We start from the raw sequence: 57,671 nt of genomic DNA on the forward strand, positions 1-57,671 counted from the left end.
ATTTTCTTGAAGTTTGTTGTTACAAATACATGCTTCAAAATCTTACATCGCGTCGTCTAAACAACACATAAATATTGACACTTCAGGCAACTGGTTTAGCCTATACTCTCTAAGCTTTTCCTTGTCTCCCCGAAGCGAGAGGCGCATTTTACATAGATAAATTATATGTACAAGCCAATTTTTAAATTAAGTGATTTTTTATATTCATTTGATTACTTTTGCATCGAATCGCTTAAAATATGGTTCTCTTTTAACAAATACGCTACATATAGCACGGTATAAGTTGTGTTGACGATTCTTAAGAATCCATTAATATTACGGTCTACCATCTATAATACTTGGGTTTAACACCCTTTAAGAAGAAAAATAGCCTTTATGCCAGACTTTACGGTTTTAGTGATTTTCATTCCTACATTCTTTCTAATCTCACTCACGCCTGGCATGTGTATGAGCTTGGCGATGACTTTAGGCATGACAATAGGGGTAAAAAAAACACTCTACATGATGGCGGGCGAGGTAATTGGTGTTGCCCTCGTGGCAATACTTGCAGTAATTGGTGTTGCTAGCATAATGATTCAATATCCCACAGCCTTCACTATATTTAAGGTGGTAGGTGGTCTATACCTTACTTATTTAGGGATTAAAATGTGGATAAGTAAAATTTACGTAGAGCTTGATACTGCTATTCCCCTAAGTAGTATTACCCCCATAAAACTTACCACGCAAGGGTTTGTTACTGCTGTAGCCAATCCGAAGGGATGGGCTTTTATGATTTCATTGCTTCCCCCCTTCTTAGATATTGCAAAACCATTGCCTATTCAACTCCTAGTGTTAGTATTTATTATTATGATAAGCGAATTAATTTGCATGCTACTTTACGCCAACGGCGGCAAATGGCTAAGACAGCTTTTGAATAAAAGCGACAAGGCCCAGTGGGTAAATCGAATTGGCGGTGGTTTGTTAGTACTCATCGGGGTTTGGTTGGCTTTTTCTTGAAAAGTACCTAATTATTGCGGTACAACTACGCATTTTAAAAGTCATCGCGCTGAATAATACTAATCATTTTTTTAATTTACCGAGACGATCCATGCCAATTACTGCATTTAAGAAAATTAGACCCACGTTTGATAACAGTGTCTATATAGACACTACCGCACTACTAGCAGGTGATATACACCTTGGCAGCGACAGCAGCATTTGGCCTTTAGTTGCTGCACGCGGCGACGTTAACGTTATTCGCATAGGCGCGCGCAGTAACATTCAAGACGGTAGCGTATTGCACGTAAGCCGCCCCACTAAGAAAAATGCAAACGGTTATCCCTTAATCATTGGAGACGATGTAACCGTGGGCCATAAATGCATGCTACATGGCTGCGTTATTGGCAATCGCGTATTGGTTGGCATGGGCGCAATTGTAATGGATGGCGTGGTAGTGGAAGATGACGTATTTATTGGCGCCGGTGCCTTAGTTACGCCAAACAAGCGACTGGAGAGCGGATTTTTATACGTTGGCAACCCAGCCATTAAAAAACGTGCGCTGCATGATCATGAAAAAACGTTTTTGACAGAATCGGCAAATAACTATGTGATGCTTAAAAACGAATATATGGACGAAGCTTAGATACATCGCTAGTCTTAACTGGTGCCCCGGCGCAATTTTACTGACACAGACGTGATTATTGGTCCTTTGGTCACTTATTCAAATCGCGCAAATGAAGGTAAACAGGCTCACAAGAGGGCCTCTGACCAAACCACAGGTAAAAACTTTGCGCCGCTTGGTTAACTAGCATCCCTAAACCATCAACAACCATTGTGCAGCCCAAACTAGTCGCTTTTTGCATAAACACTGTGGGCTTATTAAGATAGACCATGTCGTAAACACTTGGTTGGTTGGCAAAAACACTATCAGGTAAATCGGGTAGTTCATTTTGCAGACTCAAGGACGTTGCATTTATGACAATATCAAATGCCTGCATACTGGCACTGTCGTATAGTCTCGCTTTTGAGTTTGCATAGCGGTTAGTATGTCTGACTAACGCTTGCGCTTTATCTACACTTCTATTATAAATTGCAATGCTGTTAATACCGGCATCAAGCAACGCCGGTATTGCGCCCTTCGCTGCACCACCGGCACCAATCATCAATATGTTTGCTTTATTTACAGCAATATTATGTTGATGCAGGTCATTGACCAATCCTACACCATCGGTATTGTCACCTGTAAAGCCGTTATTTTGCCTTATAATCGTGTTAACCGCTCCTGCTCGCTTAGCTTGAGATGACAATGTGTCTACCCACTGCAATGCGTCAAGCTTAAAAGGCATGGTCACGTTAGCACCAATACAAGATATGTCGGCAAAGAACTGATCAGCCGATAAAGCAAAACCATCACTTGGTGCTAAGCGCTTTTGATATTGTAAAGGAAGATTGAATTGACTAGCAAACATAGAATGAATAATAGGTGATTTACTTTGCTCTATTGGGTTTCCAAATACACAGGCAATTGCGGGATATGTCGACAAGTGATAGTCCTTAAAAATGAGTCATGTCTAATGATACTCAAAAACACGAGACATTCCTAAAGGTAAAAAGCCCCGCGATGAATGCGAGGCCCTATAACTAGTTTTACTTCTACTTGTTTTAGTTAAAACTTGTAGCCAACTGAAATGGTGTAAACAAACGGATTGATGTCAACTGACTCAATTGAACCCAAATCTGCGCCATTTACTTTAAAGCTAGCGTCAGTTTCAAGGCCAATATAGCGCACCGACGCATTTAAGAAAATACCGTCAGCAATTTTATAATCAGCGCCAATTTGCGCCGCTAAGCCAAATGAGTTATCCAAACTTAAATCAGAAATAGTAGCGCCAATCGCGCCGTTTATGGACTCTGCGCTAGTGGTATTGAAATCTTCATCAAAAAAGATCGTGTAGTTTACGCCAAGACCAACGTAGGGCTGAAACGCAGCGCTTCCATGATTGAAGAAATAGTTCGCGGTTATCGTCGGGGGTAAATGTTTAGTTTTCCCCAAGTTTCCACCACTGGCTAAGTCTATTTTATGAGAGAAAGGGGTAGCAGCTAATACTTCTATATTCCAGCTGTCGCTTAAGAAGTACGCAACGTTTAGGCCAAGCTGTGTGTTGTCGTCAACGCTAACGCCGCCAACCACAGCTTCACCAATTTGAAAGTTATCGCCGCCAACCAAAATATTAGTGCTTGAATCATCTGGTGCAACGGTTGTGAAACCGGCACGAAATAGAATATCGCCGGCTTCATGGGCGAACGCATTTACGCTAGATAACGCTAGAGCAGAAACAAGGGCAGTGCAAAGTATAGTTTTTTTCATTACGTGCTCACTATATTAATTAAAGGGGAAACCAAAAATCTTGCGTCATATAGTAAAGTGCGTGGAAATAAAAATATTGATGTAGATTAATAGATGTTAACGACCTGCAATAAAATCGCTTAATTCATTGATCTATATCAAGTAAAATAGAGCATATTGCAAATAAGCAAATGTCAGTCGGTAGCAGTCAATGCCCGTATTTGAGCTAGCCAGTGCTGCTTTTGAGATTCAGGTAAAAAACTCGCCGTAAAGCTGTTGCACACTAGCTGCGCTAACGCTTGTTCAGATAGGGATAAATGATGAGCAAGCGCATGGAAATTGTCGTCTAAGTAGCCGCCAAAATAGGAAGGGTCATCAGAGTTAACAGTTACCAGCAAACCATCATCAAGCAACTGGATTATGTTATGCTGCGACATTTCATTCACCACGCGCAGTTTGAGGTTGCTAAGTGGGCAGACTGTTAAGGGAATCTGCTGCTCTTTTAAATAAGCCATTAGGCTTGAGTCTTCAATACTGCGAACACCGTGATCTATGCGATCAACTCTTAGTAATTCAAGCGCCTCCCATACATATTCAGGGGGGCCTTCTTCACCCGCATGCGCAACTAACTTAAAACCCAGTTCTTTAGCTTGGGCAAACACATGTGTAAATTTAGACGGTGGATTACCTAACTCAGAGCTGTCTAAGCCTACCGCCGTTATCATTGAATAATATGGACGCGCATCTGCTAAAGCTTCAAGAGCGCTTAACTCACTAAGGTGACGTAAGAATGACAAAATAAGATATACCGACATGCCAAATTCGGCCTTAGCTTTTTGGATAGCGCGCGCGAACCCTGGCATAAACACAGCGTAATCGATACCTCGTTGCGTGTGAGTTTGGGGATCAAACATAATCTCAGTATGCACAATATTTTGTTCATAGCATTTGCATAAATACGCCCACATAAGCGCAAAAAAATCGTCTTCGTCGCGCAATACATCGGCACCTTGGTAGTATAAATCCAGAAAATTCTGCAGATTCTCAAATTGATAAGCACTTTGTATGGCTTCAACATTCGCAAACGGCAATGCTATATTATGCTTTTGCGCTAAATCCCACATTAACTGAGGCTCTAAACTGCCCTCTATATGCAAGTGTAGTTCTGCTTTAGGCAGTGTGTGAATTAGGTGTTTAAGCCTTTTCGACATCATACTTGACGCTCCTATCAACTACTTATATACAAAAGTCACGTTTGTTCACAAAAAAGCTTACAAATTAAGCCAGTCTATCGGTTTAAGATACTGTTGAATTTTCCCTTCAGGCGACTCTGGCGACGGTTGATAATTATATTCCCACCGAGTAAGCGGTGGTAAAGACATGAGAATTGACTCAGTGCGCCCGCCGGTTTGCAAGCCAAACAAAGTGCCTCTATCGTATACTAGGTTAAACTCAACGTAGCGGCCGCGTCTGTATAATTGAAACTGACGCTCTCTTTCTGTAAAGGGTGTGTTCTTACGTTTTTCTACGATAGGGATATAGGCGTCTAAAAACCCGTTACCCACGCCTTGCATAAAGGAAAATGACTTATCGAAACCCCATTTGTTTAAATCGTCAAAGAACAAACCGCCCACGCCACGGGTCTCATTTCTGTGTTTTAAGAAAAAGTAATCATCGCACCACTTTTTATATTTCCCATATACCTCGTCACCAAACGGTGCACATACATCACACGATACTTTATGCCAATGCTTAGCGTCATCGGTAAACACATAAGAAGGCGTTAAGTCAAAGCCTCCCCCAAACCACCATATAGAAGGTTCACCTTCTTTTTGCGCCACAAAAAAACGTACGTTAGCATGGCTCGTGGGCACATAGGGGTTGTTAGGATGAATAACGAGAGACACTCCCATGGCCTGAAAACTGCGACCGGCGAGTTCAGGCCTTGCCGCGGTGGCAGAAGGTGGCATTTGATTCCCATGCACATGCGAAAAGTTAACGCCGCCTTGCTCAATGACACTGCCGCTGCGCATCACCCGCGAACGGCCGCCGCCGCCTTCTTCTCGTTCCCACTCGTCTTGTACAAAAGACCCGCTACCATCAGCTAAACAAAGCGTATCGCAAATGCTTTCTTGCAAATTCAGTAGAAAGGCTTTAACACTGTCTATTTGAGCTTGCGTGACAATATCGCTTGCACTAGGAGATGGTGTAGGATTCGTATCGCTCATGCACGTATGGTTTCCATGGTTAAACTGTGAAAAATTTTACTCGGTGATGTTTGTTCGCCTAAGGCCCCAGCAACTACAGGCAAGTCCTTGCCAAAATAGTCACGCACTTCCTGTTCGCTCTTCGCCGGCATTTCACCTGCAGGATTCGCGCTGGTAGAGACCAGGGGCTTGCCCAAATGCTGACACATTTGCACCACCAGCGGATGACGACTAATACGCACGGCAAGCATAGCAGAATCGCCGCTTATCCAGTCGGGTGTTTTCGGCGACTTCGGTAGTAACCAAGTAACAGGCCCAGGCCATGTTGCCAGGATTTGACTTTGTGCGCTTTGATCAAGTGTGTCAAACAGCACATAAGGCGCTATTTGCGAAAACTCGCTGGCAATCAATATCATGCCTTTTTCCACTTCACGGCTTTTAAGTGACAATATTTTATATACCGCCTCTTTATTAAGTGGGTCGCAGCCTAATCCAAATACCGCTTCGGTTGGATAAGCAAATACTTGGCCGTTAGCGTACCAAGTACTTAGTGTTTGTAGCACATCTTGTTTTAATAGTTGTGTTGTCATTTATTCGCTTTCATCTATAAGGTGCGCACAATCTGCATTGGCACATAAAAGTATTTTTTCACCCTTGGTTTTTACCAGCATAATATTGGCATTACACTGTGGGCACGATTTATCGACAGGCTCGTTGTTTAGCAGGTACTTACACTTTGGATAATTATCGCAGGCATAGAAGAACTTTCCAAATCGATTCTGTCTTTTTTGTATCATGCCTTTTTTACAGCTAGGGCAAGCTACAGAATTGTATTGTGCCTGAATCTGCTTTTGTTGATTAGTCGAAATAAAGTGACAACTTGGAAAGTTTGTACAGCCTATAAACATACCATAGCGGCCTTTTTTAACCGCAAGCGGCTCATTGCACTGCGGGCAATGACTATCCTGCATTACTTTTAAGGTGCTCACTTCGGTGCTAGTAAGCGATTTAGAATAATCACATGACGGGTATGTAGTACAGCCCAAAAAGCTTGATTTACCAACATGCTTTAGCTGCAAAGGCGCGCTACACTTTGGACAATCACCATATGCAACCTGGTTAGCCTGATGTGAAGAGTGCTCTGGAAATATAACGTCTTTTTTTTTAGACATTCGCGCTTTTATTCATAAGGTTTCTCTTATTTTTGTAGCATGTTGAGCATTTACTTCGCTTTCAATTTGACATAGCCTTGCGCAGTTGAGGTGATAAGCCCTCGCAGTTCGTACTCCAAGAGCTGAAGTAAGACCTCGTTGAGGGGCATAGCCGTGAGCATAACAATACTATCTATTGAGGTTGCAACATAATCAACACTATCTAACAATAGATCAGATGCCAAGTCCTCATGTGTTTTATTGTCGGCTTTTTTCGGTTGTTTGGCAATGCTAGGAATCTCATCCAATATATCTTGAATATCTTCGGTAAGTTTTGCGCCTTGTTTGATTAACCAGTGACAGCCATGCGCATTCGGATTATTAACATTGTTAGGTATTGCAAACACTTCCCTATTTTGTTCAATGGCGTATTTGGCGGTCACTAAGCTACCGCTTTTTATCTTTGCTTCCACCACCACAGTGCCTAAACTCATGCCACTAATAATGCGATTCCTGCGCGGAAACATGGTTGCGACTGGAAATGTGCCTAATAAAAACTCAGACACAAGCGCACCACTTTGTGCTACATCCATGTAAAGTTGTTTATGGCGTTTTGGATACACCACATCTACGCCGCATCCTAGTACACCTATGGTGGGTAAATTATTAGCTAAACTTGCCTGGTGACAGGCAGCGTCTATACCTAGCGCTAGACCACTGACACTTAGTGCACAAGTATGTTCTGCTAAATTTTGAATAAGATCGTGGGTGGTCTGCACAGCACTAAATGAGGCCTTACGACTGCCCACAAAGGCAATTTGCGGCTGCGACAGCAGCGCAATGTTGCCTGACACAAATAAGAACAGCGGCGGGCGTGATATTTGTTTTAACAGGGGTGGATAATCTTCACATTCAAGACTCACAAAATGATGTTGATCAGACTCGCAAATCCACGCTAGGGTCTGTGCCTTCTGTTTTGAAAGTGATTTGTTGTTAATAGACATAGCGTTGACTTGCTCACTGGACCATCCAATTGCGCTTAGCTGCGAGTGACTTTTTGTTAATAGTTGGCTTAAGCTACAGCTTAGTTTAGTCGCGCTGGTGGATAGGCGAATATAGCCAATTTGGGGAATATTGTTTAGCCTAAGCCAGTTGCTCACGAGAGCCTCGAGGGTGTTTTGTGATGTGTGAGGGGGATTAAATAAAGTAGACATGTGACTTTCCTTCCTTGGAATCATCAAAGTGATATAAATATGTATGCACTAGTGTGCTTGTAATTATGCTTGTTTAATCGTTGTAAAATACTTCGTAACTACAATAAAACCATCAATCAACTATTATCAGTTGCAATTAACTAAGGCTTCGCAATAATTTCGCCGCCCGTTAAATGAGTGTCAGTTTTAATTACCCACGCATAGCTAGCCTCTTCAAAGCTTTGAATGACCACAAGCTCGCCTACTTTAAACGCGGGTTGTTCAACGCGTTCGCCCGACGCAAGTATATCTAGCAAGCTGCTTTTTTTAGCATAGCGCGGGGCAGCTTTACTGATTACATCGGGGCCTTTTTGATAAATGCCAAACACGGTACCTGGCGATACCTGATTTTCACCCAGATTAACAATCACAACATCTTGCATGCTGATAAGCGAATTACCATTGATATTTTGCACAACTTCACCGACCTGATCTTGCGCAGGAGCAAGCCTTAAGTCATGCTCCTTTACCTTACTTTGCGGCTTTAGTTTGTCACCTTGCTTCGCTTCAAAAGTACTTAAGGTAAGACGCACAACTTGACGCTCATCAGACAAGATCTTACTCACTTCAGCGTTGCTTAGGTGACTAATTTGTAAACCAAGATTATTACCCTTACTGTCGAAAACTTCGCGCACCTTGCGCACAACCTGATAAGAGGCATTAGCGTCGGGCAGATTATGCGCTAGTACATAATCTTGGTTAGTAAAACGTGGGGTACCTAAATTATCACCCAGTAATGTTGGTAGCAGCGCGTACTGATGGGCATCTATCATAATGTCATTTTTTATGAAGGGCGATATCATTGACCACGGCAAAACAGAGATAGGATTAACTTTATTTGTCACACGACTTTGTGGGCTTAGCACCACAGAGGTTTTGACGTAAACCTTAGGGGCGTCCGATTTTATATTTAAGACGTCGGCAATTGCTAAACTCACATTAGTCCATATTAATGCTAAAAGTAGTGCTATTGTTCCAATTAATGCCGCACCATGTGTCATGTTTTAATTACCTTACAAGAATACAGATTCATATCTGGATTGAGTGTTGTATAATAGTTAATCGGTTTAAATCCTATAAAATTAAGCCCAATAAGCTTGAATTTGCGTTATTAGTCGCAAGTTCTACACCTAAGCAAGCGCTCAAGATTGAACGCGAGTGCAACGTGCTACCATTGCCATAGCATGTTAAGTTAATATGACATTTGGTAGATACGAATTGTGAACCAATGTTATAAATATTGATACTGACCCAAAGAGTAATTTTTATGTCCACATTAGAAGTATTAACCTTTCCCGATGAACGCTTGCGTACTGTGGCCAAACACGTGCCAGCGGTAGACAAAAGCATTCAAACTTTGGTAAAAGATATGTTTGAAACAATGAAGGAAGAAAAGGGAATTGGCCTTGCCGCTACGCAGGTTAACGTGCATAAGCGCGTAGTCGTAATGGATGTATCTTCCGATCAAAACGAGCCCTATGTGTTTATAAACCCTGAAATTATTGAAAAAAGCGGTTCAATCATAAGCGAGGAAGGCTGTTTGTCGGTTCCCGATAATTATGCAAAAGTAGATCGAGCCGAGTTTGTAAAAGTACAGGCGCTAAACGAAAAGGGCGAAAACTTTGAGCTTGAAGCCCATGGTTTGTTAGCAGTGTGTATTCAACACGAGCTTGATCATCTGCAGGGAAAGCTTTTTGTAGATTATTTATCGCCTTTAAAACGCGATCGCATTAAGAAAAAACTTGAAAAAGAAGCGCGCTTGGCCGCAAAAGATTAATCACTACGATCCATAAGGACTTACTTTGCGCATCATTTTTGCTGGTACACCCGATTTTGCAGCTTCGCATTTGCAAGCACTACTTGACGCCAAACATTCAATAATAGCGGTTTACACGCAGCCCGATAGGCCGGCAGGACGCGGAAAAAAAGTGGCTAGCAGCGCGGTTAAGACCCTCGCCCTAGCGCACAATTTACCTGTTTTTCAACCCGCATCGCTTAAAACACAAGAGGCGCATGAAGCGCTACGTGCATTAAATGCCGACCTTATGGTAGTAGTAGCTTATGGGCTTATATTGCCCGCTGAAATACTCAACGCACCTGTGCACGGCTGTATTAATGTGCATGGTTCAATATTGCCAAAGTGGCGAGGTGCCGCGCCCATTCAACGTGCCCTATGGGCAGGCGATAAAGAAACAGGCGTTACTATTATGCAAATGGACGAGGGCTTAGATACGGGCAATGTGTTATCAATTCACACAATTGATATAGCAAATGAAGATACCAGCGCGACACTTTATGACAAACTAGCTTCTTTGGGGCCTAAAGCCTTAGTAGAAAGTTTGGCCAAATTCACTCAACTTTCGGCGATAAAGCAAGATGATACGCGGGCAAGCTATGCGGCCAAATTAAGCAAAGCAGAAGCGTATCTAGATTGGCAAGTGCCAGCTCAACAGCTAGAACGTAATATTCGTGCATTTAACCCGTGGCCAGTGGCTTGGTTCACGCATCATGGCAAATCAATAAAAGTCTTTCAAGCACATGTCCGAGAAGTTGAAGATGCCATTCACTTATCTTTTACACCAGGAAAAGTTATTTCTTTTGATAGACATGGCTTGCAAATAGCCACCGGTAAAGATGTAATAGTTATCACTAAACTGCAGCTTGCAGGAAAAAAAGCGCAAGAGCTTGCAGATATTGTGAACGGCCAAGCTTCGTTGTTTTGTGCTGATGAAATACTAACTGCCACAGCGCCGGATTCAGACCAATGAAGCACCCCTTAGCCATTGACGTGAAAGCACTAAAAAGCACCGCCCCTAGTAAAGACTTACTGTTTATTAAACACCCTGTTAATAAGCGATCAGACGCAAGCTGGGTGCTTTTCCAAATATTAGAACACGGTCGTTCAGCTAGTGAAGTGATGCCAATAGCGTACGGCCGCTATGAGAAACCCCAAGAGCGGGCTTGGTTGCAGGAGATGGTATATGGTTGCTTACGCAATTTACCAGAGCTACAGGTCTGGCTTAGGCAGTTACTTAACAAGCCCCTTAAAAAGCAGCAAAAAATAATTGAGCATTTATTAATGCTGGGTATGTATCAGTTGGCCTATTCGCGCACCGCAGAGCACGCCGCTGTGTCAGAAACCGTTGACGCCTGCAAACAAATGAAAGAAATAGCCTTAAGCGGCTTAGTAAACGCTGTGCTGCGGCGCTTTCAACGCGAAAATATTGAGCAACAAGTGCACCAACAGGCGCACATAAACCTTGGCTTACCAAAGTGGTTATACAAGGCTTTAGTTACACACTACGGCGAAAGCCATGATATTGCGCAGCTTGCGAAACAAATGCATACTCGCGCCCCCTTATGGCTAAGAGTAAACACTCAAAACAATACGCTAACAAAACTTGAAGCGAAACTTCAAGGGGCGGATTACAGCGTTGAACGTGTTGCAAATAACACACTTAAGATCAGCAATGCGGGTGAAATTCTCAGCATTCCTGGATTTGCAGAAGGTCACTTCGCAATACAAGATTTAGCTGCTCAACAAGCAGCGCGCATTCTTGATACGCAACAAGGTGATATCGTCTTAGACTGCTGCGCCGCGCCTGGCGGAAAGTCAGCCAGCATTTTAGAACACCAGCCACGTCTAGGCCATTTATATATGCTTGACGCTGACGAAAAACGTATGCAGCGGGTGCATGAAAACTTTGAACGCCTAGGCCACAGTTTACGCTTCAATGAGCGACTGAGCTTTGTTGTACAAAATGCGGCGTACTTGAGCGAAAATAGCGACTTACCTAAATTTGACAGAATTCTACTAGATGCACCTTGTTCAGCTACCGGCGTTATCCGCAAGCACCCTGATATAATGTGGCTGAGAAAACCTAACGATATTAACGTGCTGGTAGACTTACAAAAACAAATACTAGCAAGCGCGTGGCAAACATTAAAGTCAGGCGGCACATTGGTGTACGCCACCTGTTCTATACTGCCGCAAGAAAATATCCAACAAATTGAAGATTTTCTTGCCACCCATAATGACGCTACACTCGAACCCATAACAACACATAAAAATGAAACCTTGAGCAATTGGCAAATTTTACCCGGCCAAGACGACATGGACGGTTTTTTCTATGCCAAGCTTCGCAAAGCATGAGCACGATTGCAAAGTTGCACTGTGCTATCAGTAGAATTAGTGCGTGACTACATAGGCTAATATGAAAATAATTATTATTGGTGCAGGCCAAGTGGGTGGAACCTTAGCTGAGAATTTAGCGGGTGAGAAAAATGAAATTACGATTATCGACTCTGACCAAAATATACTGTCTAATTTACAAGACCGTTTAGACATACAAATAGTGTGTGGTATTGGTTCGCATCCTGACATCCTCAAAAAAGCTGGCGCGCAAGACGCCGACATGCTTATTGCGGTTACCAATAGCGATGAAAGCAACATGATGGCCTGTCAAGTAGCACACAGCTTATTCAGAACGCCCACTAAAATTGCTAGAGTACGCTCAGAACAATACATTATTTATCAAGAACAGCTGTTTCAACATAAAGAAATACCGGTCGACCATTTAATTGCCCCAGAGCAATTGGTGACTGCGGCCATAAAGCGCTTGATAGATTACCCAGGTGCACTTCAGGTGGTTGAGTTTGCCGACGGACGAGCAAGTTTAGTCGCCGTAAAGGCTTACTACGGCGGCTTATTAGTCGGACATGCACTGTCTGCACTTAAAGAGCATATGCCAAATGTAGATACGCGTGTTGCCGCAATTTATCGGCGCGGGCGTCCTATTCGCCCTCTAGGTTCAACTGTTATAGAAGCCGACGACGAAGTATTCTTTATTGCCGATACCAAACATATTCGCGCAGTAATGAGTGAACTACAAAAACTAGAAGCCAGCTATAAACGCATTATGATTGCCGGCGGCGGATTAATAGGCGCCGGTTTAGCCAAAAAACTCGGCGACAAGCACAACGTTAAGCTTATTGAATATGACAGCGAACGCGCCAACTATTTGTCAAGCACGCTCGATAACGTCATTGTATTTCATGGCGATGCCTCAGACGCGAGCTTGCTTAGTGAAGAAGGCGTTGAACGCGTAGACGCGTTTATTGCGGTCACCAACGACGACGAAGCAAATATAATGTCGGCGATGCTGGCAAAGCGAATGGGCGCGGCCAAAGCGATGGTGCTAATTCAGCGTAATGCTTACGTAGATTTAGTGCAAGGCGGTGATATCGACATTGCATTCTCGCCGCAGCAGGCAACCATTTCGGCCCTGCTTACGCATATTCGCCGCGGCGATATTGTGAATGTGCATTCACTTAGGCGCGGCGCGGCCGAGGCAATTGAAGCTATAGCCCACGGCGACGAAAAAACGTCAAAAGTAGTGGGCAAGCAGATTAAGGATATTAAGCTACCCCCTGGCACCACCATTGGTGCGGTTGTGCGCGCCGACGAAGTGCTTATTGCCCACAGTGATACCGTTATTGCGGCGAACGACCACGTTATTTTATTTTTAGTAGATAAAAAGTTTATTGGCGCTGTTGAAAAGCTGTTTCAGCCTAGCGCGCTGTTTTTTTAGTACGTTTGCAGCAAGCTCATCTAGTGAGCACTAACTCCGCCAGAATGCAGGCGAGAACAAGACAAGGAGCGAGAATATCTCAAGCCTGCCAAACAGCATTGCGGTCATTAGTAGCCACTTTCCAGCGTCTGAGACCTGAGCATAGGTGCCGGCAACAGAGCCTAAGCCGGGGCCAAGGTTATTCAGCGCCGCGGCGGTGGCTGAGAACGCGGTAATATTATCAAGCCCGGTACCGATTAGTCCTATCATGATAACCACGAACACCACCGCATAGGCTGCAAAAAAGCCCCACACAGCTTCAACCACACGGCTGGGAATAGCTCTTTCGCCTAGCTTAACTGAGTACACCGCTTTTGGGTGAATAAGCCTGTCTACTTCACGTTTGCCCTGAATAAACAGCAGTAGTACCCGAATGACTTTTAAGCCACCTGCGGTTGAGCCCGCACAGCCACCGATAAAGCTTGAGAATATAAGCAGTATTGGTAGAAATGAAGGCCATGCCGAAAAGTCTGTTGTGGTAAACCCGGCGGTAGCGCTTATAGATACGGCTTGAAACAGTGCTTGGTCAAGTGTGACCTCAGCTGAATCGTAAACAGAATATTTAACCAAAACCAAAAAACAGATGGTAACAAGCACGAATTGAATGGTGAAAAAAGCTTTACACTCGGGATCTTTAAAATAATTACGAATGTTTCTGCCACTTACTGCAGAGTAATGCAATGAGAAATTAAGAGCAGAGATCCATAAAAATACCACGCATATAATATTGACCGCAGTACTATTAAAGTGCCCTATATTGGCATCGTAATTTGAAAATCCACCGATTGCTATAGTGCTAAAGGCATGGCAAACGGCATCAAACAAGTTCATTCCAGCTAGCCAGTATGCAAAGCTACAGGCTACCGTTAACGACAAGTAAATGTACCAAAGGTGTTTAGCGGTGTCGGCTATACGCGGTGTCATTTTGGAATCTTTAACTGGACCTGGAATTTCAGCCCTATACAGCTGCATTCCGCCTACCCCCAAAATTGGCAGGATGGCCACCGCTAAGACAATAATGCCCATACCGCCTAGCCACTGTAGTTGAGCACGATAGAACAATACCGCTTTTGGCATAAAATCTAAGCCTTCGATAACGGTGGCGCCGGTGGTGGTTAGGCTAGAAAATGATTCAAATAAGGAGTCGGTAATACTCATTTGCGGTTGGTCGAGTAAAGCAAATGGCAAAGAGCCAAAGGTGGCCAGTACCGTCCAAAACAGCACCACAATTAAAAAGCCTTCTTTGGCTCGAAGATCGGCTTTTTCTTGGCGATGAGGGTACCAAAACGCTAAGCCAGTTATTAAGGTGAATATAAACGCAACTACAAAGGCAAGGCCACCGCCGTCACCGTATATAAGAGAAACGAGTGCAGGTGGCAGCATGGTGACACTAAAAAGTGAAACCAATAAGCCCAAAATTCTGATGATCGTGCCGTATTGCACCTACTGCGCACTCCGTTTTAACATGTTACTGTTCTTGCCTTTTATCAGTATTGTATTCCTTTGCCGTAATAATTACAGTGCTTTGCTTGATATATTTTGCGACGCTTTATATTTACGTACCGAAGTGGTGAATAGCGATAGTACAATACACGAGTATTAATCAAACATAGTGCCAAATCCTAATATTTATTTATAAGTCATTGAAGAAATTAAATAAAAAAAATAAGCGATAATTTCACTTGGCAAAAACAAAATGTGTGCTAAATTGTTTACGTAAGTGATGCAAAATCATTTAGTGTTTACTTTTTTGAAGCGCAACAATTAGCGTAATAAAAAATAAAATGAAGTAAAGCAAAATAGATAGAAACTAGCCAAGCTAGTTACAGCAACACAATAATAAAGAATATGGAAATACAGATAACCTGCTCGTTTCATTCCAAATCTTATCCTACCCAGTACTTTTTTTATGATAAAAAAGGTAGTTCCACTGTGCACTTAGAATGTGTTATTCACAAAGTTATCCACATAAAAAATTAGCAGATTAATCGTTTTAACGATTACTTTCAATAGCTTACAATCTTATATTTTAAACAGAGGCTTTATTATGCACAATGACAATGAATCACCGTTGGTACTCGTCGATGGTTCTTCTTATCTGTTTAGAGCTTTTCATGGCATGCCCCCACTAACAAACTCAAAAGGCGCAGATACCGGCGCGATTTACGGCGTAGTTAATATGCTGCGATCTTTGGTAAAAGACTATAAGCCTACCCATATGGTAGTGGTGTTTGACGCCAAGGGCAAAACCTTCAGAGATGACATTTACCCTGAGTATAAAGCCAATCGTGCCGCCATGCCCGATGAACTAAGAGGCCAAATTGCGCCTTTGCACAAAATAGTAAAGGCAATGGGTTTTACCATGATAGTGCAGCCTGGCGTTGAAGCTGACGACGTTATTGGCACGCTAGCTCGACAAGCGTCACAAGCTGGCATATCTTGCGTCATTAGCACAGGTGACAAAGATATGGCGCAGTTAGTAGACAAACACGTAACGCTTATTAACACCATGACACGCACCACCATGGATATAGACGGTGTGCTTGAAAAGTTTGGCGTGCCGGCTGACCTTATTATCGATTTTCTTGGCCTTAAGGGTGACAAAGTCGACAACATCCCTGGTGTGCCGGGTGTAGGTGACAAAAGCGCCGTCGCGATGTTAAACGGCATAGGCGGCGTGAAAGCTATATATGAAAATTTAGATAAAATTGCTGAGCTCGACTTTCGCGGCGCTAAAACCATGGCAAAAAAGATGGAGCAATATAAAGAACAAGCTTTGCTTTCGTATCAACTTGCCACTATTGACACCGAATTGCCCTTAAACTTAGAGCTGTCTTCTTTTACCATTGATGAAATGGATAAGCCGCTGCTGCGCGAAATGTTTACTGAATTAGAATTTAAACGCTGGTTAGGTGAAGTAAGCGACGCCGACACCCTTAAACAAGTGGCCGGCAAACAAAACAACAACGATAATATAGTATCGGGCAGCGAAGTTTCTGCCACCGCGCCTATCGACACCAGCCAGTACCACACCATTTTTAGCGAGGAAGACCTAAGCGCATTAGTTGACAAAATAAACAGCAGCGACTTTTACGCCATGGACACGGAAACCACCAGTGTTGATTACATGCAGGCTGACATAGTGGGTTTATCATTTGCTTTCGCAGACGACTCAGCTTATTACGTTCCCGTTGCACATGATTACCCAGGCGCACCTGCGCAGCTTGATCGAGACTATGTGTTACAAGTCTTAAAGCCGTTAATAGAAGACACCGCGCCCAAGAAGATTGGCCAGCACATCAAGTACGACAAAAATGTACTGGCAAACTACAATATACACCTCCACGGCATACTGTGTGACACCATGCTGGCAAGCTATGTGTTAAACAGTACCGCTACCCGTCACAATATGGATAGTTTATCACTGAAATATTTGGGCCACAAAACCATAGGCTTTGAAGAAATAGCGGGGAAAGGCGCAAAGCAACTTACCTTTAATCAAATTGAACTAGAGCTTGCTGCTAAATATGCCGCTGAAGACGCCGACATCACTCTACGCTTGTATTTGACGCTCAAAACATTGCTTGAAGCACAAAGTGGGCTCTCAGATTTACTCAATGATATAGAAATTCCACTGTCAAGTATTTTGGCAACCATGGAGCAAACAGGCGTTTATATTGATTCGCAAAAGCTTGGACAACAAAGCCAAGATCTCGCCAAGCGCATTATGGAGCTTGAAAACCAAGTCCACGAACTTGCGGGTGAAAGTTTCAATTTAGGCTCTACAAAACAGCTGCAGCATATTTTGTTTGAAAAACTGGCGCTGCCAGTCAAGAAAAAAACGCCTAAAGGCGCGCCCTCTACATCAGAAGAAGTGTTGCAAGAACTTGCCCTAGAATATGAACTCCCCGCATTAATTATGCAGTTTAGAGGACTCATCAAACTTAAAAATACCTACACCGACAAGCTACCACGGATGATCAACCATCGCACCAATCGCGTGCATACGTCTTATCATCAGGCCGTTACTGCCACAGGCAGGCTGTCTTCAAGCGATCCAAATTTACAAAATATTCCTATTCGCACACCAGAAGGTCGCTTGGTTAGACAAGCTTTTGTTGCTCGCAGCGGCTATAAAATAGTCGCGGCAGATTATTCTCAAATTGAACTGCGCATTATGGCGCATTTAAGCAAAGATAAAGGCTTGCTAGACGCGTTCTCTAAAGGTTTAGACGTGCACAAAGCAACCGCCGCAGAGGTGTTTGGTGAATCACTTGACGCGGTCACCGATAATCAAAGACGCAGCGCAAAGGCAATCAACTTTGGGCTTATTTACGGCATGTCAGCCTTTGGTTTAGCCAAACAATTGGGCATTCCTCGCTACGATGCTCAAAATTACATGGATAAATATTTTGACCGCTACCCCCGCGTGCTGACCTACATGGAATCTACCCGTAAAGGCGCAAAAGAAACGGGCTATGTAACAACCGTATTTAACCGGCGCTTATATTTGCCTGACATTAATGCCACCAATGGCCTACGCCGAGCAGGTGCTGAGCGCGCTGCAATAAACGCGCCAATGCAGGGCACCGCAGCCGATATTATTAAAATTGCGATGATTGCGGTAAGCGATTGGATAAAAGATTTAGACGAACCATCGCACGTTATCATGATAATGCAGGTTCACGATGAACTAGTATTTGAAATTAAAGAAGATAAAGTCGCAGAGTATGTTGAAAAAATAAATAAGCTTATGGAAAACTGCGTAAAACTTGATGTACCATTAGTGGTAGAGGCAGGCGTTGGCGATAACTGGGATGAAGCTCACTAATAAGATCACTTAAGAGTATGGCCGTCATAGCGATTTTACTAGTAGTGTTAGCCAAAGCGCGATGCAGTGCAGTGCAGCCTTGACAATAAAGCAGTAAGTGCGAACAAATGCTAATTTTATTTTTTAATTATCTGGGAACTTTTAGTATGGCAAGACGCTCATAGTAGTGTGTGTTGTTTTTCCCTGAGAATTGCCCCGCTTTGTGTGTGAACGGGGCATTTTTTTTAACCTTCTGCATATTCCTTATTTTGTAAGCTTTCTTGGTAACCGTTTACTCTCTTACAGCAGACTTATTTGGTATTTGAAGCCACTGAGATACTTTGCTTTCAACCTCCAAAAGACCTAATCCGTTGAGCGATGAAAATACGTTGACGGTAACATCGCCATTAAAAGCAATACAGGCTTCACGCACCATTAACAACTGGCTATTACGCTTACCCGATTTCAATTTATCGGCTTTGGTCAAAAGGATTAACACAGGCAAATTTGCACTTACCGCCCAATATACCAGATCTTGATCAAGATCTTTTAGAGGATGTCGTATATCCATCAACACAACCAGACCCTTTAGACATTCTCGTTTTTGCAAATACTCTCCTAGAGACTTTTGCCATTTCAGCTTCATCTCTAAGGGGACTTTTGCGTAACCATAGCCAGGAAGGTCAACAAGTCTTCGTTCATTGTCTAACTCAAATATATTAATTAATTGAGTACGCCCAGGTGTTTTACTGGTACGCGCTAGATTTTTCTGACGCGTTAAGCGATTAAGCGCGCTAGACTTACCTGCGTTTGAACGACCGGCAAAGGCAACTTCACCGCCCTTAAACGGGTCGAGGTGAGAGATATCAGGAGCACTGGTGAGAAATTTTGCAAGGGTAAAATAAGACATAAGTAATAAAACAAGTTAAATAAAGACTAAACAGGCGTTAAGTTTACACCTAAAGCATAAATTTGTTTGATGTAAATCCATAGTATTATGAAGGAAATGTTTTTTTAGAGCATTATTTGTGTAAAATATCGGGCTATCACAACTGGTGATCAGTTAAACCTCACTTTTAGAGAGCGTAAGTATGAAAAAATATTGTTTAATCTTAGCTTTATTCGTAGCCACCACCGCTATGGTGCAAGCAAAGGGCGACGCAGAAGCTGGAAAAACAAAGATGTTAGTGTGCGCAGCATGTCACGGCACTGACGGCAACAGCGTTATCCCTATGAATCCAAAACTAGCCGGTCAGCATCAAGGTTATTTGGTCAAGCAACTTCAAGAATTTAAGCTCGCATCGCAAACAGGCGGTAAAGAAGGACGCAACAACGCTATTATGAATGGTCAAGCGATGATGCTTAGTGAGCAAGACATGTACGATCTTTCTGCTTATTTCTCAAGTCAAGATCTAAAAATTGGTGAAACGCCAGAAGATGTTATTGCACGCGGTGAAGCACTTTACCGCGGCGGCGACTCTGCACGTGGTATTGCAGCTTGTATTGCATGTCACGGCGGTGATGGTAAAGGGATGAACCTTGCTGGGTTTCCCGTTATTGGTGGCCAACACGCTACCTACACTAAAACGCAGCTTGAAATGTTTCGGTCAGGGGAGCGTCATAATGATTTAAACGGTATGATGCGTGGCGTAGCGGTAAAACTAACAGACGAAGATATTTCTGTGCTTTCTCAATATTTAGAAGGTCTTTATTAATTTATTTGTAAAATTATTGTTAAAAATGTTGTAAATAATATTTATATGGGTATTATCACCTCACTTGCAAAGCAAGACAAAGACCATAAGAGTTAAGTCTAAAGCTTATTAAGTAATACTAAAAAATAATAATGCGTAAGGGAAGACCGAAAACAAGTTCGCTATCTTGCTAATAACAATAAAAAGAAAGCGTAGCATTGAACATAGCACATGAGGTGCTAATACGGGAGAGGTGTCTTAAGACGCTCATTCAATAAAGGTGATAACTTCGGTTATCGCCTTTTTTCTTGTTCGTTTTTTAAGCAATGCACTTATAATTAGTTATTCTTTTGAAAGTCCGTTTAAAACCCACACTCATTAACGAACACATTCTTTGTTGTATTGCTTGGCGTAAGGTATAATCAGCGAAAACCTATTCAAACTTACAACTAATCACTTAACATGCTAAGGCGTGTTAAATCGAGAATACAATGCCACGAAAAAAATCTAGAACTGAAGACCGTATTGCTATACCAAAGTCTAAAGTGCCACGCATAAACACCACGGTTGAAAAACCAAAAACTAAATCAGGTAATAAATCAGGTACCCGTCAGCAACTCGCTGAAGCGATACTCGCATCTAACAAAAAACGCAGTCAAGACCCGCGTTCAGGCAGTAAAAAGCCTATTGATTTAGCAAAGTATGCAAAAGATGGTCAAGATCCACTTAGCACTCACGGCAAAATAACGTCTAATCTTAGCGCCACTGAAAATATAAAATATAAAACGCCACAGGCCGAGTTAAACGCGATCGAAGCCGATAAAGAGCTTGAAGGTTTGCTCGAAAAACAAGAGGGAGAGATCTTGACCTCCTGGGAGCTGGCCTATGTTGACAAAATGACAGCACGATACCGAGTACTTTGCGAACTACTGGGCATAGACGTTGACGACTACAGCGAAGATGAGCTTAATGAAAATAAAAAAGAAGATGATCCATTTGCTAATTTAGACGCAATAAAGATTGATGATTTTAAGGATTAATCTTTTTATATGACTATAAATATAATTTTAGTAACAGCGGGCGTCGTTGTCATTGTCGGATTAGCGGTATATGCGTTTCGGTTAATGTCACAGGTGAAATCTCAGCAAGACAAACAGCAGGCAGTGCGCATGAAACGCGTTGCGTCAATGCAGTCGTCTATTCATACAATCGCATTTGCGATGCAACAACAGCAGTGCGATTTATCAGAAGGGGTTATTCGTATTTGTAGACTTCTTGAAGCCATGCCCGTAGTTCCGCATCCTGACTATGCCAAAGAGTTTCCACACACCCACGAACTGTTTGAAAAAGTCAAAACTTATCCAACTCACGAAGCACGTTCTTTATTAACTAAAGCGCAACGACGAGAGCAAGACAAGGAACGCCAAGAAATCGAAAGTCAGTTAGAGAGTAAAATCCTTACAGAAACTGAAGCATTACGCAAACTCGAAGTCGCCTAAACAATATCGGCGGCAATTCGCGCGTTTCACCTCTTTTACGCCTGCATTTGGCCATTTGCTGCTTAGCAGAATGTTTCAAATCGCGGTATATTCGCGTATTCCTCGATATTACTACGATTATACGTAATAATACTCACCGTTTATTTTATACTATTTAAGCAACTACTAAGGCTAAAGACTGTTAAGGCTATGCAAAACTACGATTTAAACACCTTCCAAGGGTTAATTTTGGCACTACAAGATTATTGGGCACAGCAAGGCTGCGTCATTATACAACCCTTAGATATGGAAGTGGGTGCTGGCACCTTTCACCCTATGACGTTTTTACGCTCATTGGGTCCTGAACCGATGAACAGCGCTTATGTGCAGCCATGCCGACGACCTAACGACGGCCGCTACGGCGAAAACCCTAACCGTTTACAGCATTACTATCAGTTCCAAGTAATGATGAAGCCCTCTCCGAGCAATCTTCAAGAACTGTATTTAGGCTCATTAAAAATGCTTGGTTTTGACCCTTTAGTGCACGATATTCGTTTTGTTGAAGATAACTGGGAGTCACCTACCTTAGGCGCGTGGGGTTTAGGCTGGGAAATTTGGCTAAACGGCATGGAAGTTACACAGTTCACCTATTTTCAGCAGGTTGGCGGCATTGAGTGCAAACCAGTTACCGGAGAAATCACCTACGGACTTGAACGTTTGGCTATGTACATGCAGGGCGTTGACAGTATTTACGACCTAGTCTGGACGCAAGGACCTTATGGCAAAGTAACTTACGGCGATGTTTTTTTACAAAACGAAAAAGAGCAGTCTACCTACAATTTCGAATATGCCGATGTAGGCTTCATGTTCACCACCTTTGATGAATGTGAAAAGGCCAGTAAATTGCTGATTGAGAAAAAGCTTCCCCTGCCTGCTTATGAACAGGTAATGAAAGCCTCGCACGCATTCAACATGCTCGATGCTCGCCATGCAATTTCGGTAACTGAGCGCCAAGGTTATATTCTACGCGTAAGAACACTGGCAAAGGCCTGCGCGCAAATGTATTTTGAGACCCGCGAAGCTTTGGGTTTTCCATTGTGCAAGTCTCAGGAGCTATAACCATGACCGACATAAAAACACATACTTTGTTGGTTGAATTAGGCTGTGAAGAACTCCCCCCTAAATCTCTCAAACAATTGTCGGATAGTTTCGCCGCGAATTTAGCGCAAGAACTTAACAAATTAGGCTTTGCCTTTAAAGAGTGTATTCCATTTGGTGCACCGCGCCGATTAGCCGCAGCATTCACATATTGTGCCCGCAAGCAAAGTGACAAACAGGTAGATAAGCGCGGACCTGCGGTGTCTGTAGCCTTTGACAGCGAAGGTAAAGCAACTCCTGCAGCATTAGGCTGGGCCAAAGGCAATGGTATTACAATTAATCAAGCCCAGCGCCTCAAGACCGATAAGGGAGAATGGCTTGTTTACAAAGCGCTTGTGCCGGGTCAAAGCCTCGATACACTATTACAAGGCGCCTTGGAGCGGACAGTCAAACAACTGCCAATTCCAAAAGCAATGCGCTGGGGAAGCAGTGATATTGAATTTATACGCCCCGTGCACACTTTGTGTGTAATGTATGGTCATGAAGTGCTTAACTTAAGTCTGCTAGGTCTTGAGTCTAGCAACATAGTATCAGGGCACCGATTCCATGGCGATCATGTCGTCAGTTTGGACCATGCAGACAAATATGTGTTACTAATGAAGCAACAGTTTGTGCTAGTTGACTACAACAGCAGAATGCGCGCTATTGAAGATCAGTTAATTGCGCAATCTACTGCATTAAACTTAACACCGGATTACGATAATGCGCTACTTGAGGAAATATCGTCATTAGTGGAGTGGCCTGTGGTACTTCAAGCTGAATTTGAACCCGCTTTTTTAGAGGTACCCAAAGAAGCTTTAATATATACAATGAAGGACGACCAAAAATATGTACCTTTGCTAGATACAAAAGGTCAACTGTCGTCTATTTTCCTGTTTGTGTCCAACATTGAAAGCAAAGATCCTGCGCAAATTGTGGCGGGTAACGAAAAAGTTATTCGCCCAAGGCTGTCAGATGCAAAGTTCTTTTTTGATGCGGATAAAAAAACCACGCTTGCAGATAAAGCCCGTAAGCTAAACACTATTTTGTTTCAAAAAGAACTGGGAACAGTGGCTGAGAAATCTGCTCGTGTAATGCAAATAACGCAAGCCATTGGCGCACTTATTCACGCTAGTGAGCAAGACCTCAACGATGCTGCGCGCGCTGCTACCTTAGCCAAAGCTGATCTAGTCAGCAATATGGTCATGGAATTTCCGAGTGTTCAAGGGGTGATGGGCTACTACTATGCCTTGCACGATGGTGAAAATGAAAATGTAGCCAACGCGATTAAAGAACAATACTTGCCTCGTTTTGCTGGCGACGAACTTCCTCAAACCACTGCAGGCATGCTAGTGTCATTAGCTGAGAAATTGGATACCTTAGTGGGTATTTTTGGCATAAACAAATTACCAAAAGGTGACAAAGACCCCTTCGCATTACGCAGAAGCGCCATTGGTATCTTACGCATCCTTCTGTCGTTTAATATTAATGTAAGCTTAAGCGAAATTGTGAGCAAAGTGGCTGGCTTATTTGGTAATAAGCTCAGTAATAAAAAGGTTGAAGCACAAGTGGTAGCGTTTCTACTTGACCGTCTAAAACCTTTTTACGCCGACTTAAACATTAACGCCGACATTGTAAGCTCGGTACTGTCAAGCGAGACCAAGCAGTCCCTTAGCGATATTAACCAACGTGTAATGGCGGTAACAGAATTTGCAAAGACCGATGTTGCTGAAAGCTTGGTAAAAGCAAACAAGCGAGTAGCTAATATTCTGGATAAGAACGGCATAAATTTGGATAACATTGCAAACATAAACCAAACATTGTTTGAAGAACAAGAAGAACGGGCTTTATATGCGAACTATGCAGCCGTTATGGAAAATTTACCGCAGCTTGTTGAGCAAAGTAACTACACCGAAGTACTCACCCAGCTTTCGTCGCTCAAAACTAGCCTAGACGATTTCTTTGATAAGGTCATGATTATGGCTGACAATGAAGCCGTTAAAGCGAATCGCATTGCGCTGATTTCGCATATTCGTAAGCAGTTCTTATCGGTTGCCGACATTTCGGTATTAAACTTTTAAATAATGAGAAAACAACTGTAATGTATGCAAGATTAATAAAATTCACCGCGGTACTTATAGCCCTTCAGGTGCTGACAGGCTGTGTTTCATCAGGCTCTTCTGACTTTCTTGAACAAGCAGAGCAAAAAGATTATTCAAATATGTATTTGCGCGGCGTATTTAACTGGTGGGAAGTAGATGAAGCTTTTAAGCTAGTGCAAAGTAGCAACGGTAGTTATGCAGTGTCTATAGAGCTTATTGCAGATGGACAACCTTACGACTTTAAAGTAGCAGACAATAGCTGGAGCATGCCTTTAAACTGCGGCAGTGAATTCGACGCAGTGCCTATAGAACTGAACAAAGCAGTTGAGTTGATGTGCACAAGCGACTCACTTAACCTTAAATTCACACCCGCCCAAACCGCCATGTATCGATTTATTTTAGATATTTATAACAACAGTGAACCTAAACTTGTAATAGAAAAAATGGATTGAATATTAATAATAGACATTAAGGACGCCACCTTGAGTGAATTTCAAATACAAAAAGACAACATTACCAAGTCACGCATCATTGATAATGACTTAAGTGCCCAGGTCTTACAAACGGGTCAAGTGTTGGTTAAAATTGACAAGTTTGCCCTTACCGCGAACAACATTACCTACGCAGTTGTTGGTGAACTAATAGGTTATTGGCAGTTCTTCCCGCCGCATTCACTTAATTTTAAGGGCGACACCTTAGACATAGTCGGTTGGGGAATACTGCCTGTATGGGGCTTTGCTGATGTAGTGAAGTCAAATTGTACCGAGGTACCCGTTGGCGAACGAGTATTCGGCTACTTTCCGCCTGCATCTCATTTAATTCTAAGCCCAATAAAAGTAGGTAAAACTAGCTGGTTCGATGCTAGTAGCCATAGAAGTCAGTTGCCCGTCGCATACAATGTATATCGCAGGGTAGTATTTGAGACTGCTTACAACAAAGCCGATGAAGATGACCGCATGTTGTTTTTCCCCTTGCATATAACATCGTTTGCCTTATTTGATTACTTTCAAGAAAATAGTTGGTTTACCGCCAAACAGCTAGTCATGCTCAGTGCCTCGAGTAAAACGAGCACAGGCTTGGCCTACGGTATGCAACATTATGCGAGCACGCAATCTGATGATAACAGCAGAACACCCTCGTTAGTTGCGCTAACGTCGACCAGCAACGTTGATATGGTAAATAACATGGCCGTTTACGATGCCGTGTTAAGCTACGACGACATTGCGAAAATAGACAATACTATTTCCACTCTTATTGTGGATATGTCGGGCAATGTAAAGGTTTTGAGCGCGCTACATAAGCACCTTGGCGATAACATGAAGTTTTGTTCGAACGTGGGCGTCACCCACAGACAAGAACGCGGCAAAAGCGATGACATTATAAAAGAGCGAAGTGAATTCTTTTTTGCTCCTTCGCAAATTCAAAAACGCCTTCAAGAATGGGGACCACAGGTATTTGAACACAAAAGTCGTGAATACTTAGCGGTATCGATAAGCAAAAGTAGACATTGGTTAAATATGACTGATGTTGACGGACTTGATGGTATGCAGGCTATTTTTGAAGAGGTGTGCAACGGCAAAATAGCCGCCGACACCGGTCTTATTATACGCATGCCTGACTAGAGTTGTGTAACGCTTACTCCCGCATGTTCTTTTAGGCGTTTTATCAAATGGTCGTTTAGTGCACTTGCCGGCGTCCAAAAGCCGCCTGCTACATCGGGTACGTCGTTAGCCAAGCATAGCGCTGCTTGACTTAGCATTTTGGCTGTTGAACCGTAGCCAGGATCGCGATCACCCTCAACTTTTATCACTAATTCCTCGCCGTTAGCAAGCTGTGAATAAAATCGCATATCAAACATACCGTTTAATTGCTCATCTTCACTGGGTCCTTCGCCGGGTTTAGCTAATACATGTTTAGCCATCAAATTGCGTACAGGCGATACACTGGCCGCTAGCATGAAACCTCCTAACCCAATCGTGAACGTCCACGCTTGAAAACCCGTTTTGGCACTCATGGCTTCATCATATCTAAACCCTGTGCCGTATTGGTCACTTAGCAGTGAATTAGTGCGATGCACTATCCTTTCGTTTATAGCTGCCATTACAAATGGCATAGTCCACATCTTTAAACTTTTGTCGAATTCAGCTTTTTTATGACTTTTTTGGCGGACTTTATAACTATGCCCGGATGTACAAAGCGCATAGGGGTTTGTGAGCAGTTTGCGCAGTGTCGGATTTTCTTTGGCTTCCTTAAATATATTGAGCATGCTAGCAATAGTGCCACCTGATGCTGCGCCTTTCACTTTTCGAACACGCATTTTAATTTGACCAGCAGGTTTGCCTGTTTTTTCCACGGCAATTTTTTGTAACGCATACACACCAATGTCGGAAGGTATTGAATCAAAACCCGCGCTATTAATAATACGCGCACCCGAAGCTTTAGCCTGTTCTTCATATTTATCAAGCATTGCTCTAATCCATTGGGGTTCGCCGGTTAAATCACAGTAATCTGTACCGTTAGTTACACAGGCTTTTACCATCATTTCGCCATATAAGGCGTAAGGTCCTACTGTTGTTATTATTACTTTAGTTTTACGCGAAAGTAGACTAAGTCCTTCAAAGTTGCTTGCCTCAACTATAAAGTGCGCTATGTCATTGATATTATGTTTATTTTTGAGCGCAAGGAGCTTTTTTTCGTTTCGTCCGGCAATGGCCCAAGTAATTGCCTCGTTGTTATAACGCGCCGTTATTTTTGCAGTGTAGTGTGTTAAATATTCAATTAGAATTTGGCCTACAAAAGAGGTAGCACCGTACACAATAATGTCAAATTCGCGTCCTTGTTTAGTCATTTTAAAGGCCTCTTTTTTTAATTTGTTTTAACACTAGTATACTGTATTTGGCCGGAAAAATCCGTACTATCCAATCCATAAGCTTTGCATCGAGCTCAATCAATATGCGTGTTTTGTCGTTAAGTATTCCGTTTACAATAATATTAGCGGTTTTAATAGGCGTCATTGTAGGCTGTTTTTTGAAGGTCTTCATCTCTTGCTGGCGTATGTTTTCGTTTCTTCCATCAAAGTGTATAGCGTTATTAGCGATGGCTGTATTAATGCCGCCTGAATGCACTACGCACACTATCACATAAGGGAAGTCTGCTAACGCTTCCATTTGCAATAATTCTGTTAAGCATCTTACAGCAAACTTTGAAGCGCAGTACGCGTTTAGCTTTCCTATAGAGCTTACACCCAGTATTGAGCTTATATTGATGGGTCAAGCCTGTTGTTTGATTTTTATTCAGGCAAGAAGATCTGCGTACCAAACAACACTCCATAAAAAATAATATTCATTCCGCATGTAAAATTTTCTTCTAGGATATTGTCGAATTTTATCAGATCGTGGGTGATACGCGTTGTTTGCTTACTTGAATCGACACTTAGATAAGACCTGCGCCCGGCATTTATAATTAGACATGTTTTTGGGACACTTGCGACTCTCAGCGGGCTCAGAATTTGGATTAATAAGAATCAACAAGTGCTTGGCAGAATATATGAAGTCTTAGGCCTTGCAGCGCATTCTTTAATCGTCGTGCTGATGTTATTCAAGAAGGGATTTATGTAGAATGTAGAGTCTCTCTTTTGAAAGCTTCAGATTTGCCTGAATGCGCTCTTGGCGAAATCGAGTATGGATTGTTTGCCACGCTTATCTGTTTGATCAAAACGCGCGTTAAAGTGTCATCCCGATTCAAAATAGACTGTTAAAAAGGTGCTCGATATGAGCACCTTCTGGAAGTAACAATGGGAAAATTTAGCAATTACACGAGATCTTTTGGCAAAGCTAATGTGATTGCACAAACTAACTACACATCTAGATTCTCTACGTTAAGTGCATTCGTTTCAATAAATACTCTGCGTGGTTCAACGTGATCGCCCATTAGCGTTGAGAACAATATATCGGCGCTTACTGCGTCTTCTATGGTTACTTGTAGCATGCGGCGATAATCAGGATCCATTGTTGTCTCCCACAGCTGTGACGGATTCATTTCACCTAGACCCTTGTAGCGCTGAATGTATTGACCGCGTTTAGCTTCTGCCATTAGCCATTCTAGAGCATCTTTAAACTCAGTAACGGCTAATGTTTTTTCACCACGTTTTATATAAGCTCCCTCCTCCATCAGGTTATTTATAGTTTCATTCAACCTACGGATTTTTTCGTATTCAGGAGAAGCAACAAAATCACTGCTAATGTGGTAATGGTAATCTATTCCGTGCTGACGCATGGTTATAATTAAATCGTTGAGACCATCCTCTGTTAACTCGACAGAATGAATAAAGCTTCTAGAATCACCTTCACTAACCGTAAGTTGTGCCACTAATTGTTCACCAATCTCATTCAGTGAAGCTTTGTCCTTTAGTATCTCCTGTGTTAAGGGAGGTGAATATAAAAGCTGTGTCAGCAGCGACTGCGGCATTCTTCTGTGCATGCGCTCAATCATTATTGTAGTGTTTTGATACAAAGTCACCATTCTTTCAAGCGCGACACCTTGAATTGCTGGTGCATCGGTACTCACATGTAGTGATGCACCTTCTACTGCAATATTGGTTAGTAGCTTAATAAGTGCGTCATCGTCCTTAAGATATTGTTCTTGTTTGCCTTTCTTTATTTTATACAGGGGCGGCTGAGCAATAAATATATGACCACGCTCTATCATTTCAGGCATTTGACGGAAAAAGAAGGTCAATAACAGAGTTCTTATGTGGGAACCATCTACGTCTGCATCGGTCATTATAATAATGCTGTGATAGCGTAGTTTATCTGGGTTATATTCATCTCGGCCAATGCCACAGCCTAATGCTGTAATTAACGTGGCGACTTCTTGAGATGACAGCATTTTATCAAAGCGTGCTTTCTCAACGTTCAGAATTTTACCTTTTAGAGGTAAAATCGCCTGATTTTTTCTGTTACGACCTTGTTTAGCTGAACCGCCTGCAGAATCACCCTCCACTATATATATTTCTGAAAGTGCAGGATCTTTTTCTTGGCAGTCCGCTAATTTGCCCGGTAAGCCAGCTAAATCTAGAGCACCTTTTCTGCGGGTCATGTCGCGTGCTTTTCGTGCCGCTTCTCTTGCGCGAGCCGCGTCAATAATTTTGTTTAAAATGGTGCGCGCATCGCTTGGATTTTCTTGTAAGAATTCAACTAGCTTCTCATTCATAGACGATTCAACCGCAGTCTTTACCTCAGAGCTCACCAGTTTATCTTTTGTTTGTGATGAAAATTTAGGGTCAGGTACTTTTACTGATATAACAGCGGTTAAGCCTTCTCTTGCATCGTCTCCACTTGCACTCGTCTTGTTTTTCTTATTGTAACCCTCTGCTTCCATATAAGTATTTAGGGTGCGGGTTAGTGCACCTCTAAAACCTGCTAAGTGAGTTCCACCGTCGCGCTGTGGGATGTTGTTAGTAAAACAAAATACGTTTTCTTGGAAGCCGTCGTTCCATTGCATTGCTACTTCTACCGTCACGCCATCATCTCTTTCGTGCGTAAAGTAGAACGCCTTACTATGAACGACGTTTTTATTGGTATTTAGATATTCTACAAAAGCTCTAATACCACCCTCGTAATGGAACTTTTCTTTACGTCCATCACGCTCATCTTCCAGGGTAATAGATACACCTGAATTCAAAAAAGAAAGTTCGCGGATACGCTTTGCTAATATATCAAAGTGATATACAACATTGGTAAATGTTTCTTCGTTGGGCCAAAAACGAATTTTTGTACCCTTTTTATCTGTTTTTGCAGTCGGAGCAATTGGCGCCATTGGCACGCCACGTTGATATTCTTGCTCGAATCGTTCACCTTGACGGTAAATAGTTAGTAATAATTTTTTAGATAAAGCATTTACCACTGACACCCCTACACCGTGCAGACCGCCAGACACTTTATAAGAATTATCATCAAACTTACCGCCGGCATGAAGAACTGTCATAATAACTTCTGCGGCTGAAATACCTTCTTCATGAATTTCAGTAGGAATACCACGACCATCGTCACTAACTGTGATTGAATTATCTGAATGTATTTTTACTAAGATTTCACTACAATGTCCTGCTAGCGCTTCATCGATAGAGTTATCCACTACTTCAAAAACCATGTGATGCAAACCAGTGCCATCATCTGTATCACCAATATACATGCCTGGTCTTTTTCTTACAGCGTCTAGGCCCTTTAATACTTTTATACTGGATGAATCATAGTTTTGCTCAGACATTTCTACTCCTCTATCACGTGGTTATGTTTCACGTGGAACACTTTTTTTTTGTTATAAGTTTGTATAAATGACATTTGATTCTTCTCAATGGTTGTCACAAATACCTGGGTGTTTTGCTCCAACACGGTGGTAATAAACTTTTCTCTTGTTGCTGCGTCTAATTCTGCGGTAATATCGTCCACCAAAAAAATACTCTGCTTACCCGTTAACTCTTTAAGCACTTTAACTTCTGCTAAAAGTAACAGTGATACTAACAATCTCAGTTGGCCCCTTGACATAAATTCAGCTGCATTCTTATCATCAACAATAAACTGCAAATCAGCTTTGTGGGGTCCACTTGAGGTTGAGCCTCTAAATATATCCCGGTCAACTTTTTTAGACAGTGACTCTTCTAAAGAGTTGCCTTTTTCCCAGCCGTTAGTATACCTTAATACTACGTCTAACTCAGGTGAAAATTTCGAATATAAGGCACTTATTTCGCTATTTAAGCGAGAAACGTAAGTTTCTCTTAGTGAACTTATAGATTCGCCGAGTTCGGCTAGCTGCTTAAGCCATACATCCTGTTTTTTAAATGCTTTGGCCTGTGAATAATCAAACTGCTTAAGTAAGGCATTGCGCTGGCTCAAACAGTTTGTATATCGCCCGCTCAGGCTCTGAAACTGTTGTTCCACGTGGAACAACAACCAATCTAAATAACGACGCCGACCTAAGGGAGCGCCTAAAATGAGGTCACTACTTTGAGGCGTAAAAATCTGAACAGGGAGTAAGCGCACTATATCAGCTATTTTTTTCGTCTTCTGCCCGTCTACACTAAATAAATAACCTTCAGCTTTTGAGCGTGTAAACCCTAACTTAAAAGAGTCATTATTAATTGTAAACTGACAAAAACCAGCCGCGCGAATTTCTTTATCATTTATGAAAGTATCAGGACGCGAGGTTCTAAATGAACGACCGAATCCAAGTACATGAATAGCTTCTAGTAAACTCGACTTGCCGGCGCCATTGTCACCGTAAATAACATTTAGATTTTCATGAGGTGAGAAATCTACGGTTGAGAAATTTCTGAAATTTTCTAACCGCACTTTAGTGATATACATAAATATGCTGGTAAGTTAAATGAACATTATGGATACTGAAATCACAAAAACTAAATTCGCATCGGCATAATTACGTACTGCGAAGAATCTTCGTCAATAGGCAAACCATCGACTAATTTAATACCGTGTATAAGGACCATTGTGTTTGAGTCGAATAATTTGAAAATAACCATATCAGTATCAACAGCATTTAATACATCTATTAAATAAGCCACGTTAAAACCAATTTCTAGATCATCACCCTGATATTCAACATCTATAATCTCTTCCGCGTGCTCTTGCTCAGGGTTATCAGCAGTTATTTTTAATTCACCCGCACTTAGACTTAAGCGAACACCTTTAAATTTTTCATTTGTAAGGATCATTGCTCGCGACAACGCTCCTTTTATAATGTCGCGATACACAATTAAGCCTTTATTAGTCTCTTTTGGCACAACTCGATTATAATCAGGAAACCTTCCGTCGACCAGTTTACTCGTAAACACAAAAGAATTACTCAGCATGCTGATATGATTTGCACCAAGCCTAACTTTTACCTTGGTTTGAGAATCATCAATTAGCCTTGATATTTCCATTACCCCCTTACGCGGTATAATAACTTGCTTTGTTGGTAACACTTCATCAGTGTATTCAACTACCGACATAGCGAGCCGGTGACCATCTGTTGCTACCGATCTTATAAGATGTTCAGACGTTTCTAAACTCATCCCATTCAAATAGTAACGAACGTCCTGCTGAGCCATAGAGAACTGCACAGACTCAATAAGCTGCTTTAAATTGTGCTGTGATATTTCAAACTCACTATCCCCTTCCCAGTCTTCTAAATTGGGGTAATCATCCGCGCTTAAGGTAGATAATGAATATCTAGCCCGTCCGGATTTGATCAGAGCTTTGTTGTCTTCTAAGCTAAATAAAATAGTACAGTCGTCGGGCAGTCCTCTTACAATGTCTAATAGTTTCTTGGCTGGAACGGTAATTTTGCCATTAGTGGAATTACCCACTAGCGCAACATTGGTAATTAGCTCAACCTCAAGATCAGTGCCTGTCATCCACAAAGCATCATCATTAACGCGAATAAGTACATTTCCTAATATAGGTAATGTATGACGACGTTCAACCGCGCCTGCGACTAACTGCAAAGGATGTAAAAAGTCTTCTCTACTAATAGTGAAATTCATGTGTCATTCTCATTGTTAATTCTTCAGTGCAATAAATTACACTAATACGATAATGTGCGTATTAAGTTTGTATAATCTTCCATAATATCATGGTCTTCTGCGCGCAATTGCTTTATTTTTTTAACCGCATGCATAACTGTTGTATGGTCTCTACCACTGAAAGAATTACCAATTTCTGGATAGCTGTTGTTCGTCAACTCCTTCGCCAATGCCATTGCCATTTGCCGAGGTCTTGCAATACTGCGAGTGCGGCGCTTTGATAATACGTCGGCTACCTTAATCTTATAATATTCTGCAACTGTTTTTATAATATTATCAATAGTAACTAACTTATCTTGCAAGGCAAGTAAATCTCGAAGTGCATCTCTTGCAAAATCAATGGTAATGGATTTGCCTGTAAAATTTGCATTTGCAATAACACGGTTCAATGCTCCTTCTAATTCTCTTACATTTGATCTTAACTTTTTCGCCATAAAAAAAGCTACCTCATGCGGCAGTTCAATTCTATTTTGTTTAGCTTTTGAGAGTAAAATTGCGACTCTCGTTTCAAGCTCTGGCGGTTCTATTATTACTGTAAGGCCCCATCCGAAGCGTGATTTAAGACGCTCTTCCACCCCATCAATTTCTTTAGGGTATCGGTCTGAGGTCAAAATTATTTGCTGATTGCCTTCTAATAGAGCATTAAAGGTATGAAAGAATTCTTCTTGTGATCTGTCCTTGTTAGCAAATAATTGAATGTCATCAATGAGTAATGCATCAACTGAACGATAAAATCGTTTAAAATCTTCTATTGCATTATTCTGCAGTGCTTTAACCATGTCTTGCACGAAACGTTCAGAATGCATGTAAACAATTTTCGCATTTGGGTTCTTTTCAACAATACCGTTACCAATGGCGTGAATAAGGTGGGTTTTGCCTAAACCAGTACCACCATACAGAAACAACGGATTGTAAGTTACGCCAGGATTTTGGGAGACTTGCGTGGCAGCGGCGCGTGCTAATTGATTTGATTTACCCTCTACAAAGTTGTCAAACGTATATTTGGGATTAACGTTACTGTTATGATTTCGCAGACTAGGTATAGGTAAGCTCCTTGAATAGGATGGACTTTGCCGCCTCCCTGCATTTATGTTGTCACTAATACGCAGCTTAGGAGATACTATATTTTCTGTCTTAGACACGCTTGTTTTGTCAGCAAGAGGCGCTGATTTTTCGGCAACCAGAGGTGGCTTTCCATCGATAATAGAGAGTAACGGTGTATCGGCGCCGTACAATTGTTTTAGCGTTTGCATGATCAAGGTAAAATACTCGTCACGCACCCAGCCTAATACAAATTTATTCGCGGCATATAAAAATAGGGTCTCACCATCAAAATACGAAACTAAGGGCTTCAACCACATGTTGAATTGTTCTGTTTCTAATTCATGTTTTAGGGTCTCTAAACAATCTTTCCAACTTATTGCCAATATCTTTCCTTAATTAGAGAACTTACATCACTAAACGCCTTACAAGGCCCCTAACTATAAGGGAAACTAACGAGCTTATCCACAAAACATTCGAGATTTCACAGAAAACACATCTTATATACACAGAATTTATGTAAAGCATTAATTAATAAAAGAATTAAATTATTGAAAAATCTCTACACCACACATAACACTGACAATACAAGGTTTTTATTACGTTAAATCAAAACTTTTCAAGAATTAACAAAAATTTTGTGGATAAGTTTTAAGACAGGTCTTACGTTAGCTTAACTATATTTAAAGCAAGCTGATATTAGACTAATATGCGTCTAAATTACCCACCCATCAATAGGCTGTTTTGATCATTTAAAATAGTGCTATTATTTGCTTTATCAGCAGTGTTTCACATGAAACACTTTATGCTCGGAAATGATAAAATATTATTACGTAAAATAAGATCTAAGCCTTGACTTTTCTGGACTAGATCTCTACCATTTCGCGTCCAATTAATAAGGTGATTTTGAATTGTTGCGCATTTAAATGCATAGCAACAGACGAGAATCAGCGTAACAACATATAAACGAGAATTAGGTCATGAAAAGAACTTTTCAACCAAGTAACTTAAAGCGCAAACGCTCACACGGTTTCCGTGCACGCATGGCCACTAAAAACGGCCGTAAAGTAATTGCTAATCGCAGAGCAAAAGGTAGAAAGCGTTTATCAGCATAAAATGGTTATTATAAACCATGAAAGCAAAACACTTCAGCTATCCGAGGGAGTCAAGGCTCTTGACTCCTCGTCATTTCTCACATGTATTTGCACAAGCCATCCCTGCTGTCTCTTCCACTATCACATTGTTAGCTCGGCATAACGACTTAGACTATCCACGTCTTGGCGTCACTATTCCCAAAAAGAAAGTAAAACTAGCTGTTAATAGGAATCGCATAAAAAGATGCACGCGCGAAAGTTTTCGCTTAACGGCGCATAATTTACCAAATGTTGATATTATCGTGATTGGAAAACATGGTATAAATGATCTCGATAACACTGAGCTATATATACATCTTGAAAACTTGTGGCGAAGGATAACTAAGCGATGCAAATAAGCTCTATACTATCATCTTTAATTGCGCTTCCTCTGCTGGGAATGGTTAAATTTTACCAACTATTTATATCCCCAATGCTAGGGCAAAACTGCCGTTTCTATCCAACATGTTCCTGCTATGCTCACCAAGCATTGACAGAACATGGCGCTTTTAAGGGCAGTTGGTTGTCCATAAAGCGAATTGCGAAATGCCATCCTATGCATCCTGGTGGAATTGATAATGTGCCAAGCGCAAATACATTAAATACGACTACACATGAAAAAAGAAACAAAAAACCTGTAATAAATAGTGAGCGCAATAACACTATAAAGAATCACCATTAAATAACTGAGACTTATATGGAATCCCAAAAAAGTATATTAATTATTGGTTTGTTGTTAGTCAGTTTCCTACTGTGGACTAACTATCAAAGAGATAATTCCCCACAAACCGTAACACCTACTGTATCCGACCAATCTCAAGATTTAAGCGCTCAAGGTAGCGATTTAGATAGCTACTTAAATGATCAATCCCTTGCTGATGAAAACAGTAATGGCGAAATAGAAGAATTTACTTTAGACGCTACAAACGGCCTGGTTACATCTTTAGCGACCCCTGCTAATAGCAATCGCATTATTACTGTAACAACAGACACACTTGATATAAAAATTGATTTAAACGGCGGCGATGTTATTGAAGCAAATCTCATCAAATTCCCCGTAACGAGAGGATCAAACGATTCGTATCCGCTACTAAAGCCCCAAACAAACGTCAAACACATTGCACAAAGCTTCTTAATTGGCGCTGAAAGAAATACCAATGATCGTGCATTATATACGAGCGAGTTTAATGACTATGAACTCACCGGCAACAGTTTAAGTATCCCACTATCATGGCGTAATGATGCCGGTTTAATTGTCACCAAAACATTTGTATTCACGCGAGACAGTCATTTGATTGACGTAAGCTATGATGTTACCAACAATACCAATGCAGCCATAAACTTTGCATTTTTAGCCCGTCTAGAACAAACCACTAACGACGTTGGTGACAGCAGTATGTTTATGCCAGTATTTAGAGGCGCTGCTTACTCTACAGCTGACGATATTTACGAAAAGCTATCTTTTGGCAAAATTGCTGACGGCGTGCCGCAAAGAACAACGACCGCAGGTTGGATAGCGATGATAGAACACTATTTTGTTGCCGCCTGGATACCGCCGCAAGAAGACACCAATACTATCAGTTCGCGCGCCACTGCCAATACCGCTATTATTAGCATCACCGGTAAGCCCCAAGCAATAGCCCCTAATGGGCAAGGCACGCTTACTGGAAAGCTATATGTGGGTCCTAAAGATCAAGAAACCTTGGCAGGTATTGCTAAAGGATTAGATTTAACGGTTGATTACGGACCGCTTTGGTGGTTGTCACAACAGTTATTTCTTCTTCTACAATTCCTGCATGGTTTTGTCATGAACTGGGGCGTTGCCATCATATTAATTACCCTTATAGTAAAAGGCGCGATGTTCTGGTTAACCAAAAAACAATACGAATCAATGGCTAAAATGCGTGCCTTACAACCTAAGCTAACGCAACTCAAAGACCGATTTGGCGATGACCGTCAGAAAATGTCACAAGCTATGATGGAGCTTTATAAGAAAGAAAAAGTAAACCCCATGGGCGGCTGTTTTCCCTTACTCTTACAAATGCCTATATTTTTAGCTTTATACTGGGTATTGCTTGAAAGCGTAGAGTTACGACACGCCCCCTTTACCCTATGGATTACCGATTTGTCGGTACCCGATCCATTCTTTGTACTGCCTATATTGACTGGCGCTAGTATGTTTTTACTACAAAAGCTACAGCCAATGACCATTCAAGACCCCCTTCAGCAGAAGTTAATGACCTATATGCCTGTCGCGATGAGTATATTCTTCTTCTTCTTCCCTGCTGGTTTGGTACTTTATTGGCTCGTCAGTAACCTAGTAACCCTAATACAAGCAAAAATAATATACGCGTCTATGGAAAAACGCGGTTTACAAACTAAATAGTTAACAAGCCATCATTAAGCGTTACCATAAAAGCCTGCGTTTGCAGGCTTTTTACTCAATACTAGTTCAACTTTTAGCACGCTTAGCTTATTATTTTAAAGTACTAAGCCTAATGACTAATAACTTTTTTAGTAACAATTGTGAGTATTTAACTCATATAACCCTTACCTGCATGGAGAAACCAAATGCCTTCTTTTGACGTTGTATCAGAGCTTGACACTGTTGAAACCAAAAATGCCGTTGATAATGCAAATAGAGACATCGCCACACGTTTTGATTTCAAAGGCGTCAATGCTACCTTTGAATACGTAGATGAAACCGTTGTAATGAAAGCTGAAGCAGATTTTCAGCTTCAGCAAATGCAAAGTATGTTGCGCGACGCATGTTCTAAACGCGGTGTCGACACCTCGACCTTAGATCCTCAAAAGATCGATCATTCCGGCAGAACGTTCAAGCAGTCTATAGCCTTTAAGCAGGGTATTGACCAGCCTCTGGCAAAGAAAATTGTTAAACTAATTAAAGATAAAAAATTAAAAGTACAGACCGCAATACAAGGCGATCAGCTTCGCGTAACAGGTAAAAAGCGAGACGACTTACAAAGCGTTATGGCAGTTCTGCGCACAGAAGATTTCGGACAGCCGCTTCAGTTCAATAACTTTAGGGATTAGCACATGACGGCCGCAGTATTTTCAAATGACACCATTGTTGCGCAAGCTACCGCACCAGGACGAGGTAGTGTAGGCATTGTGCGAGTGTCAGGCCCTAATGCTAAACCAGTAGCCGAACTATTACTTAAAAAGTGCCCTGTACCACGCGTAGCGACCTACCAGCCGTTTTATAATAGTCAAAACCACATTATAGACCAAGGCATTGCACTTTATTTTGCAGGACCTAATTCATTCACCGGCGAAGATATACTAGAACTACAAGGTCACGGCGGCCAAGTGGTCATGCAATTACTAATAGACACGTGTTTAAAAAGTGGCTTAGTACGTTTAGCCAAACCCGGTGAGTTCAGTGAACAAGCATTCTTAAACGAGAAAATGGATTTAACCCAAGCTGAAGCCATTGCAGATTTAATAGATGCATCATCACAACAAGCTGCTAAGAGTGCACTTAGATCACTACAGGGTGAATTTTCAAATCAAATAAGAAATTTAGTTGATAAAGTCATTTATTTACGTATGTACGTGGAAGCAGCGATAGATTTTCCTGAAGAAGAAATAGATTTTTTAGCCGACGGAATTGTGCAAAGTAACTTACATACTATAGTAACCTTGCTTAACAAAATTATGCATCAAGCCAAACAAGGATCGCTGCTACGCGACGGCATGCGCGTCGTTATTGTTGGCCGACCCAATGCAGGAAAATCGAGTTTACTCAATGCATTGAGTGGCAAAGACAGCGCCATAGTCACCGACATTGCGGGCACAACGCGCGATGTTTTAAAAGAACATATTCATATAGACGGTATGCCACTGCACATTATAGACACCGCTGGTTTACGCGATGACGCAGACACCGTTGAGAAAATTGGCATTGAACGCGCCTGGCAAGAAATCCATAACGCCGACCGTATATTATTTATGGTAGACGCTGAGCAAGAACCTAACTCTCAGCCTAAAGATATTTGGCCTGAATTTTATGATAAACTTCCCGCTAATGCAGCTATCACAGTCATTCGCAATAAGTGCGACTTAATCCAAGAAGCACCAGGGATTGATAATAATCAAAAGTATCCCGTCATTTGCCTTTCGGCGATGGCAAAATTAGGGATTGACACCTTAACAGAACATCTTAAGGAGTGTATGGGCTTTAATCAGGTAGGTGAAGATCAGGTTATTGCACGCCAACGTCATATTACCGCATTAATCAATGCACAGCAGCATATAGACATTGGCAAAGACCAGCTTGAATCGGCCATGGCAGGTGAATTACTAGCCGAAGAATTACGTATTGCACAAGGTTATTTAAATGAAATCACGGGTGAATTTAGCTCAGACGACCTACTTAGTAAGATATTTTCATCGTTTTGTATAGGTAAGTAATCTTCACATCATTATTGTATATCACTATTAACACAGCAAGGGGCATAAATGTGGACGTAAATATTGCAATTGGCTCGGTACTAGGCGCTAGCGAATACGTAGCAGAGGCTGTTGAAGCTATGCTAAAAACTAAAGGCTATAACGCAACTTGCCATTTTACCCCTTCTATAAGTGACATAAATCTTGAACAGCTATTAGTTATTATTACGTCTACCCACGGCGCAGGTGATTTACCAGACAATATACAGCCCTTTATTAAGGACTTAGCCGGCAAAGATTTAACCGGAGTACGCGCTATTATTATCGGTTTAGGCGACTCCAGCTACGACACCTTTTGTGCAGCCTCGCTTACCGTTGAAAGCACTATTGTTGGCGCAGGCGCTAGCCTACTTTTTCCAGTATTCCAAATAGATGTTCTGCACCATCCTATTCCTGAGGAACTAGCGGTAGAGTGGTTATCAACGAAATTAAGCACCATCACAGCCTAAGGATGCTAACGCGCTGTATTAAAAATATACACGTACTATTCTGTATGTACCTTATAATATGCAAGGCTTTTTAAACTGTGGATAAATACTCGTGAATGAGCTTGAAATAGAAACGTTACAAACACCCTTGAGCAATTTAGCGCGCGTTTTGTACTGTTTGTATTTACGTCCTCAATTAGTGGGAAATAAAACCGTCATATTAGTCAACAACCAAGCCGTTTTAGCGCTTGTTAATAATAAAAAAACCGTGATAAGCATGGGCCGTCAAATAAGCGCGCTATTTAAAGAGCTACACAAGGCTGGCCTAATTGAGGTAGACCCTAGTACTGACTTTTCAAAGAGTTTGCATAACAATAAAATTAGGTTACCGCTGAGCGCCCTTCCTCAATCGCTTGAAAACCCGCAGTTTCATTCTCAACATAAATCAATGCGCTTAGACTGGCGACCCGTGCAGTCGATATTTGAAGACCTATGTCAATTAGTAGGTCTAATTGAAAAAACCTATAGTGCAGATGAGCTTGGCGAATATATTGCTTATTGGTTAGGAAGAATAGACACTCAATGCACAGAGTATCAATGGACTCAAAAATTGGTGATACACTTAAAACAACGTAGGCAGCGCCTACCACTATCAGAACAAAAAACCAAAGCTGGCCATCAGTACGTAACACCAAGTGCTGGTATAGTATTTGACGACAATGTAAAGCAACTAATCAACCAATACAAAGATCAGGGTTAAAAGTGATTATGAAATGCTAGTGTATAAGCAAATGGAGACGTAGTAATGAAAACCTTAGAACAGCGCGTAGCCGAAATGAAAGGCGTAATGGGGCTAGATAGAAAGGCAGCAAAGTCAAATGCGCATATTCCTAAGTTTGACTATGAAAAAAATCGTCGCGAATATGAATTACTCGCTAACGCTGATTTACGAAAAATGCAGCAAGAATCAAAAATTAAACGCATTCAGCAACTGCATGGTAAATCCGAACTAAATCCAAAGTGGACCTTTGAAAACCTGCAGGAAGATGCTCAGGATGTGATTGAGGCGGTCAGTATTGCGAAAGCCTTTATTGCGGCGCATAAAGATCCCAAATGGCGCAAAAGTCGCGCCCATATGATGATTTTTTATGGTGACTATGGACGAGGAAAATCGCACATAGCTGGTGCTATTGCCCAAGAACTTATCAACAAGTTTGAAACCAGTGTACTTTACAGGCAGCTACAAACGCTGTTAGATATGCGTCTTTATTCATATGATTATCAGTCACAAGACAACGCTTCATATAGGTATCGCGAGGTAAACCAACAGTTGCTCGACGTTGATTTATTAATTTTAGATGAAGTTTGCGTAAATGAAACAGTGCTAAAAAAGAACGCTCAGTCTTGGTTAGGTAACTTGTTGCGTCAGCGTAAAGCCGCTAACAAAAACTGTATATTAATTACCAATCATAATTTAACAGAATTAGAGGACGCAATTGGTCGCTATTGTTTTGAATCGATGCGTGAATATGAAACCTATCAGGTGCATTTTCAGGGCCCCAGTAGGCGTTCTACGCTTACTCAGCAGATTATATCGAGCACTCAACCCGATGTTCAAACGCAACCCTCCCCCGGTGGTCCAAGTTCGCCTAAGTCATCAGGTTATCAGCCCAATCAAATAACATACAAAAAACGTTAATATATTGAGGCAAAAAACCACCCAATTTTTTTGTACGGGTGTCTTTAAATGACACCTACACACACTAGTTACGCTTAGTATTTATATTTATCTTTGAATTAGGTGCTAACGACTTTAGTGTTAGCAATCAGATCGTGGATACAGCGTTGATCTTCGCGAAAAATAAATAACACATTGACAATCATAAACAAAAATCCGACTACTGGGACTTGGTAGAGCAGTTGAATTAGTACAATGCGCAAACCTAGCAAGCGCTTAAACCCGATGCGTTCACCGTCGGTACGCACTATCTTTATATTCAATAAACGCTTAGCAATGGTTTGCCCATATTTATATAGTAAAACACCATTTATAACCATATATATAATAATAAATAGAGCACAATACGTATAAATATTCTTCATTAGCTGGGCCTGATCAGGGTTAGAAAAATCACCGCCCATCAGGCTAAATATGACCAAGCCTGGTATAAAAAATAAAACCAATATAAACGTATCTAGGAAGGCTGCTCCTAAGCGAGTCCCTCGGCTAGCTAGCTCAGCGCTATCAGATAGCATATTAATTTCGTCATGCTGTTCAGATTGTAGTGCTGTATTAACTTGCTCGTCATTATTGGACATACTGCTAATTTCCTTTTGCTAATGTTAAAAGACGCCTTCAAGAAACTCCGCCGACGCTGAAAAACCTGTAGCGAGGTGAGTACAGTAGCACTGTACAACAACGCTTGACAACTGTCCGTCGCGCTAGGAATCATTCGAAACATCTAAAACTCTTTAATAATGGTAATGAAACGAAATATTGAGTAAATATTAGACAACAGACGCAGATCATAAAAATTCTTATAAAAAAATATGTAAAAAAATATCAGTACTACCTAAAATGTGTCCACAGCAAGTCTCACCTTGAGTTAAAAAAGTGGAAGCTATTGCTAGTGATAGCTTCGGTGAATTCACCCTAAAGAATACACATAATATCAACATGCAATACATAAAAAAATATCTCCTGTGGATAAGTTAGCTAGAAAGCTGTGGATTAAGGACTAATAAGCAAGGGATAAAATCGTCTACTTTTTAACCTGTGGGTAAGTAGCTTAGTTATCCTCAAGCTATACATACTTCTTAGTTTGCTTATACAAGCCTTTTCATTCTTATAAACTATTGATATTTATAAATAATATTGAATTATTAACAGAAAAACGCTCGCATAATAGTAGTAGTAATAAAGATCTTTAAATAAAAGACTATATATACTACTGAGGGAAATTGACAAAAAAAGTCATTTTCTGACCTCTCGCAAAAGCCCCCCAATGTTTACTATTTAAACAACCATATTTCATATATGCTTTGTTTCATATACACTACCTGCCCTTTTGATGAAGGCTGTAACAAACAATATTTGTACTAGCACAATATTTGAGATTTAGTAAGGATTTGGATGTTTTATCAACAAAACTTTGATGTAATTGTAGTAGGCGGTGGCCATGCTGGGACAGAAGCCGCAATGGCATCTGCTCGCATGGGTGTTAATACACTTTTACTCACTCATAGCATTGAAACACTTGGACAAATGTCGTGTAATCCAGCCATTGGCGGTATTGGCAAAGGTCATTTGGTCAAGGAAATTGACGCACTTGGCGGGGTGATGGCAAAAGCGGTCGACAAAGCCGGGATTCAGTTTAGAACACTAAACAGTTCTAAAGGACCAGCCGTTAGAGCCACTCGCGCACAGGCCGATCGTACTCTTTATCGAATAGCAGTACGTAATGCCATAGAACAGCAGCCAAACCTTACTTTATTTCAGCAATCATGTGACGACCTTATTGTTGAAAATGGACGTGCCTGTGGCGTGGTAACACAAATGGGTCTCAAATTTCGGGCAAAAACAGTAATCATTACTGTCGGCACCTTTTTAGGTGGCACCATTCATATTGGGCTTGAAAATTACAAAGGAGGACGCGCTGGCGATCCGCCCTCAATTGCGCTGGCTCAACGTTTACGCGCACTGCCTTTTAGAGTCGATAGGCTAAAAACGGGCACACCTGCAAGGTTAGATGCAAGAACTTTAGATTTTTCAGTGATGCAAGAACAAGCGGGTGACACGCCATTGCCCACTTTTTCATTCATGGGCAATGTGGCTGATCATCCTCGTCAAATTCCTTGCTACATAACCCATACAAACGAAAATACTCACGATATTATCCGCTCAGGCCTAGACCGATCGCCTATGTATACGGGTAACATAGAAGGTGTAGGACCGCGTTATTGTCCTTCCATTGAAGACAAAATAGTGCGTTTTGCAGACAAAAATTCGCATCAAATATTTGTTGAACCCGAAGGTTTAAACAGTATTGAAGTTTACCCTAATGGTATATCAACCAGTTTACCCTTTGATATACAGATGTCCTTGGTAAGATCCATAAAAGGGTTTGAGAATGCGCATATAATTCGTCCAGGTTACGCCATTGAGTATGACTTTTTTGATCCACGAGATTTGAAACAAACATTAGAAACTAAATTCATAGACGGTTTGTTCTTTGCTGGCCAAATTAACGGCACAACAGGCTACGAAGAAGCGGGTGCACAGGGCTTAATTGCAGGCGCTAACGCTGCTTTACAAGTACAAGAAAAAGACCCATTAGTGTTAGGCAGAGATCAAGCCTACGTTGGTGTATTAATTGACGATTTAGCCACCATGGGTACAAAAGAACCTTATAGAATGTTTACCAGCAGAGCTGAATATAGATTGTTGCTACGTGAAGATAACGCTGACAGTAGGCTTACCCAGCAAGGTCGTAACTTAGGCTTGGTATGCGATGAACGTTGGGCTGCCTTTTCACAAAAGATGGAACTTATTGAGCAAGAGAAACAACGTTTAAAAAATAATTGGATCCACCCTACTCATAAATCGGCAGAAGCTTTAAACGGCATTTTAAAAACGCCCGTAAGTAAAGAACATTCACTTGAAGAACTCATTCGTCGACCTGAAATGACCTATAAAAGCCTAATGACAATTGAATCTATAGGTCCAGGCTTAAAAAATGAAAAAGCCGCAGAACAGGTTGAAATTCAAATAAAATATGCCGGTTATATTTCAAGACAACAGGACGAAATTGCAAAATCTCAGCGCCATGAAAATGCGCTACTTCCGCCTGATTTTGACTATTCAACTATATCTGGATTATCAAATGAAGTAGTGGCAAAACTGACCGATGCACGGCCCGAGACGATTGGCAAGGCATCACGTATATCAGGTATTACGCCTGCCGCAGTTTCACTACTGTTGGTGTATTTGAAAAAACACAGTATGTTATTCAAACAAACACGCGAATCGGCGTAGTAAAAAGATGTCAGGAATATTATGTAATGGATGAACTAACACAAAGCTTGCACATTCAATTTGACGAGCTGAGTCCCCAGCTTGATTTTGAGGTCAGCGAAACTCAAAAAAGACAGCTTATAGAATTTGTGTTACTACTGCACAAATGGAATAAAGCATATAATTTGAGCTCCGTAAGAAAGCCCAGTGAGATGTTAATTAAGCATATTTTTGATTCAATTGTAGTAAGTCCATACTTAACAGGCTCGCACATCGCCGACGTTGGAACAGGGCCAGGCTTACCGGGTATCCCTCTAGCGATTATGTGCCCACACAAGACATTTACCTTAATCGACTCTTTAGGTAAGCGTGTAGTGTTTATGAAGCAGGCCATTCATGCATTAGGTCTTAAAAATGTGAGTCCTATACAAAGTCGAGTTGAAGATATCACACCCCAAAAATATTTTGACTTAGTATTGAGCAGAGCGTTTGCGTCATTAAACGACATGCTTCGTTGGTGTTCCCATTTGCTTGATGATGACGGCCAATTTCTAGCCCTTAAAGGTCAACTTCATCAACAAGAATTAAACGAAATTCCTGTACACTTTACACTAGTGCAAAGCATCCCTCTTTTGATACCATCCTTAGAGGGTGAAAGACACTTAGTGCTGTTGAAAAAGAATGTGCAATAGGCAATCAGGGTCATTCATTATTCTCGCTGTCATTTTCAAAGAATAAAAGTAGCTAAAAAAATAGATAGTTTATAAGTCAATAAAGCTATTTTTTTAGGGTAAACTCAATCCAGTTAATCACGTGAAGGTATTCAACTAGTGGCGCGAGTCATCTCAATAGCAAATCAAAAAGGCGGCGTGGGTAAAACAACGACCGCGGTTAACGTTGCTGCGTCTATGGCGGCAACAAAGCGCAAAGTATTGCTGATTGATTTAGATCCGCAGGGCAATGCTACGATGGGTAGCGGCGTTGACAAGTACAATGTAGAAAACACTTGTTATGAATTATTAATAGAGCAGAAACCTGCTAGCGAAGTCATTATTACTCAAACTACGGGTAAATATCACCTTATTGCGGGTAATTCTGATATCACCGCGGCAGAAATAAAATTAATGGAAGTGTTTGCCAGAGAGCTACGATTACGAAACGCGCTTGCTCCCATTAAGGACGACTACGATTATATTTTTATTGATTGTCCACCTTCATTAAATCAGCTAACGGTAAATGCATTAGCCGCATCAGACTCGGTATTAGTGCCTATGCAGTGCGAATATTACGCATTAGAAGGTGTAACAGCGCTTATGGATACGATTGAGAAATTAGCGTCGGTAGTTAATCCTGATTTGAAGATTGAAGGGGTACTGCGCACAATGTACGATCCACGAAATCGTTTAGCAAATGATGTATCTGAACAGCTTAAACGCTATTTTGGAGACCAAGTTTACCGTACCGTAATTCCAAGGAACGTCAGACTAGCAGAAGCGCCCAGTTTTGGTGAACCTGCAATGTATTATGATAAATCATCAAATGGCGCAAAGGCCTACTTAGCGCTTGCCGGTGAAATATTGCGCAGACGTAAAAAATTAGAAGATGCATAGTAGCAAATGAGAATAAGAAAAAGAGGCGTTACCAATGGCACCGAAAAATAAAGGCTTGGGTAGAGGACTAGATGCATTACTTGCTACAAGCAAAAGCGTTGCCCATAAAGACGCACAAAGTGCCCAAGATCAAAATAGCACTTATGACGAAGCCACCAACGATTTAAAAAAAATTCCTATTGAATTCTTGCATGCAGGAAAATACCAGCCACGAAAAGACATGGCAGATCAAGCATTAGAAGAACTCGCTGCGTCAATTAAAGCGCAAGGCATCATTCAACCCATTGTGGTGCGTCAAACGGGCACTGATAAATATGAAATTATAGCTGGAGAACGTCGCTGGCGTGCCGCGCAAATGTCTCGCTTAGAGGTGGTTCCCTGCTTGATCAAAAATGTGGCAGACGATGCCGCTGTTGCTATTGCACTGATAGAAAATATACAACGTGAAGATTTAAATTCAATGGAAGAGGCGCAGGCTTTAGAGAGACTTATGCTTGAATTTAATCTTACCCATCAGCAAGTGGCTGAGGCGGTGGGAAAGTCGCGCACTACCGTGACTAACTTATTGCGCTTAAATGGGCTTGAAGAGGGCGTTAAAACACTGCTAGAACATGGTGATATAGACATGGGACACGCCAGAGCATTGCTGTCGCTTGTTGGTAACGAACAAGAAAATTTAGCCAAGCTAGTGGCTGAAAAAGGGCTTACAGTGCGTGAAACTGAGCGCCTAGTCAAAAAAGCTCAGGAAGAACCCAACACTGAAGACCTTCCCAAAGAAGAAAAGACAATTGATCCTGACGTTAGACGTCTTGCTACCACATTAACGGATACCTTAGGTACCAGTGTTAAGATTGATCACAACAAAAAAGGCAAAGGGAAAATGACAATTTCTTTTGAAGATTTAGACCAGCTTGATGGTATTTTGGCGCATATTACTACGCCAAAAGACGAATAGATTTTTTTATTAAGCGTAGATATTTATAAAAATAATACGAATTTACCAAATTGCTCGAAAAAAACTGTCATAAGACTATAGTATAAATGATGCCAGAATCTTTTATATTTTCCATTTCTGGTTGAATATTTTCGCATTAACAGTATACTTCGAACGCTTTTTATAGCGCAATATCAGCAGGAACTAAGATATGGCAACTGATTTGGCAGCGCCAGGTAAACGGCTTGCCGTCAAAGGCATAGTCGTTCAATTTTTGGTTGGTTTGTGTATGCTTTCGTTATCAATCTTTTATGATCCAAAGTTATCGTTGTCCATTATACTAGGCGTCATTAGTTTTTTAATACCACACAGCGTTTTTGCGTATTGGGTGTTCCGATATGCCGGTGCAACTAAAAATAGAGTAGTTGCGCAAAGTATGAATCAAGGTATGAAGTTAAAACTTGTTCTTACAACGTTAATATTCGTTATTGCGTTTTCACTGTTACATGTTCAGCCTTTATATTTATTAGGCGCATACGCAATAACAATGGTCAGTCAGTGGGCCGCAATGTTCGTGTTAAGTGTTAAAAATTAACATTTAATAAAAATACGTAAAAATTTTTAAATTAATAATTTGGGTTTAACAATGGCATCTTACGACACTACGCAAGAATACATTAATCACCATTTAACCAACGCAAAAATGTGTACTGCCGATGGTGGAATCGCATTTAATAAGGCCTGCGCAGACGCTGGCTTTTGGACGTTGCATGTAGATACTATTGGGTCTTCAGTGTTAATTGGCGTTTGTTTTTTATATTTCTTTTGGCGAATAGGGAAAAAAGCAACAATCGGTGTACCGAGTAAAACCCAGGCTTTTGTCGAGATGATTGTTGAATTTGTAGACGACAACGTCAAAAGCTCCTTTAATGGCACCAGTCGATTAATTGCACCATTAGCACTCACCATATTTGTATGGGTATTGTTAATGAACCTGACAGACTTAATACCTGTAGATCTATTTCCATGGATAGCAGGGTTAATTGGTCAGTATGCCTTTGGTATGGACCCAAAAGATGTCTACCTAAAAATCGTACCCACAACCGACATAAACACGACTTTTGCTTTAGCAATAGGCGTCTTTATACTTATTATATTTTATTCTCTTAGAGTTAAGGGCATAAAAGGCTTTGCTAAAGAATTAACCATGCAGCCACTAAATCACTGGGTTTTCATTCCTTTTAACTTGGTGATAGAAATAGTCACTTTGCTGGCTCGTCCACTTTCATTGTCGTTACGTTTGTTTGGTAACCTCTATGCTAGTGAACTTATATTTATACTGATTGCAACCATTGGTTATCTGCAACTACCATTGCATTTCGCTTGGGCTGTATTTCATATTCTAGTACTTCCATTACAAGCCTTTATTTTTATGATGCTAACCATCGTTTACTTAAGTTTGGCATGTGAAGAACACTAGTAACGATTTTACTTTTACTTTTATTTTTACTTTTATTTATATTTAACATTACTCGGAGATAACAATGATTTACATCGCAGTTGCAATAATAATCGGAATGGGTGCCCTAGGTACTGCTATTGGTTTCGGAATCATGGGGGGCAAATTCTTAGAATCTTCTGCTCGTCAACCAGAGTTAGCACCGCAGTTACAGGTCAAAATGTTCATCCTAGCTGGTCTAATTGATGCTATATCTATGATCGGTGTTGGTATAGCTCTCTATATCTTATTCGTTGTTGCACCTGGTTTAGGTGGTGTGTACTAACACTCTATTTTATAGGTTAACCAATGAACAATAGGAGGAGCGGACGTGAATTTTAACGCCACCCTAATAGGTCAGTTAATTGCGTTTACTGTATTTGTTGCGTTCTGCATGAAGTATGTATGGCCGCCGCTCATAGGCGCGATTGAAGAAAGACAGAAAAAAATAGCAGATGGTCTTGCTGCCTCAGACAAAGCAACAAAGGATCTTGAGTTAGCAAAGTCAAGCGCTACAGACCAAGTTCGTGAAGCGAAAGTGCAGGCTAGCCAGATTATTGACCAAGCTAAAAAACGTGCAAATCAGCTGGTTGAAGAAGAAACACAAAAGGGGCACGCTGAGCGCGAAAAAATTATCGCACAGGGTTACGCCGAAGTTGAAGCAGAGAAAAATCGCGTCAAAGAAGACTTGCGCAAGCAGGTTGGTCTACTAGCCATAGCTGGTGCCCAAAGAATTCTTGCGCGTGAAATTGATGCCGACGCACAAAAAGACATTGTTGCAAAACTTGTCCAAGAGCTTTAGGAGAGTAAGTCATGTCTCAATTGACAACAGCAGCTCGTCCATATGCTCTAGCCGCCTTTGATTTTGCAGCTGACAGCTCATCTATAGAAGAGTGGCAAAGTATGCTGGTTTTTGCAGCTGAAGTCGCAAAAAATGAGAGCATACAACAGCTTATAGTAGGTGCAGATGCGGCTAGCAAGGTTGCCACAATGTTCATTAGTATTTGCGGAGAACAGCTTAATAGTAAAGGCCAAAACTTTGTAAAGATTTTAGCGGAAAATGACCGTTTAGCATTATTGCCAGAAATATCGGCTATGTTTAACGAGCTCAAAACGATGCGCGAAAAGCAAGTTAATGTTGATGTAACCTCTGCCATTGCGCTTGATGATGCCCAAATAAATAGCTTAAGCGCCGCATTAGAAAAACGTTTTGACCGCAAAGTACATTTAAATTGTAGCGTGGATCCGAGCATTGTCGCAGGCCTAATTGTAAAAGCAGGCGACACTGTTATAGATGGCTCCTTAAATTCACAATTGAACCGTCTCAACGACGCGTTACAAGCATAACGGGAATATAAGTATGCAACTTAATTCTACAGAGATTGCAGAACTGATTAAGAAACGAATTGACCAGTTTGAAGTAGTAAGTGAAGCAAGAAACGAAGGTACAATCGTTGGCGTAAGCGACGGCATTATCCGTATTAATGGTCTTGCAGACGTAATGCAAGGCGAAATGATCGAATTGCCAGGCGGCAGTTTCGCCATTGCACTTAACCTTGAGCGAGACTCGGTAGGTGCGGTAGTTATGGGTCCGTATAATACTCTGCAAGAGGGCGATAAAGTAAAGTCCTCTGGTCGTATCCTTGAAGTGCCAGTAGGTCCACAGCTGTTAGGGCGTGTTGTTAACACCCTAGGTGAGCCTATCGACGGTAAAGGGGCGATAGACGCTGAGCGCTTTGAGCCGGTTGAAAAAATTGCACCAGGCGTAATTGAGCGCCAATCGGTAGATGAACCTGTTCAAACAGGTTATAAATCAGTTGATGCAATGATCCCGGTTGGCCGCGGCCAGCGTGAACTTATTATCGGCGATCGCCAAACGGGTAAAACAGCGCTAGCAATAGATGCGGTTATAAATCAAAAAAATACCGGCGTTAAATGTATATATGTGGCGATTGGTCAAAAAGCATCAACCATTGCCAACGTTGTGCGTAAATTAGAAGAACACGGCGCGATGGCGCATACCATTATTGTAGCTGCGTCGGCCTCTGAATCAGCGGCACTCCAATACCTTGCGCCTTATTCTGGTTGTACTATGGGTGAATATTTCCGTGATCGCGGCGAAGACGCACTTATTGTTTATGATGATTTGTCAAAACAAGCAGTTGCTTATCGCCAAGTGTCATTATTGCTGCGCCGTCCACCAGGTCGTGAAGCATACCCAGGTGACGTATTTTACCTACACTCACGCTTGTTAGAAAGAGCAGCACGCGTAAATGCTAGCTACGTTGAAAAGTACACAAAAGGTGAAGTTAAAGGTAAAACCGGCTCACTAACCGCGTTGCCAATTATTGAAACCCAAGCGGGTGATGTATCTGCCTTTGTACCCACAAACGTAATTTCAATTACCGACGGTCAGATATTCCTTGAGTCAGATTTATTTAACGCCGGCATACGCCCTGCTGTAAACGCCGGTATCTCTGTTTCTCGAGTAGGTGGCGCTGCACAAACTAAAATCATCAAGAAGTTAGGCGGTGGTATTCGTCTTGCACTTGCTCAATATCGCGAGTTAGCCGCATTTTCTCAGTTTGCATCAGACCTAGACGATGCTACTAGAGAACAACTAGAGCATGGTCAGCGAGTAATGGAATTGATGAAGCAAAACCAGTACTCACCGTTATCTGTTGCTGAAATGGCCGTATCGCTATTTGCGGCAGAAAAAGGTTATTTGAAAGACATTGAGCTAAATAAAGTACTTGATTTTGAAGCGGCCCTGCACTTTTACATGTTGGCTGAATACAAAGAACTGATGGACACAATTAATCAGACTGGAAACTATAACGACGATATTGAAGGCCAGTTAGCAGGCGCATTTGACAAATTCAAATCGACTCAAAGCTGGTAATCCACAGGCTCTAATTGGTATTAGAGCGGTCGTTGAGTAATCGGAGAAAATTTCATGGCAAGCGGAAAAGAGATTAAAGGTAAAATTGGGAGTATTAAAAACACCCAAAAAATTACCAGCGCGATGGAAATGGTTGCCGCCTCAAAAATGAAGAAGGCACAGGAGCGGATGCAATTAGGACGTCCTTATGCTAAAAGTATGAAGAAAGTCATTGGTCACATCGCCAGCGCTAACTTAGATTACCGCCACCCTTTCTTAGAAGAGAGGGAAGTGAAAAACGTCGGTTTTATTGTTATTTCGACCGACCGTGGTCTATGTGGCGGACTGAATACAAATGAATTTAAGGCAGTATCTAAGCGTATTAAAGCTTATCAAGAACAAGGTACAGGACTTTACTTTGCTGCACTTGGTGCAAAAGCAGTAAATTTCTTTTCCCGTTTTGGTGGCAACGTAATGGCAGCTGAGTCCGGTTTAGGTGACAAACCTACTTTAAGTAAGGTAGTAGGTACTGTGAGGGTCATGCTAGACGCATACGAAAACGGCACACTTGATAAAATTTACTTAGTGTATAACCGATTTATTAACACCATGAGCCAAGAGCCGGTTGTTAATCAATTGCTGCCATTACCAAAGTCAATGGAAGAAGAACGTAAACACACTTGGGACTATTTATATGAGCCCAACGCTGATGAAATTCTAGACGCTTTACTTGCTAGATACATCGAGACAGTTGTTTATCAAGGTGTGGTTGAAAACGTTGCGTCTGAACAAGCAGCCAGAATGGTGGCAATGAAGGCAGCAACGGACAATGCCGGCGATCTTATTGATGATTTACAATTAATATATAACAAGGCGCGTCAGGCCGCAATTACACAAGAAATCAGTGAAATTGTAAGTGGCGCAGCAGCGGTTTAGCAAAAGAATTTTAAAGTATAAGAGGACTAATTATGAGTCAAGGTAAGGTCGTCCAGATCATTGGTGCGGTAGTGGACATTGAGTTTCCACAAGATTCCGTACCACGTGTATATGACGCACTGCGAGTGGCCGATGGCGACCAAGCAGGTTTAACGTTAGAAGTACAACAGCAGCTTGGTGGTGGTGTTGTAAGAACAATAGCCATGGGTTCCACCGATGGTTTACGTCGTAACTTAATGGTAAATAACACAGGTGAGGCTATTCAAGTCCCCGTGGGCCTTGCTACTTTAGGCCGCATCATGGATGTATTGGGAAACCCAATAGATGAAGCTGGCCCCATTGGTGAAGAAGAGCGTATGTCTATTCACCGTGAAGCGCCCAGCTATGAAGACCAGTCAAGCTCAACTGAGCTACTTGAAACAGGCATAAAAGTAATAGATTTAGTATGCCCGTTTGCAAAAGGCGGTAAAGTTGGTTTGTTTGGTGGAGCCGGTGTAGGCAAAACGGTAAACATGATGGAGCTTATTCGTAACATCGCGATTGAACACAGCGGTTATTCTGTGTTTGCAGGTGTTGGTGAGCGCACCCGTGAAGGTAACGATTTCTACCATGAAATGAATGATTCAAATGTACTTGATAAAGTAGCATTAGTATATGGCCAAATGAATGAGCCTCCTGGTAACCGTTTACGTGTTGCACTAACAGGCTTGACTATGGCTGAAAAATTTCGCGACGATGGTCGTGACGTGCTGTTTTTCGTGGATAATATATATCGTTATACTTTGGCCGGAACAGAAGTTTCTGCTTTGTTAGGCCGTATGCCTTCAGCGGTTGGGTATCAGCCTACATTAGCGGAAGAAATGGGTGTCTTACAAGAGCGTATTACCTCTACTAAAACCGGTTCAATTACGTCAATTCAAGCCGTATATGTACCAGCGGATGATTTAACCGATCCATCTCCTGCTACTACCTTTGCTCACTTAGATGCAACGGTCGTATTATCGCGTGATATTGCATCTTTAGGTATTTACCCGGCGGTTGACCCGCTTGATTCTACTTCGCGTCAGCTTGACCCGCTAGTTATCGGCCAAGAACATTACGACACTGCGCGTGGCGTGCAGTCTGTGCTGCAGCGTTATAAAGAACTAAAAGATATCATCGCGATCTTAGGTATGGATGAATTATCTGAAGAAGACCGGCAGGTAGTATCACGTGCTCGTAAAATTCAGCGATTCTTGTCACAGCCTTTCTTCGTAGCAGAGGTCTTTACAGGTTCTCCGGGTAAGTATGTATCGCTTAAAGACACCATTAGTGGCTTTAAAGGTATTCTTAACGGTGATTACGACAGTCTTCCAGAGCAAGCATTTTACATGGTTGGTTCAATAGAAGAAGCGGTAGAAAAAGCGAACAAGAATAAGTAATCGCTGAAAATAACGTTGACGTTATTTAAGGAGACCGACAATGGCAATGACAACACACTTGGACGTAGTAAGCGCTGAGGCAGAGATCTTTTCTGGTTTGGTAGAAACTGTTCAGGCATCTGGTGCAGAAGGTGAGCTTGGGATTTATCCTGGTCATGCACCTTTAATCACTAGTTTGCTGCCTGGTATGGTGCGAGTTGTAAAACAGTTTGGTGAAGAAGAACTCATTTATGTGGCCGGCGGCATATTAGAAGTACAGCCTGGACATGTAACGGTATTAGCCGATGTTGCAGTACGCGCAGAAGAGCTCGATGAAGCAGCGGCACAAGCCGCTCAACAGCATGCAAAAGAGCGCATTGCAAAGGGTGGTGCTGACTTTAACTATGCAGAGGCAGCAATAGAACTTGCTGAAGCCGTTGCACAGTTGAGATTGATTAACAAACTCAGAAAGTAAACAGACTGCGCTTTAGGTAAAAAATCCAGCTTAGGCTGGATTTTTTGTTTTACGAGTACACAAGTACAGTTTCAATGGCAGCTATAGTACTATAGGGGCGCTGAAAAAATTTTATGTAGTAGCGCTCAGCATGACCGGTTTACGCATGTATATATGCCTTAGCAGTTAATAATCGAGCTGCACATTAAAAATGATGCTAAGAAGTCAAATATTGTGATTTCGCATTGAAATTAGCCTATTTATTCAACACAAAGGTACTAAACAAACGCCCTATGAAAATACCAAAACGACTACAACCTTTAGTAGACGACGGCCTAGTAGACGAAGTGCTTTACCAACTTATGAGTGGTAAGGAAGCGACTGTATTCGTGGTAAAAAGTCAGGGTCGCATATGTTGTGCCAAAGTATATAAAGAATCGATGAAGCGCAGTTTCAAAAAAGCCGCGCAGTACAACGAAGGCAGAAAAGTAAGAAGCACAAGGCGCGCACGCGCTATGGAAAAAGGCTCCAAGTTTGGCCGCAAGCAGCAAGAAGATCAGTGGCAAAATGCCGAGGTCGACGCGCTATTCAAACTTAGCAAAGCTGGGGTAAGAGTTCCGCAGCCCTATGGCTGCTACGATGGCGTGCTGTTGATGGAACTAATCGCCGATGAACAAGGCGAAGTTGCGCCACGTCTAAACGATGTGTCTATGTCTGCTGAGCAAGCTATTGAAGACCATGAACAGGTTATGCTATACGTCCAGTTAATGCTATGTGCAGGTATTGTTCACGGTGATCTATCAGAGTTTAATGTGCTAGTAGACGATTATGGTCCTGTTATTATTGACTTACCGCAGGCAGTCGACGCAGCAGCAAATAACAACGCCTACAGTATGCTATTGCGCGATGTTCACAACATGACAGAATATTATGGCGAATTTGCCCCCGAATTACTACAAACCCACTATGGTGAAGAAATGTGGGCACTGTTTGAAGCAGGTGATTTAAGCCCCGAGGTTATCTTAACAGGACAGTTTGAGTTTGATGAAAGTGCAGCTGATGTCAACACGGTTATGGAAGAAATAAAAGCCGCATTTGATGAAGAGCAAGAACGAATAGAGAGAATTCGTTCGGCGAATGAGCCTGACTAGGTCTTGTTCTATTAAAACTAGCTTGCTTCCACTTATTTTGGCTGATATAGATAGTTAAACGCCTATTGCACGGGTATTTAGCGAAGCGCCATTAGCCAACATTCAACGGGATATCCTCTATGTCTACAATGATCAATCTGCCCTCTATTTTACAAATCGGCGCGGGTGCCATAAATGAGCTACCCGCTATTTTGCGCAGCCTATCTTCTACTCGCCCCTTTCTAATTACTGACTCGACCATGGTTAAACTTGGTCTTGTTGCTACTATAAGCAACATTCTTGAACAACAAGATATTACCTTACCAGTATTTTCTAAGGTTATGCCTGAACCCGATGAAGCGTCAATACTAGCAGCGGTTAATTTAGTCGCCACAGATAACTATGACAGCTTAATTGCATTAGGCGGCGGCAGCGCTATTGATAGTGCCAAAGCAATCGCGCTTTTAGCCTCGCATGGCGGCAGTATGCGCGACTATAAAGTACCCTTTCAGGTAATACAGCAAAGCATTCCTGTTATTGCTATTCCGACTACCGCCGGCACAGGTTCAGAATGTACACGTGTGACTATTATAAGTGATAGCAACACATCTGAAAAAATGCTCTGCATGGGTCCCGGCCTCATGCCAAAAGCCGCAATAGTTGATTATGAGCTTACCTTAACTGCGCCCTTTCGCATTACCGCAGACACCGGCATAGATGCTCTTACTCACGCAATTGAAGCCTTCGTGAGTAAAAAATCAAATTTGTACAGTGATCAACAGGCAATAGCGGCTATGAAATTGATAGCGCCTAATCTACTAAGCGCTTGCCTAACACCAAGCAAACTAGCTGCAAAAGAAGCAATGATGTTAGGTGCAAGCCTAGCGGGGATTGCGTTTTCTAATGCCTCAGTGGGCTTAGTGCATGGCATGAGTCGCCCCTTAGGCGTTCACTTTCACGTGCCTCACGGCATGAGCAACGCTATGCTGCTGCCCGCAATCACCCAGTTTTCGTTAAGCGGTGCGCCAGAAAAATATGCACAGTGCGCTGTGCATATGGGCTTAATTTCTTCTACCCAGCACATAGCAGAGTGCCACACTCGATTAACGCAGTTTCTGACCACGGTAAATACAATATTAAAAGTCCCTATGATGTCTGAATTTGGTATTGTAAAACAAGCCTATGAAGGCTTACTTGAGACAATGGCGAATCAAGCGCTTGCATCTGGCTCTGTGGCCAATAATCCTAACGTACCCAATAAAGATACTATTATAAAGTTGTATAGAAATATCTATGCGTAAAGGATATGCCTAATAGTGAAGCACCTTAACTTTTTTCTTAACACAATCAAACACCCAAAAATCGTGATTT

Annotated in this window: 56 protein-coding genes (1 of these 56 running past the window's edge); 39 read left to right on the forward strand and 17 right to left on the reverse strand. The window is 41.7% G+C overall.

From position 1 onward, the window contains the following. Positions 1 to 375 precede the first annotated feature (375 nt). Complete coding sequence (locus GPUN_RS10915) at positions 376 to 996, forward strand: LysE family translocator (RefSeq protein ID WP_040520998.1); 621 nt, start codon at positions 376 to 378, stop codon at positions 994 to 996. 91 nt (positions 997 to 1,087) lie between these two features. After that, positions 1,088 to 1,621 (forward strand): gamma carbonic anhydrase family protein, encoded by a 534-nt coding sequence (locus GPUN_RS10920; RefSeq protein ID WP_006006646.1) that lies wholly within the window; start codon positions 1,088 to 1,090, stop codon positions 1,619 to 1,621. A gap of 70 nt (positions 1,622 to 1,691) precedes the next feature. On the opposite strand, the gene aroE is transcribed toward GPUN_RS10920, so the two are convergent. From aroE to GPUN_RS10960, 8 genes are all read right to left on the reverse strand, one after another. Then, the gene (aroE, locus tag GPUN_RS10925) at positions 1,692 to 2,522 is read right to left on the reverse strand and encodes a shikimate dehydrogenase (RefSeq protein ID WP_006006648.1); all 831 of its coding nucleotides are present in this window, start codon (positions 2,520 to 2,522) and stop codon (positions 1,692 to 1,694) included. 122 nt (positions 2,523 to 2,644) lie between these two features. Then, the gene (locus GPUN_RS10930; RefSeq protein ID WP_006006650.1) at positions 2,645 to 3,346 is read right to left on the reverse strand and encodes an OmpW family outer membrane protein; all 702 of its coding nucleotides are present in this window, start codon (positions 3,344 to 3,346) and stop codon (positions 2,645 to 2,647) included. A gap of 173 nt (positions 3,347 to 3,519) precedes the next feature. Then, the gene (locus GPUN_RS10935) at positions 3,520 to 4,539 is read right to left on the reverse strand and encodes an adenosine deaminase (RefSeq protein WP_006006652.1); all 1,020 of its coding nucleotides are present in this window, start codon (positions 4,537 to 4,539) and stop codon (positions 3,520 to 3,522) included. 57 nt (positions 4,540 to 4,596) lie between these two features. After that, the gene (gene hemF, locus GPUN_RS10940; RefSeq protein WP_006006654.1) at positions 4,597 to 5,553 is read right to left on the reverse strand and encodes an oxygen-dependent coproporphyrinogen oxidase; all 957 of its coding nucleotides are present in this window, start codon (positions 5,551 to 5,553) and stop codon (positions 4,597 to 4,599) included. Continuing rightward, positions 5,550 to 6,122 (reverse strand): L-threonylcarbamoyladenylate synthase type 1 TsaC, encoded by a 573-nt coding sequence (gene tsaC / locus GPUN_RS10945; protein ID WP_006006656.1) that lies wholly within the window; start codon positions 6,120 to 6,122, stop codon positions 5,550 to 5,552. The genes hemF and tsaC overlap by 4 nt, the downstream gene beginning before the upstream one ends. Beyond that, entirely contained in the window at positions 6,123 to 6,704 is a 582-nt protein-coding gene (locus GPUN_RS10950) for a DNA topoisomerase family protein (protein WP_006006659.1), read from the reverse strand. It lies immediately after the preceding gene. A 50-nt stretch (positions 6,705 to 6,754) separates the two neighbouring features. After that, entirely contained in the window at positions 6,755 to 7,897 is a 1,143-nt protein-coding gene (gene dprA, locus GPUN_RS10955; RefSeq protein WP_006006661.1) for a DNA-processing protein DprA, read from the reverse strand. A gap of 140 nt (positions 7,898 to 8,037) precedes the next feature. Next, positions 8,038 to 8,937, reverse strand: coding sequence for a hypothetical protein (locus GPUN_RS10960; RefSeq protein ID WP_006006663.1), 900 nt, complete (start codon positions 8,935 to 8,937; stop codon positions 8,038 to 8,040). A gap of 266 nt (positions 8,938 to 9,203) precedes the next feature. On the opposite strand from GPUN_RS10960, the gene def reads away from it, so the two are divergent. From def to trkA, 4 genes are all read left to right on the forward strand, one after another. After that, positions 9,204 to 9,713 (forward strand): peptide deformylase, encoded by a 510-nt coding sequence (gene def / locus GPUN_RS10970; protein ID WP_006006666.1) that lies wholly within the window; start codon positions 9,204 to 9,206, stop codon positions 9,711 to 9,713. A gap of 25 nt (positions 9,714 to 9,738) precedes the next feature. Beyond that, on the forward strand, positions 9,739 to 10,704 hold the full coding sequence (fmt, locus tag GPUN_RS10975; protein ID WP_006006667.1) for a methionyl-tRNA formyltransferase: 966 nt from the start codon (positions 9,739 to 9,741) through the stop codon (positions 10,702 to 10,704). Beyond that, positions 10,701 to 12,089: a 16S rRNA (cytosine(967)-C(5))-methyltransferase RsmB gene (gene rsmB, locus GPUN_RS10980; protein ID WP_006006669.1), complete on the forward strand. Its 1,389-nt coding sequence runs from the start codon at positions 10,701 to 10,703 to the stop codon at positions 12,087 to 12,089. Before fmt ends, rsmB begins: the two co-directional genes overlap by 4 nt. A 61-nt stretch (positions 12,090 to 12,150) precedes the next feature. Continuing rightward, positions 12,151 to 13,527: a Trk system potassium transporter TrkA gene (trkA, locus tag GPUN_RS10985; RefSeq protein WP_006006670.1), complete on the forward strand. Its 1,377-nt coding sequence runs from the start codon at positions 12,151 to 12,153 to the stop codon at positions 13,525 to 13,527. 30 nt (positions 13,528 to 13,557) lie between these two features. On the opposite strand, the gene GPUN_RS10990 is transcribed toward trkA, so the two are convergent. Continuing rightward, on the reverse strand, positions 13,558 to 15,009 hold the full coding sequence (locus GPUN_RS10990; protein ID WP_006006672.1) for a TrkH family potassium uptake protein: 1,452 nt from the start codon (positions 15,007 to 15,009) through the stop codon (positions 13,558 to 13,560). 604 nt (positions 15,010 to 15,613) lie between these two features. On the opposite strand from GPUN_RS10990, the gene polA reads away from it, so the two are divergent. Next, positions 15,614 to 18,397: a DNA polymerase I gene (gene polA / locus GPUN_RS10995; RefSeq protein WP_006006674.1), complete on the forward strand. Its 2,784-nt coding sequence runs from the start codon at positions 15,614 to 15,616 to the stop codon at positions 18,395 to 18,397. A 271-nt stretch (positions 18,398 to 18,668) separates the two neighbouring features. Here the strand turns inward: polA and yihA are convergent, their stop codons facing one another. Continuing rightward, a complete protein-coding gene (yihA, locus tag GPUN_RS11000; protein ID WP_006006676.1) occupies positions 18,669 to 19,286 on the reverse strand; it encodes a ribosome biogenesis GTP-binding protein YihA/YsxC in 618 nt (205 codons plus the stop codon). Between the two features lie 181 nt (positions 19,287 to 19,467). Between yihA and GPUN_RS11005 the strand changes: the two genes are divergently transcribed. The 7 genes from GPUN_RS11005 to GPUN_RS11035 all read left to right on the forward strand — a co-directional run bounded on the left by GPUN_RS11005 (position 19,468) and on the right by GPUN_RS11035 (position 26,409). Further along, positions 19,468 to 20,091, forward strand: a complete 624-nt coding sequence (locus tag GPUN_RS11005) for a c-type cytochrome (protein ID WP_006006678.1) — start codon at positions 19,468 to 19,470, stop codon at positions 20,089 to 20,091. Between the two features lie 470 nt (positions 20,092 to 20,561). Beyond that, on the forward strand, positions 20,562 to 21,110 hold the full coding sequence (locus GPUN_RS11010; protein WP_006006680.1) for a GTPase-activating protein: 549 nt from the start codon (positions 20,562 to 20,564) through the stop codon (positions 21,108 to 21,110). Positions 21,111 to 21,119: 9 nt separating this feature from the next. Then, on the forward strand, positions 21,120 to 21,569 hold the full coding sequence (locus GPUN_RS11015) for a DUF2489 domain-containing protein (protein WP_006006682.1): 450 nt from the start codon (positions 21,120 to 21,122) through the stop codon (positions 21,567 to 21,569). 189 nt (positions 21,570 to 21,758) lie between these two features. Further along, positions 21,759 to 22,667 carry a glycine--tRNA ligase subunit alpha gene (gene glyQ, locus GPUN_RS11020; protein ID WP_006006684.1) on the forward strand — a complete coding sequence of 303 codons (909 nt, stop codon included), beginning with the start codon at positions 21,759 to 21,761 and terminating at the stop codon, positions 22,665 to 22,667. 2 nt (positions 22,668 to 22,669) lie between these two features. Beyond that, positions 22,670 to 24,766 carry a glycine--tRNA ligase subunit beta gene (gene glyS / locus GPUN_RS11025; RefSeq protein ID WP_006006686.1) on the forward strand — a complete coding sequence of 699 codons (2,097 nt, stop codon included), beginning with the start codon at positions 22,670 to 22,672 and terminating at the stop codon, positions 24,764 to 24,766. Between the two features lie 20 nt (positions 24,767 to 24,786). Then, positions 24,787 to 25,239, forward strand: a complete 453-nt coding sequence (locus GPUN_RS11030) for an early set domain-containing protein (RefSeq protein ID WP_006006688.1) — start codon at positions 24,787 to 24,789, stop codon at positions 25,237 to 25,239. A 30-nt stretch (positions 25,240 to 25,269) separates the two neighbouring features. Then, entirely contained in the window at positions 25,270 to 26,409 is a 1,140-nt protein-coding gene (locus GPUN_RS11035; protein WP_006006690.1) for a DUF2855 family protein, read from the forward strand. Here the strand turns inward: GPUN_RS11035 and GPUN_RS11040 are convergent. From GPUN_RS11040 to dnaA, 6 genes are all read right to left on the reverse strand, one after another. Beyond that, the gene (locus GPUN_RS11040) at positions 26,406 to 27,635 is read right to left on the reverse strand and encodes a saccharopine dehydrogenase family protein (RefSeq protein ID WP_006006693.1); all 1,230 of its coding nucleotides are present in this window, start codon (positions 27,633 to 27,635) and stop codon (positions 26,406 to 26,408) included. The genes GPUN_RS11035 and GPUN_RS11040 overlap by 4 nt on opposite strands. Before the next feature lies 1 nt (position 27,636). Beyond that, positions 27,637 to 28,053, reverse strand: a complete 417-nt coding sequence (locus tag GPUN_RS11045; protein WP_081483953.1) for an SDR family NAD(P)-dependent oxidoreductase — start codon at positions 28,051 to 28,053, stop codon at positions 27,637 to 27,639. Positions 28,054 to 28,642: 589 nt separating this feature from the next. Continuing rightward, a complete protein-coding gene (gene gyrB, locus GPUN_RS11050) occupies positions 28,643 to 31,054 on the reverse strand; it encodes a DNA topoisomerase (ATP-hydrolyzing) subunit B (RefSeq protein ID WP_006006697.1) in 2,412 nt (803 codons plus the stop codon). 2 nt (positions 31,055 to 31,056) lie between these two features. Further along, entirely contained in the window at positions 31,057 to 32,151 is a 1,095-nt protein-coding gene (gene recF, locus GPUN_RS11055) for a DNA replication/repair protein RecF (protein WP_006006699.1), read from the reverse strand. 50 nt (positions 32,152 to 32,201) lie between these two features. Then, positions 32,202 to 33,329 carry a DNA polymerase III subunit beta gene (dnaN, locus tag GPUN_RS11060; RefSeq protein ID WP_006006701.1) on the reverse strand — a complete coding sequence of 376 codons (1,128 nt, stop codon included), beginning with the start codon at positions 33,327 to 33,329 and terminating at the stop codon, positions 32,202 to 32,204. Between the two features lie 41 nt (positions 33,330 to 33,370). After that, the gene (dnaA, locus tag GPUN_RS11065) at positions 33,371 to 34,795 is read right to left on the reverse strand and encodes a chromosomal replication initiator protein DnaA (protein WP_006006703.1); all 1,425 of its coding nucleotides are present in this window, start codon (positions 34,793 to 34,795) and stop codon (positions 33,371 to 33,373) included. Positions 34,796 to 35,389: 594 nt separating this feature from the next. On the opposite strand from dnaA, the gene rpmH reads away from it, so the two are divergent. The 9 genes from rpmH (at position 35,390) to GPUN_RS11110 (ending at position 42,142) form a co-directional block, all read left to right on the forward strand. Further along, on the forward strand, positions 35,390 to 35,524 hold the full coding sequence (rpmH, locus tag GPUN_RS11070) for a 50S ribosomal protein L34 (RefSeq protein WP_006006705.1): 135 nt from the start codon (positions 35,390 to 35,392) through the stop codon (positions 35,522 to 35,524). Between the two features lie 17 nt (positions 35,525 to 35,541). Beyond that, positions 35,542 to 35,901: a ribonuclease P protein component gene (rnpA, locus tag GPUN_RS11075; protein ID WP_040521000.1), complete on the forward strand. Its 360-nt coding sequence runs from the start codon at positions 35,542 to 35,544 to the stop codon at positions 35,899 to 35,901. Further along, positions 35,892 to 36,224 carry a membrane protein insertion efficiency factor YidD gene (gene yidD, locus GPUN_RS11080; protein ID WP_081483954.1) on the forward strand — a complete coding sequence of 111 codons (333 nt, stop codon included), beginning with the start codon at positions 35,892 to 35,894 and terminating at the stop codon, positions 36,222 to 36,224. Before rnpA ends, yidD begins: the two co-directional genes overlap by 10 nt. Positions 36,225 to 36,239: 15 nt before the next feature. Next, complete coding sequence (gene yidC / locus GPUN_RS11085) at positions 36,240 to 37,928, forward strand: membrane protein insertase YidC (protein WP_006006708.1); 1,689 nt, start codon at positions 36,240 to 36,242, stop codon at positions 37,926 to 37,928. A gap of 185 nt (positions 37,929 to 38,113) precedes the next feature. After that, complete coding sequence (locus tag GPUN_RS11090) at positions 38,114 to 38,596, forward strand: YajQ family cyclic di-GMP-binding protein (RefSeq protein ID WP_006006711.1); 483 nt, start codon at positions 38,114 to 38,116, stop codon at positions 38,594 to 38,596. A gap of 3 nt (positions 38,597 to 38,599) precedes the next feature. Beyond that, positions 38,600 to 39,976: a tRNA uridine-5-carboxymethylaminomethyl(34) synthesis GTPase MnmE gene (mnmE, locus tag GPUN_RS11095; protein WP_006006713.1), complete on the forward strand. Its 1,377-nt coding sequence runs from the start codon at positions 38,600 to 38,602 to the stop codon at positions 39,974 to 39,976. 50 nt (positions 39,977 to 40,026) lie between these two features. After that, the gene (locus GPUN_RS11100; RefSeq protein ID WP_006006715.1) at positions 40,027 to 40,464 is read left to right on the forward strand and encodes a flavodoxin domain-containing protein; all 438 of its coding nucleotides are present in this window, start codon (positions 40,027 to 40,029) and stop codon (positions 40,462 to 40,464) included. A 91-nt stretch (positions 40,465 to 40,555) separates the two neighbouring features. Next, positions 40,556 to 41,203 (forward strand): DnaT-like ssDNA-binding domain-containing protein, encoded by a 648-nt coding sequence (locus GPUN_RS11105; protein ID WP_006006717.1) that lies wholly within the window; start codon positions 40,556 to 40,558, stop codon positions 41,201 to 41,203. 45 nt (positions 41,204 to 41,248) lie between these two features. Next, the gene (locus GPUN_RS11110; protein WP_006006719.1) at positions 41,249 to 42,142 is read left to right on the forward strand and encodes an ATP-binding protein; all 894 of its coding nucleotides are present in this window, start codon (positions 41,249 to 41,251) and stop codon (positions 42,140 to 42,142) included. 98 nt (positions 42,143 to 42,240) lie between these two features. Here GPUN_RS11110 and GPUN_RS13745 read toward each other — a convergent pair whose 3' ends face one another. Then, positions 42,241 to 42,762, reverse strand: coding sequence for an RDD family protein (locus tag GPUN_RS13745; RefSeq protein ID WP_006006721.1), 522 nt, complete (start codon positions 42,760 to 42,762; stop codon positions 42,241 to 42,243). Between the two features lie 814 nt (positions 42,763 to 43,576). Between GPUN_RS13745 and mnmG the strand changes: the two genes are divergently transcribed. The 16 genes from mnmG to cobB all read left to right on the forward strand — a co-directional run. Continuing rightward, positions 43,577 to 45,478 carry a tRNA uridine-5-carboxymethylaminomethyl(34) synthesis enzyme MnmG gene (gene mnmG, locus GPUN_RS11120; RefSeq protein WP_006006724.1) on the forward strand — a complete coding sequence of 634 codons (1,902 nt, stop codon included), beginning with the start codon at positions 43,577 to 43,579 and terminating at the stop codon, positions 45,476 to 45,478. A 26-nt stretch (positions 45,479 to 45,504) separates the two neighbouring features. Further along, positions 45,505 to 46,149 (forward strand): 16S rRNA (guanine(527)-N(7))-methyltransferase RsmG, encoded by a 645-nt coding sequence (rsmG, locus tag GPUN_RS11125; protein WP_006006726.1) that lies wholly within the window; start codon positions 45,505 to 45,507, stop codon positions 46,147 to 46,149. Between the two features lie 138 nt (positions 46,150 to 46,287). Further along, positions 46,288 to 47,067: a ParA family protein gene (locus GPUN_RS11130; RefSeq protein ID WP_006006728.1), complete on the forward strand. Its 780-nt coding sequence runs from the start codon at positions 46,288 to 46,290 to the stop codon at positions 47,065 to 47,067. 34 nt (positions 47,068 to 47,101) lie between these two features. Continuing rightward, the gene (locus GPUN_RS11135) at positions 47,102 to 48,022 is read left to right on the forward strand and encodes a ParB/RepB/Spo0J family partition protein (protein ID WP_006006730.1); all 921 of its coding nucleotides are present in this window, start codon (positions 47,102 to 47,104) and stop codon (positions 48,020 to 48,022) included. Between the two features lie 190 nt (positions 48,023 to 48,212). Beyond that, positions 48,213 to 48,596, forward strand: coding sequence for an ATP synthase subunit I (locus GPUN_RS11140; protein ID WP_006006732.1), 384 nt, complete (start codon positions 48,213 to 48,215; stop codon positions 48,594 to 48,596). 51 nt (positions 48,597 to 48,647) lie between these two features. Next, on the forward strand, positions 48,648 to 49,481 hold the full coding sequence (gene atpB / locus GPUN_RS11145) for a F0F1 ATP synthase subunit A (protein WP_006006735.1): 834 nt from the start codon (positions 48,648 to 48,650) through the stop codon (positions 49,479 to 49,481). A 64-nt stretch (positions 49,482 to 49,545) separates the two neighbouring features. After that, positions 49,546 to 49,785, forward strand: coding sequence for a F0F1 ATP synthase subunit C (gene atpE, locus GPUN_RS11150; protein ID WP_040521001.1), 240 nt, complete (start codon positions 49,546 to 49,548; stop codon positions 49,783 to 49,785). A gap of 45 nt (positions 49,786 to 49,830) precedes the next feature. Continuing rightward, the gene (gene atpF, locus GPUN_RS11155; protein WP_006006740.1) at positions 49,831 to 50,301 is read left to right on the forward strand and encodes a F0F1 ATP synthase subunit B; all 471 of its coding nucleotides are present in this window, start codon (positions 49,831 to 49,833) and stop codon (positions 50,299 to 50,301) included. An 11-nt stretch (positions 50,302 to 50,312) separates the two neighbouring features. Continuing rightward, positions 50,313 to 50,846, forward strand: a complete 534-nt coding sequence (gene atpH / locus GPUN_RS11160; RefSeq protein ID WP_006006742.1) for a F0F1 ATP synthase subunit delta — start codon at positions 50,313 to 50,315, stop codon at positions 50,844 to 50,846. 13 nt (positions 50,847 to 50,859) lie between these two features. Next, positions 50,860 to 52,401 (forward strand): F0F1 ATP synthase subunit alpha, encoded by a 1,542-nt coding sequence (gene atpA / locus GPUN_RS11165; protein WP_006006744.1) that lies wholly within the window; start codon positions 50,860 to 50,862, stop codon positions 52,399 to 52,401. A 54-nt stretch (positions 52,402 to 52,455) separates the two neighbouring features. Continuing rightward, positions 52,456 to 53,316 carry a F0F1 ATP synthase subunit gamma gene (gene atpG / locus GPUN_RS11170; protein ID WP_006006746.1) on the forward strand — a complete coding sequence of 287 codons (861 nt, stop codon included), beginning with the start codon at positions 52,456 to 52,458 and terminating at the stop codon, positions 53,314 to 53,316. 32 nt (positions 53,317 to 53,348) lie between these two features. Continuing rightward, positions 53,349 to 54,737, forward strand: coding sequence for a F0F1 ATP synthase subunit beta (gene atpD / locus GPUN_RS11175; protein WP_006006747.1), 1,389 nt, complete (start codon positions 53,349 to 53,351; stop codon positions 54,735 to 54,737). Between the two features lie 40 nt (positions 54,738 to 54,777). Further along, on the forward strand, positions 54,778 to 55,191 hold the full coding sequence (locus GPUN_RS11180; RefSeq protein WP_006006749.1) for a F0F1 ATP synthase subunit epsilon: 414 nt from the start codon (positions 54,778 to 54,780) through the stop codon (positions 55,189 to 55,191). A gap of 272 nt (positions 55,192 to 55,463) precedes the next feature. Further along, positions 55,464 to 56,321, forward strand: coding sequence for a PA4780 family RIO1-like protein kinase (locus tag GPUN_RS11185; protein ID WP_040521002.1), 858 nt, complete (start codon positions 55,464 to 55,466; stop codon positions 56,319 to 56,321). Positions 56,322 to 56,440: 119 nt separating this feature from the next. Then, positions 56,441 to 57,601 (forward strand): iron-containing alcohol dehydrogenase, encoded by a 1,161-nt coding sequence (locus GPUN_RS11190; RefSeq protein ID WP_006006752.1) that lies wholly within the window; start codon positions 56,441 to 56,443, stop codon positions 57,599 to 57,601. A 15-nt stretch (positions 57,602 to 57,616) separates the two neighbouring features. After that, positions 57,617 to 57,671 carry the 5' end (the start) of a Sir2 family NAD+-dependent deacetylase gene (gene cobB / locus GPUN_RS11195; RefSeq protein WP_006006754.1) on the forward strand. It continues 686 nt past the right edge of the window, so 55 of the gene's 741 nt are visible here — the first part of the coding sequence; the start codon lies at positions 57,617 to 57,619; the stop codon falls past the right edge of the window.

Origin of the sequence: Glaciecola punicea ACAM 611 (assembly GCF_000252165.1) — a bacterium.
Classification (GTDB): domain Bacteria; phylum Pseudomonadota; class Gammaproteobacteria; order Enterobacterales; family Alteromonadaceae; genus Glaciecola; species Glaciecola punicea.

Excerpts from the sequence above, each read along its gene's own strand:
- glyQ (WP_006006684.1), top strand. The coding sequence starts at position 21,759 with ATGCAAAACTACGATTTAAACACCTTCCAAGGGTTAATTTTGGCACTA.
- atpB (WP_006006735.1), top strand. The coding sequence starts at position 48,648 with ATGGCATCTTACGACACTACGCAAGAATACATTAATCACCATTTAACC.
- GPUN_RS11180 (WP_006006749.1), top strand. The coding sequence starts at position 54,778 with ATGGCAATGACAACACACTTGGACGTAGTAAGCGCTGAGGCAGAGATC.
- GPUN_RS11190 (WP_006006752.1), top strand. The coding sequence starts at position 56,441 with ATGTCTACAATGATCAATCTGCCCTCTATTTTACAAATCGGCGCGGGT.
- atpG (WP_006006746.1), top strand. The coding sequence starts at position 52,456 with ATGGCAAGCGGAAAAGAGATTAAAGGTAAAATTGGGAGTATTAAAAAC.
- def (WP_006006666.1), top strand. The coding sequence starts at position 9,204 with ATGTCCACATTAGAAGTATTAACCTTTCCCGATGAACGCTTGCGTACT.
- GPUN_RS10915 (WP_040520998.1), top strand. The coding sequence starts at position 376 with ATGCCAGACTTTACGGTTTTAGTGATTTTCATTCCTACATTCTTTCTA.
- rsmG (WP_006006726.1), top strand. The coding sequence starts at position 45,505 with ATGGATGAACTAACACAAAGCTTGCACATTCAATTTGACGAGCTGAGT.
- GPUN_RS13745 (WP_006006721.1), bottom strand. The coding sequence starts at position 42,762 with ATGTCCAATAATGACGAGCAAGTTAATACAGCACTACAATCTGAACAG.
- yihA (WP_006006676.1), bottom strand. The coding sequence starts at position 19,286 with ATGTCTTATTTTACCCTTGCAAAATTTCTCACCAGTGCTCCTGATATC.
- trkA (WP_006006670.1), top strand. The coding sequence starts at position 12,151 with ATGAAAATAATTATTATTGGTGCAGGCCAAGTGGGTGGAACCTTAGCT.
- rpmH (WP_006006705.1), top strand. The coding sequence starts at position 35,390 with ATGAAAAGAACTTTTCAACCAAGTAACTTAAAGCGCAAACGCTCACAC.
- gyrB (WP_006006697.1), bottom strand. The coding sequence starts at position 31,054 with ATGTCTGAGCAAAACTATGATTCATCCAGTATAAAAGTATTAAAGGGC.
- GPUN_RS11185 (WP_040521002.1), top strand. The coding sequence starts at position 55,464 with ATGAAAATACCAAAACGACTACAACCTTTAGTAGACGACGGCCTAGTA.
- glyS (WP_006006686.1), top strand. The coding sequence starts at position 22,670 with ATGACCGACATAAAAACACATACTTTGTTGGTTGAATTAGGCTGTGAA.
- GPUN_RS10950 (WP_006006659.1), bottom strand. The coding sequence starts at position 6,704 with ATGTCTAAAAAAAAAGACGTTATATTTCCAGAGCACTCTTCACATCAG.
- GPUN_RS10920 (WP_006006646.1), top strand. The coding sequence starts at position 1,088 with ATGCCAATTACTGCATTTAAGAAAATTAGACCCACGTTTGATAACAGT.
- rsmB (WP_006006669.1), top strand. The coding sequence starts at position 10,701 with ATGAAGCACCCCTTAGCCATTGACGTGAAAGCACTAAAAAGCACCGCC.
- GPUN_RS11135 (WP_006006730.1), top strand. The coding sequence starts at position 47,102 with ATGGCACCGAAAAATAAAGGCTTGGGTAGAGGACTAGATGCATTACTT.
- tsaC (WP_006006656.1), bottom strand. The coding sequence starts at position 6,122 with ATGACAACACAACTATTAAAACAAGATGTGCTACAAACACTAAGTACT.
- atpE (WP_040521001.1), top strand. The coding sequence starts at position 49,546 with ATGATTTACATCGCAGTTGCAATAATAATCGGAATGGGTGCCCTAGGT.
- GPUN_RS10935 (WP_006006652.1), bottom strand. The coding sequence starts at position 4,539 with ATGATGTCGAAAAGGCTTAAACACCTAATTCACACACTGCCTAAAGCA.
- atpH (WP_006006742.1), top strand. The coding sequence starts at position 50,313 with ATGTCTCAATTGACAACAGCAGCTCGTCCATATGCTCTAGCCGCCTTT.
- atpD (WP_006006747.1), top strand. The coding sequence starts at position 53,349 with ATGAGTCAAGGTAAGGTCGTCCAGATCATTGGTGCGGTAGTGGACATT.
- GPUN_RS11110 (WP_006006719.1), top strand. The coding sequence starts at position 41,249 with ATGAAAACCTTAGAACAGCGCGTAGCCGAAATGAAAGGCGTAATGGGG.
- GPUN_RS11030 (WP_006006688.1), top strand. The coding sequence starts at position 24,787 with ATGTATGCAAGATTAATAAAATTCACCGCGGTACTTATAGCCCTTCAG.
- rnpA (WP_040521000.1), top strand. The coding sequence starts at position 35,542 with ATGAAAGCAAAACACTTCAGCTATCCGAGGGAGTCAAGGCTCTTGACT.
- polA (WP_006006674.1), top strand. The coding sequence starts at position 15,614 with ATGCACAATGACAATGAATCACCGTTGGTACTCGTCGATGGTTCTTCT.
- mnmE (WP_006006713.1), top strand. The coding sequence starts at position 38,600 with ATGACGGCCGCAGTATTTTCAAATGACACCATTGTTGCGCAAGCTACC.
- atpA (WP_006006744.1), top strand. The coding sequence starts at position 50,860 with ATGCAACTTAATTCTACAGAGATTGCAGAACTGATTAAGAAACGAATT.
- mnmG (WP_006006724.1), top strand. The coding sequence starts at position 43,577 with ATGTTTTATCAACAAAACTTTGATGTAATTGTAGTAGGCGGTGGCCAT.
- hemF (WP_006006654.1), bottom strand. The coding sequence starts at position 5,553 with ATGAGCGATACGAATCCTACACCATCTCCTAGTGCAAGCGATATTGTC.
- GPUN_RS11015 (WP_006006682.1), top strand. The coding sequence starts at position 21,120 with ATGACTATAAATATAATTTTAGTAACAGCGGGCGTCGTTGTCATTGTC.
- GPUN_RS10960 (WP_006006663.1), bottom strand. The coding sequence starts at position 8,937 with ATGACACATGGTGCGGCATTAATTGGAACAATAGCACTACTTTTAGCA.
- yidC (WP_006006708.1), top strand. The coding sequence starts at position 36,240 with ATGGAATCCCAAAAAAGTATATTAATTATTGGTTTGTTGTTAGTCAGT.
- GPUN_RS11090 (WP_006006711.1), top strand. The coding sequence starts at position 38,114 with ATGCCTTCTTTTGACGTTGTATCAGAGCTTGACACTGTTGAAACCAAA.
- GPUN_RS11040 (WP_006006693.1), bottom strand. The coding sequence starts at position 27,635 with ATGACTAAACAAGGACGCGAATTTGACATTATTGTGTACGGTGCTACC.
- recF (WP_006006699.1), bottom strand. The coding sequence starts at position 32,151 with ATGTATATCACTAAAGTGCGGTTAGAAAATTTCAGAAATTTCTCAACC.
- GPUN_RS11010 (WP_006006680.1), top strand. The coding sequence starts at position 20,562 with ATGCCACGAAAAAAATCTAGAACTGAAGACCGTATTGCTATACCAAAG.
- dprA (WP_006006661.1), bottom strand. The coding sequence starts at position 7,897 with ATGTCTACTTTATTTAATCCCCCTCACACATCACAAAACACCCTCGAG.
- dnaN (WP_006006701.1), bottom strand. The coding sequence starts at position 33,329 with ATGAATTTCACTATTAGTAGAGAAGACTTTTTACATCCTTTGCAGTTA.
- GPUN_RS11140 (WP_006006732.1), top strand. The coding sequence starts at position 48,213 with ATGGCAACTGATTTGGCAGCGCCAGGTAAACGGCTTGCCGTCAAAGGC.
- yidD (WP_081483954.1), top strand. The coding sequence starts at position 35,892 with ATGCAAATAAGCTCTATACTATCATCTTTAATTGCGCTTCCTCTGCTG.
- GPUN_RS10930 (WP_006006650.1), bottom strand. The coding sequence starts at position 3,346 with ATGAAAAAAACTATACTTTGCACTGCCCTTGTTTCTGCTCTAGCGTTA.
- GPUN_RS11005 (WP_006006678.1), top strand. The coding sequence starts at position 19,468 with ATGAAAAAATATTGTTTAATCTTAGCTTTATTCGTAGCCACCACCGCT.